Genomic DNA, 57,671 nt, shown 5'->3' with positions numbered 1-57,671 from the left:
CTCCCGACCAGACAGTTCCCCGCCTCACCCTGGGGGGCGTGCCCTGTTCCAGTCTATCGGCGGGTGGCTCCACAACCGGGTGACGCGGCGAATCTGTGGACAACCGGACCCGATGTGGACAACTCAGCCCGCCGTCTCCTGCCACCAGCCCAGTACCTCGTCCGCCACTCCCGGGGCCGCCACCAGCAAGCCGTCCGTCGGCAGCGCCGTGTCCTCGCCGTGCTTGTCCAGGACCACCGCCCCCGCCTCGATCGCCATCGCCACCGCACCCGCCACGTCCCACTCGTGGTAGCTGTGCAGCACCGCCGCCGCCGCGTGGCCCAACGCCACCTGGGCGATCGACAACGCCGCCGAGCCGAGTACCCGGACCCCGGCGTGCGCCGCCGCTGCTCGCTCGATGAAGCCGCCCATTCCCGGCCAAGGGCCCGTGCGGGCCAGCTCCGTGCACACCAGGGCTCCCGCCGTCACGCAGCGGTCCGCCAGCTGGATCGGCTTGCCGTTCGCGCGGGCCCCCCGGCCGCGCGCCGCGGCGTAGATCTGGGCCCGGTACGGGTCCGCCACCACGCCCACCACCGGGCCCGCCGCGTCCACCAGCGCCAGGCTGTACGCGCACCAGGGCACCCCGGCCACGTAGTTCGCCGTGCCGTCCACCGAATCGACCACCCAGCGGTACTCCGCGACGTCCGCTCCGTGGTCCGCGCCGAACTCGTGGCCGACCACCGGGATGCCCGGGAACTCCGCCGTCAGCACGCGCCGCGTGTGGCGCTCCAGGATCCGGTCGGTGTCGGTGACCCAGTCGAACGGCGAGTCCAGGGTGGACGGGTGGGCGCCGCGGCCGGCGGTCGCGGTGATCACGTCGGTGGCGTCGTTGGCCAGCCGCCCGGCCACTTCGAGCGCCCTCGACAGCAAACCGGGCTCGACGGGCCGCGGCGGCCGTGAGGACAAGAGGGTCATGCCTGCTTAGTCTGGGCCACCCGGGTTTCCGGCACGCGACCACGAGATGACATGTCGTAGCCGATCTGTTCCGGCACCGTTGGCCGCCGTGTCACGCGGTCGCCAGGATCGGGTGCGATCGTCCATGACGTGCGAGTCGCCATAGTCACCGAAAGTTTCCTGCCCCAGGTGAACGGCGTGACCAACTCCGTCCTGCGGGTCGTCGAGCACCTGCGCGAACGCGCGCACGACGTGCTGATCATCGCGCCCGGCCCCGGCCCGGACTCCTACCGCGGGGCCCCGGTGATCCGGATCCCCGCGCTGGACGTCCCCGGCGTCAGCTCCCTGCCGATCGGCCTGCCGACGCGGACCGTGCTCAACGCGCTGGCCGCGTTCGGCCCGGACGTCGTGCACCTGGCGTCGCCGTTCGTCGTCGGCGCGCGCGGGCTCGCCGCCGCGAGACGGCTGCGTGTCCCGTCGATCGCCGTCTACCAGACCGACATCGCCGGGTTCGCCGCCGCGTACGGCTTCGGCATCGCCGCCCGCGCGGCCTGGCGCTGGGTGCGCCGGCTGCACTCGCGCGCCGACCGGACGCTCGCGCCCTCCAGCGACTCCGTCGAGCAGCTGCGGCGGCACGGCGTCCCGCGGGTGCACCGCTGGGCGCGCGGCGTCGACATCGACCGGTTCTCCCCGGCGCACGCCGATCCGGCGCTGCGGGCCGAGCTGGCCCCGGACGGCGAGCTGCTCGTCGGGTTCGTCGGACGGCTGGCGCCCGAGAAGGAGGTCGACCGGCTGGCCGCGTTGGCCGGGGTGCCCGGGATCCGCGTGGTCGTCGTCGGCGACGGCCCGGAACTGCCCTCGCTGAAGGAGCAGCTCCCGGGAGCCGCGTTCCTCGGCGCGAAGTACGGCGAAGACCTCTCGAAGGCGTACGCGAGCTTGGACGTCTTCGTCCACACCGGACCGCACGAGACGTTCTGCCAGGCCGTGCAGGAGGCGATGGCCTCCGGGCTGCCGGTGCTCGCCCCGGACGCCGGCGGCCCGAAGGACCTCGTGCTGCCCGGCCGCACCGGCTACCTGCTGCCCGCGGACCGCGAGCGGTTCGGGACGGCGCTGGTCGCGAAGGTCGGCGACCTGCGCGACGCGGCCCTGCGCGCGAGGCTCGGCGAGAAGGCGCGCAAGGTCGTGCTGGGCCGCACCTGGCCCGCCGTCTGCCACGAGCTCGTCGGGCACTACGAAGCCGTGCGGGGCCGGGCCGCCCGCGCGGCCTGACGTGCACATCGTCCAGCTCGCGAACTTCTACGGGCCGCGCTCGGGCGGGCTGCGCACCGCGCTGCACCACCTCGGCGCCGGCTACGTCGCGAGCGGGCACGAGGTGACGCTCGTGGTGCCCGGCCGCCGGCACGCCGACGAAGTCCTCCCGACCGGGGTGCGCCGGTTTTCGCTGCCCGCGCCGAAGATCCCGGGCACCGGCGGCTACCGGGCGGTCGACCCGCACCGGGTCCGCGCGGTCCTGCGCAGGCTCGAGCCGGACCGCCTGGAAGTGTCCGACCGGCTGACGCTGCGGGGCATGGGCGGCTGGGCGAGCCGGCACGGCGTGCCCAGCACGGTCATCTCCCACGAGCGGCTCGACCGCCTCCTGGAGCAGTTCCTGCTGCCCGCGCCGGTGGCCCGCCGCGTCGCCGACGTCGCGAACCGGCGGATGGCCGCCGGCTACGACACCGTCGTCTGCACGACGGCCTTCGCCCGCGCGGAGTTCGACCGGATCGCGGCACCGAACGTCCGCCGTGTCCCGCTCGGCGTCGACCTCACGACGTTCCGGCCCGCCATGCGCGACGACGGCTGGCGCGCCGGCCTCGCCTCCGGTGCGGACGCCCTGCTGGTGCACTGCGGACGGCTGTCGCCGGAGAAGCACGCCGAGCGCAGCGTGGACACCGTCGCCGAGCTGACCGAGGCGGGCGCGCGGGTGCGGCTGGTGGTGGCCGGCGACGGGCCGCGACGGCGAGCGCTCGAACGCCGGGCGCGGGGGCTGCCGGTGACGTTCCTCGGGTTCCTGCCGGGCCGCGGCGACGTCGCCCGGCTGCTGGCCAGCGCGGATGTCTCCCTCGCGCCGGGGCCGCACGAGACGTTCGGGCTCGCGGCGCTGGAGGCACTGGCGTCGGGGACGCCGGTGGTGGTGTCGGCGTCGTCGGCGCTGCGGGAGATCGTGCGCCCGGGGTGCGGCGCGGCGGTGGACGACCACGCGCCGGCGTTCGCCACCGCCGTCACGGACCTCCTGGACAGGCCCGAGGAGGTCCGGCGTGCCGCGGCCAGGGCGCGGGCCGAGGAGTTCACCTGGCCCGCGGCGGTGGCGGGGATGCTGGCCACGTTCCGTTGAACGAAGCCGACTAATCTCAGGTCATGTCACGCGCAAGCCTGGACAAGGATCCGCACGAAGTCGCCGCGATGTTCGACGGCGTCGCGTCCGGGTACGACCGGGCGAACTCGTTCATGACCTTCGGCTTCGACCGCCGCTGGCGCACCACCACCGCCCGCGTGCTCGACGCCCGCCGCGGGGAACGAGTCCTCGACCTCGCCGCCGGCACCGGCGTGTCGACCGTCGAGTACGCCCGTGGCGGCGCCTGGTGCCTGGCCGCGGACTTCTCCTTCGGCATGCTGCGCGCGGGCCTGCACCGCAGGGTCCCGATGGTCGCGGCGGACGCGCTCAACCTGCCGTTCGCCGACGAGAGCTTCGACGCCGTGACGATCTCCCTCGCCCTGCGCAACTTCGTCGACCCGAAGGCCGCGCTCACCGAGATCGCCCGCGTGGTCAAGCCCGGCGGCCGCCTGGTGATCTGCGAGGTCTCGACGCCGCCGTTCGCGCCCATCCGGTTCGTCCACCGGCGGTTCGTCCTGAAGCTGCTGACCTGGGTCGGCAGCCGGACGTCGTCGAACCCCGAGGCGTACAAGTACCTGGCCGAATCCATGCTCACCTGGCCCGACCAGCGCACCCTCGGCGAGATCATCGCGAGCGCCGGCTGGACCGACGTCGAGTGGTTGAACCTCACATTCGGGGTCGTGGCCATCCACCGCGCGCGCAAGCCTGCCTAAACTCGCGCATATGACGCGACGCACCGCAGACCAGGACGCCGAAGTCATCGTCGTCGGCGCCGGACCCGCTGGCTCCACCGTGGCCACCTACCTGGCCCGCGCGGGCGTCGACGTCCTCCTGCTGGAGAAGACCGAGTTCCCCCGCGAGAAGGTCTGCGGCGACGGCCTGACCCCGCGCGGCGTCAAGCAGCTCATCGACCTGGGCATCGACACCAGCGAGGACGCCGGCTGGGTGCACAGCCGCGGCCTGCGGATCCTCACCGGCGACCTGACGCTGGAACTCGACTGGCCGGACCTGACGAGCTACCCGCCGTACGGCGTTTCCCGCACCCGCCACGACTTCGACGACCTCCTCGCCAAGCTCGCGGTCAAGGCGGGCGCGCGGCTCTACGAGCGCACCACCGTCACCAGCGCGATCACCAACCCGAGCGGGCGCGTGGTCGGCGTCGAGGCGAAGGTCGGCCCGGAGAAGACGCCGGTGAAGTACTACGCGCCGCTGGTACTGGCCTGCGACGGCGTGTCCGCGCGGCTCGCGCTGAGCGTCGGCATCCAGAAGAACGAGAAGCGCCCGATGGGCGTGGCGGTGCGCCAGTACTACAAGAGCCCGCGCCACGACGACCCGTTCATCGAGGGCCACCTCGAGCTGTGGGACAAGTCCGACCCGCGGAACCCGAAGCTGCTGCCGGGCTACGGCTGGGCGTTCCCGCTCGGCGACGGCACGGTGAACGTCGGCCTCGGCATGCTGTCGACGTCGGCCTCGTTCCGGAACACCGACTACCGCGCGCTGCTGCGCCAGTGGCTCGACGGGACGCCGGAGGAGTGGGGCTACCGCGAGGAGAACGCGATCGGCAAGGTCGGCGGGGCCGGGTTGCCGATGGGCTTCAACCGCACTCCCCACTACCGCGACGGCCTCCTGCTGCTCGGCGACGCCGGCGGCATGGTCAGCCCGTTCAACGGCGAAGGCATCTCGGCCGCGATGGAGTCCGCGCAGCTCGCGGCGGAGGTCGTCGTGCAAGCGCTGGCGCGTCGCGAAGGGCCTTCGCGGGAACGGGCGCTGGAGGCGTACCCGCGGGCCGTCGGCGAGCTGATGGGCGGCTACTACCAGCTGGGCAACGTGTTCGCGAAGATCATCGGCAAGCCGAAGATCATGCACGCGTGCACCAAGTACGGGCTGCGCATCAACAAGCTCCTGCCGCTGGTCTACAAGGGCCTGTCGGGCTGCTACGACGCCAAGGGCGGCGACGGCGTCGACCGGCTCATTTCGGCGCTGGCGAAGGTCACGCCGAGCCCGCGCTGACCGGATTTCCGAGAGCCCGGCACGGTTTCCGTGCCGGGCTTCTTCGCGCGCGGACACACGAGTGGCCTAACAAGTTGGCCGTGCGGTCAGTGGGATAGATCACAGGTCAGCGCCCGTTTTGTCCGGCCGGATCGCGATCTTGAACGCCTTTCGCGCAGGTCGCGCGCGCGGTGTTGCCGACCCGTGACAACGATGGCGCCGAAACTTAGGCGACCCTTATAACACGGGGTACTAGGGACAAGAGTGTGAGTCGCGTCCTAGACTCCCCCCATGCTTTGTGAATCCCTTCACATCCACGACGAGTGGCTTGTGAACTATTTCACAAGCTCTATGCGGTCCAGCCACGGGCCGTAAGGAGACCCTGACCCTCGGCGGTGTGACCCAGGTCCCTTAGGGTGCCGACGAGGCCCAGCGGTTCCCCACCACAAGCACAACCGCAGCGGCGCGGAAAGGATGGCGAAGACCCCGTGCTGACGTTGCTGACCCGGACCGACACGGTGCAGCTGGCGCAAGAGGCCCCGAGCCTGAAGCCCTACCTGCCCTTGGTCCTGTTGTTCGTGCTGGCATTGGCGTTCGCCGTGTTGTCGGTCCTGCTCGGGCCGCTCGTCGGCCCCAGCCGGTACAACAAGGCCAAGCTCTCCGCCTACGAGTGCGGCATCGAGCCGTCCCCGCAGCCGCTCGTCGGCGCCGGGCGGATGCCGGTCGCGTACTACATCACCGCGATGCTGTTCATCCTGTTCGACATCGAGATGGTCTTCCTCTACCCGTTCGCCGTGCAGGCGGACGCGCTGGGCACGTTCGGCCTGGTGGAGATCCTGCTGTTCATCGCGACGGTCGGCTTCGCGTACGCCTACGTGTGGCGGCGCGGCGGCCTGGATTGGAACTAGACCCATGGGCCTCGAAGAAAAACTCCCCAACGGCGTCCTGCTGGCCAGCCTCGAAGGCCTCGTCAACTGGGCGCGCAAGAACTCGCTGTGGCCCGCCACGTTCGGCCTCGCCTGCTGCGCGATCGAGATGATGACGGTCGGCGGTTCCCGCTACGACATCGCCCGCTTCGGCATGGAGCGCTTCAGCGCGACGCCGCGGCAGGCCGACCTGATGATCGTCGCCGGGCGCGTCACCCAGAAGATGGCCCCGGTCCTGCGCCAGATCTACGACCAGATGGCCGAGCCGCGCTGGGTGCTCGCGATGGGCGTCTGCGCCTCCTCCGGCGGCATGTTCAACAACTACGCCGTGGTCCAGGGCGTCGACCACATCGTGCCGGTCGACATGTACCTGCCCGGCTGCCCGCCGCGGCCGGAGATGCTGCTGGACGCGATCCTCAAGCTGCACGCCAAGATCCAGGACGAGCCGATCAACGCCCGCCGCGCCGCCATCCGCGCCGCGAGCGGGGAGCGCACCGAGCTCGTCGCGTCGTCGATCAAGTACGCGAAGAAGTAGAGCGATGACTGAGAACCCCCAACCCGGCGAAGAGCAGTCGAGCGCCGAGCGTGCCGAAACCGGCCTGACGGCCCAGGGGCCCGGCGCGGCCGAACCGGTCGTCACCGGGCGCGAACGCCAGGGCATGTTCGGCGTCCACGGCACCGGCGACACCTCCGGCTACGGCGGCGTCCGGCTCCCGGCGTACAGCCCGGCGCCGGCCGAGCGCCCGTACGGCGGCTGGTTCGACCAGTTCGCCGACGAGTTCTACGCCGCGCTGGCCGAGCGCAAGATCCCCGCCGAGGCGATCCTGCAGACGACGGTCGACCGCGGCGAGATCACCTTCTACGTCGCCCGCGAGCACCTGCCCGCGATCGCGAAGACGCTGCGCGACGACGGCGGTCTCCGGTTCGAGCTGCTGTCCTCGGTGTCCGGTGTGGACTACGGCGTAGACGTCCCGCAGCGGCTGCACGCGGTCTACCACTTCACGTCGCTGACCTACCGGCGCCGGATCCGCCTCGAGGTCACCCTCGACGTCGAGGACGCGCACGTGCCGTCGCTGGTCGGGGTCTACCCGACCGCCGACTGGCAGGAGCGCGAGGCCTGGGACATGTTCGGGATCGTCTTCGACGGCCACCCGGCGCTGACCCGGATCCTGATGCCGGACGACTGGGACGGCCACCCCCAGCGCAAGGACTACCCGCTCGGCGGGATCCCGGTCGAATACAAGGGCGCGGAGATCCCGCCCCCGGACCAGCGGAGGTCGTACTCGTGAGCACCGAGAACCTTTCCGACGTCACCACGGGCACGTCGACCACCGCCGAGGGCAGCGACAGCACCGACGACGTCAGCTACGCGGATTCCCGCGACACCACCGAAGGCCGCGTCTACACGGTCTCCGGCGGCGACTGGGACGACGTCATCGCCGACGCCCAGCACGACGAGCGCATGGTCATCAACATGGGCCCGCAGCACCCGTCGACGCACGGCGTGCTCCGGCTCGTGCTGGAGATGGAGGGCGAGACCGTCACGCAGCTGCGGTCGGTCATCGGCTACCTGCACACCGGCATCGAGAAGAACTGCGAGTACCGGACCTGGACCCAGGGCGTCACCTTCGTGACGCGCATGGACTACCTGGCCCCGCTCTCGACGGAGATGGCGTACTGCCTCGGCGTCGAGAAGCTGCTGCAGATCGAAGCCCCGCGCCGCGCGCAGCTGCTGCGCGTGATGCTGCTGGAGATCAACCGGATCGGCTCGCACCTGGTCTACATCGCCACCGGCGGCATGGAGCTCGGCGCCACCACCGCGATGACGCTCGGCTTCCGCGAGCGCGAGGAGGTGCTGCACCTGCTGGAGCACCTGACCGGCCTGCGGATGAACCACGCGTTCATCCGGCCCGGCGGCCTCGCGCAGGACATGCCGGCCGACTACGTCGAGGTCGTCAAGGCGTTCATCAAGACGATGAAGGAACGCCTTCCCCTGTACGACAAGCTCTTCACCGGCCAGCCGATCTGGCGCAACCGGCTCAAGGGCGTCGGCTACCTGCCGGTGGACGCGTGCCTCGCGCTCGGCGTCACCGGCCCGGTGCTGCGGTCCGCGGGCCTGCCGTGGGACCTGCGCAAGACCGAGCCGTACTCCTGCTACGACGAGTTCGACTTCGACGTCCCGGTCGACAACGGCGCCGACTGCTGGTCGCGCTACCTGATCCGGGTGCACGAGATGCACGAGAGCCTCAAGATCATCGAGCAGTGCCTGGAGAAGCTCGAGCCGGGCCCGGTCATGGTCGAGGACAAGAAGATCGCGTGGCCCGCGCAGCTGTCCATCGGCAGCGACGGCATGGGCAACTCGCTCGAGCACGTCAAGAAGATCATGGGCCAGTCGATGGAGTCCCTGATCCACCACTTCAAGCTGGTCACCGAGGGCTTCAAGGTCCCGCCGGGCCAGGTCTACGCGGCGGTCGAGTCGCCCCGCGGCGAGCTGGGCGCGCACCTGGTCTCCGACGGCGGCACCCGGCCGCTGCGGGTCCACGTGCGCGAACCGAGCTTCGTGAACCTGCAGTCGATGCCCGCCATGGCCGAGGGCGGCCTGGTCGCCGACGTGATCGCCGCCATCGCCTCGATCGACCCCGTCATGGGGGGAGTGGACCGATGACCACAGCAGTTCCCGAGCCGGGCCCGAACCACTCCGCGACGACGCACGCCGCGGCCGGGCCCGACACCGACGTCGTCGCCATCGCGCCGGACCCCGAAGTGGCGGCCGGGATCATCACCGAAACGCCCCTCGAGGACATCTTCGACGCGGACATCCACGCGAAGGCGCAGGAACTGATCGCGCGCTACCCGATGTCCCGCTCGGCGCTGCTGCCGATGCTGCACCTCGTGCAGTCGGTGCAGGGCTACGTCAGCCAGGAAGGCATCGCGTTCTGCGCGAAGCAGCTCGACCTGTCCGACGCCGAGGTCAGCGCGGTCGCGACGTTCTACACGATGTACAAGCGCAAGCCGTGCGGCGAGCACCTCGTGAGCGTCTGCACCAACACGCTGTGCGCGGCCATGGGCGGCGACGCGATCTACAAGAAGCTCCAGACGCACCTCGGTTCCGAGGAGCAGCCGCTGGGGCACAACGAGACCGCGGGCACGCCGAACGAGCCGGGCTCGATCACCCTCGAGCACGCCGAGTGCCTCGCGGCCTGCGACCTCGCGCCGGTCATCCAGGTCAACTACGAGTACTTCGACAACCAGACCGAGGAGAAGGCCGTCGCGCTGGTCGACGCGCTGCAGGCGGGCAAGAAGCCGGCCCCGACGCGCGGTGCCCCGCTGACGAACTTCAAGGGCGCCGAGCTGCAGCTCGCCGGGTTCTTCCCGGAGGACGAGACGGCTTTCCGCCGGGACGTCGACGGCCCGTCGCAGGCCGTCGAGACGCTGCGGGGCGCGAAGCTCGCGCAGGACCGCGGCTGGGTCGCCCCGGTGGCGTCCGACGTGCCGCTGCCAGAAGTGGAGAAGAAGTAATGGCTGACCCCATCACTCCGGTCCTCACCAAGCGCTGGCTGTCGCCGAACTCCTGGCAGATCGGGACGTACGAGGCACTCGAGGGCTACACCGCCGTCCGCAAGGCACTGGCCGGGACGCCGGAGCAGCTCGTCCAGCTGGTCAAGGACTCCGGCCTGCGCGGCCGCGGCGGCGCGGGCTTCCCGGCCGGCATCAAGTGGTCGTTCATGCCGCCGAACTTCGACAAGCCGCACTACCTGGTGATCAACGCCGACGAGGGCGAACCGGGGACCTGCAAGGACATCCCGCTGATGATGGCGGACCCGCACTCGCTGATCGAGGGCTGCATCATCGCCTCGTACGCGATGCGGTCCAACCACTGCTTCATCTACGTCCGCGGCGAGGCGCTGCACTGCATCCGCCGCCTCAACGCGGCCGTGCGCGAAGCCGAAGCGGCGGGCTACCTGGGTGAGAACATCCTCGGCTCGGGCTTCGACCTCAAGATCACCGTCCACGCGGGCGCGGGCGCGTACATCTGCGGCGAGGAGACGGCGCTGCTGGACTCGCTCGAAGGCCGTCGTGGCCAGCCGCGGCTCAAGCCGCCGTTCCCGGCCGCCGCGGGTCTGTACGCCGCGCCGACCACGGTCAACAACGTCGAGACCATCGCCAGCGCGCCGTTCATCGTCAACGGCGGGTCGAGCTGGTTCCGCGAGATGGGCCGCGAGAAGTCGCCCGGCCCGAAGATCTACTCGATCTCCGGCCACGTCGAGAAGCCCGGCCAGTACGAGTGCCCGCTCGGTACGACCCTGCGCGAGCTGCTCGACATGGCGGGCGGCATGAAGGACGGCATCCCGCTCAAGTTCTGGACCCCGGGTGGCTCGTCCACGCCGATGTTCACCGCCGAGCACCTCGACGTTCCCCTGGACTTCGAAGGCGCGGCGGAAGCCGGGTCGATGCTGGGCACCACCGCCGTCCAGGTCTTCAACGAGACCGTGTCGGTGCCGTGGGCCGTGATGAAGTGGACCCAGTTCTACGAGCACGAGTCCTGCGGCAAGTGCACGCCGTGCCGCGAAGGCACGTACTGGCTGGCGCAGATCCTCGAGCGCATGGTCGAGGGCCACGGCACCGAGGAGGACATCGACACCCTCCTCGACGTCTGCGACAACATCCTCGGCCGGTCGTTCTGCGCCCTCGGCGACGGCGCGGTGTCGCCGATCCAGAGCGGCATCAAGTACTTCCGCGAGGAGTTCCTCGCGCTGTGCGAAGCGAACCGGCACGAACAGACCAAGCCCGAACTCGTGGGAGCGCAGGCATGACGATCGCGCCCGACAAGCCCGAAACCACCGAGACGCCGGTCCCCGAAGGCCACGTCAAGCTGGTCATCGACGGCGAAGAGGTCATCGCCCCCAAGGGCGAGCTCCTCATCCGCACGGCCGAACGCCTCGGCACGGTCATCCCGCGGTTCTGCGACCACCCCCTCCTCGACCCGGCGGGCGCCTGCCGCCAGTGCCTGGTCGAGGTCGAGATGGGCGGCCGTCCGATGCCGAAGCCGCAGGCGTCCTGCACGATGACCGTCGCCGACGGCATGGTCGTCAAGACCCAGCTGACGTCGGCGGTCGCGGACAAGGCCCAGCAGGGCGTGATGGAGCTCCTGCTCATCAACCACCCGCTGGACTGCCCGATCTGCGACAAGGGCGGCGAGTGCCCGCTGCAGAACCAGGCCCTGGCCCACGGCCGGACCGAATCTCGCTTTGTCGACACCAAGCGGACGTTCCCGAAGCCGCTGCCGATCTCGACGCAGGTGCTGCTGGACCGCGAACGCTGCGTGCTCTGCCAGCGCTGCACCCGGTTCTCCCGCGAGATCGCCGGCGACCCGTTCATCGAGCTCCTCGAACGCGGCGCCCACCAGCAGATCGGCACCGCGGAGACGGCGGACGTCCTGGACCTGGCCTCCCGGACGACGTCCGGCCAGCCGTTCCAGAGCTACTTCTCGGGCAACGTCATCCAGATCTGCCCGGTCGGCGCGCTCACCAGCGCGGCCTACCGGTTCCGGTCGCGGCCGTTCGACCTGGTGTCCTCGCCGAGCGTCTGTGAGCACTGCTCGTCCGGCTGCGCCGAGCGCACCGACTTCCGGCGCGGCAGGGTGCAGCGCAAGCTGGCCGGCGACGACCCCGAGGTCAACGAAGAGTGGATCTGCGACAAGGGCCGGTTCGCGTTCCGCTACACCGGCGCCGAGGACCGCATCCGGCGGCCGCTGGTCCGCAACCGCGAGACCGGTGAGCTGGAAGAGGCGTCCTGGACCGACGCGCTGCGCATCGCCGCGGCGGGCCTCACCGAAGCCCGCTCGGCCGGCGTCGGCGTGCTGCCCGGTGGCCGGCTGACCGTCGAAGACGCCTACGCGTACTCGAAGTTCGCCCGCGTCGCCCTGCGGACCAACGACGTCGACTTCCGCGCGCGCCCGCACTCGGCCGAGGAGCTCGCGTTCCTCACCTCGCACGTCGTGGGCACCACGCCGGAGTCCGGCGTCACCTTCGGCGAGATCGAGCGGGCCCGGACGGTCCTGTGCGTCGCCTTCGAACCCGAGGACGAGGCCCCGATCGTGTTCCTGCGGCTGCGCAAGGCGGCCCGCAAGAACCGCACCCGGGTCGTCCACTTGGGACAGTGGACGACGTCGTCGGTGCGCAAGACGTTCGGCGAGCTGCTCGCCTGCGTCCCCGGCCAGGAGGCCGCGGCCGTCGAGGGCATCGCCAAGCACGCGCCGGACCTCGACGAGGCCCTGCGCGGCGACGGCGCGGTCGTCCTGGTCGGCGAGCGCGCCGCCGCGATCCCCGGCCTGTTCGCCGCCCTGCACGACCTGGTCGAGCGCACCGGCGTCCGGCTCGCGTGGATCCCGCGCCGCGCCGGCGACCGGGGTGCCCTGGAGACCGGCTGCGTGCCGTCGCTGCTGCCCGGCGGCCGCCGGGTCGGCGACGACGCCGCCCGCGTCGCCGTCGAAAACGCCTGGGGCGTCCCGCTCCCGGCCACCCCGGGCCGCGACGCGACGGACATCCTGCTGGCCGCCTCGGCCGGCGAGCTGGGCGGCCTGGTCGTCGGCGGCGTCGACCCGTACGACCTGCCGGACCCGGACCTCGCGCTGCGCGCGCTGGACAACGCCGGGTTCGTGGTCAGCCTCGAACTGCGGCACAGCGCGGTGACCGAGCGCGCGGACGTCGTGCTCCCGGTGGCCGCGTCGGACGAGAAGTCCGGCAGCTACCTCAACTGGGAGGGCCGCACCCGCCCGTTCGACACCACCATCGAAGGCACCGGCGCGCTGCCGGACTGCCGGGTGCTCGACACGCTCGCCGTCGAGATGGACGCGGACCTGTTCACGCAGACGCCGGCCGCCGCGCGCGGCGACTTCGAGAAGCTGGGCCAGGCTTCGGCGCTGCGCTGGAGCCACGTCGCCGCCGAGATCGCACCGCCCGCGACGCCGGGTGACGGCCAGGCGGTCCTGTCGACCTGGCGCCAGCTGATCGACAACGGCTCGCTGCAGGACGGCGAGCCGCACCTCAAGGGCACCCAGCGCACGCCGGTCGCGCGGCTGTCCGCGAAGACCGCCGAAGGGCTGGGCGTCACCGTGAAGGTGAGCACCGAACGCGGCGCGATCACGCTGCCGGTGGAGATCGCCGACCTGCCCGACGGCGTCGTGTGGCTGCCGGGCAACTCCGACGGCTCGGCCGTGTTCAAGACGCTCGGTGCCGGGCACGGCGCCGTCGTGAACCTCGCTGGAGGTGGGCAATGACCCCGCTGCTGACCGAAGCCGCCGTCGGGAGCGTTCCCGACGCGGCCACGCGGGCGGCGCTGCTGGCCGACGACCCGTTGTGGCTGATCCTGCTCAAGTGCGTGGTCATCCTGCTGATCGGCCCGATCATGACGATCTTCCTGATCGTCTGGGAGCGCAAGGCGGTCGGCCGGATGCAGAACCGGCCCGGCCCCAACCGGGTCGGCCCGGGCGGCTACCTGCAGTCCCTCGCGGACGCGATCAAGCTGCCGTTCAAGGAACAGATCATCCCGGACACCGCCGACCGCAAGGTGTACTTCCTCGCCCCGGTCATGTGCGTGGTGCCGTCGCTGATCGCGCTGTCGGCCATCCCGTTCGGGCCGGTGGTGTCGATCTTCGGCGAGCGGACCGTGCTCCAGCTGCTCGACCTGCCGGTCAGCGCGCTGGTGATCCTGGCCTGCTCCTCGATCGGCGTCTACGGCATCGTGCTCGCCGGCTGGTCGTCCGGCTCGCCGTACCCGCTGCTGGGCGGCATGCGCAGCGCGGCGCAGGTGATCTCCTACGAGATCGCGATGGGTCTCTCGATCGTCGCGGTGATCCTGCAGGCGGGTTCGCTGAACCTGGCCGACATCGTCGGCGCGCAGCACAAGGTGTGGTTCCTCTACCTGGTCCCGAGCTTCGTGATCTACCTGATCTCGATGGTCGGCGAGACCAACCGGGCGCCGTTCGACCTCCCGGAGGCCGAGTCGGAGCTGGTCGGCGGCTTCCACACCGAGTACAGCTCGATGAAGTTCGCGATGTTCTTCCTCGCCGAGTACGTCAACATGGTGATCGTCTCGGCGTTCGCCACGACGCTGTTCCTCGGCGGCTGGATGGCCCCGTGGCCGCTGTCGCTGATCGGGAACAACGTCCTCAACACCGGCTGGTGGCCGGTGCTGTGGTTCTTCGCGAAGATGTTCATCCTGCTCTTCGGGTTCATCTGGCTGCGCGGCACGCTGCCCCGCCTGCGCTACGACCAGTTCATGCGCCTGGGCTGGAAGGTCCTGGTCCCGCTGAACCTGGTGTGGATCGTCATGGTGACCTTCGCGAAGGTGATCACCTGGAACACCGCGACGATCATCATCGCCGCGGTCGCGATCTTCATCGTCGCCTCGCTGTTCTTCTACGTCCGCGCCGCGGGCCGCGAAGAGGAGAGCGAGAGCATCCCGGTCACCGGCGGCGGCTTCCCGGTCCCGCCGCTGGACCTCAAGGTCCCGCAGACCACCCCGCGTCAGAAGGCTTTGGCCAAGGCCGAGGCGAAGGCGGCCCGCCGCAAGCCGGCGGCCGTCGGTACCGCAAAGGAAGGGGCACAAGATGGGGTTTCTTGATCCCGTCAAGGGCTTCGGCGTCACCTTCGGGATGATGTTCAAGAAGGTCGCCACCGAGGAGTACCCGGAGGCCGGCGCCCCCGCCGCCCCGCGCTACCACGGGCGCCACCAGCTGAACCGCCACCCGGACGGCCTCGAGAAGTGCGTCGGCTGCGAGCTGTGCGCGTGGGCGTGCCCGGCGGACGCGATCTTCGTCGAGGGCGGTGACAACACCGAGGAGGCCCGGTACTCGCCGGGCGAGCGGTACGGCGCGGACTACCAGATCAACTACCTGCGCTGCATCGGCTGCGGCCTCTGCATCGAAGCGTGCCCGACCCGGTCGCTGACGATGATCAACTTCTACGAGCTGGCCGACGACGACCGCCAGCGGCTGATCTACACGAAGGAAGACCTGCTCGCCCCGCTGCTGCCCGGCATGGAGCAGCCGCCGCACCCCATGCGGCTCGGCGAGAACGAGCAGGACTACTACGTGAACGGCCCCGAACTGGCACGCGGGGAGGGCGTCAAGTGATCTCCGCAGTCCTGGCCGCGGCGCCGGACGCGTCGGCCGGTGTCTCCACCGGTGAGGCCATCGCGTTCTGGGTGCTCGGGCCGCTCTCGCTGCTCGGTGCGCTCGGCATGATCTTCTCCCGCAACGCCGTGCACTCGGCGCTGTGGCTGGTGCTGACCATGCTGAGCCTGGGCGCGCTGTACATGATCCAGTCGGCGCCGTTCCTCGGCTTCACGCAGATCATCGTCTACACCGGCGCGATCATGATGCTGTTCCTGTTCGTGCTGATGCTGGTCGGGCGGGAGAGCTCCGACTCGGTCGTCGAAGTCCTCCGCGGCCAGCGGCTGGCCGCGACCGTGCTCGGCATCGGCACCGCCGCGCTGCTGGCCACCGGCATCTACCGGGCACTGGAGAACGTCACCCCGGCCATCCCGCTCGACTCCGCCACGCCGGCGGGCGGCGGGCCGAAGGGCCTGGGCCGGCTGATCTTCACCGACTACCTGTTCCCGTTCGAGCTGACGTCGGCGCTGCTCATCACCGCCGCCATCGGCGCGATGGTGCTGGCCTTCACCGACCGGCACGGCAAGGGCGGGAAGCTGTCGCAGAAGGAGCTGGTGCTCCTGCGCTTCCGCGGCGAGCACGACCGGCCGTCGCCGCTGCCCGGCCCGGGTGTCTTCGCCACCGCCAACTCGGTGGCCACCCCGGCGCTGCTGCCGGACGGCTCGGTCGCCCCGGAGTCGCTGTCGGCGATCATCGAGTCCACCTCGGCGATCGAGCTGGCGAAGGAGCGCAAGCTCGTCGCGGACGAGGGCCCGCACCCGGACGCGCACGCGCTGGTCGGCTCCGAAGGCACTCCGAAGGCCACTGGAGCCACTGGAGCCACGGAAGCCTCGGAAGCCACGGAAGGGGAGAAGGCATGACCCCCACGTACTACCTGCTGCTGTCGGCGCTGCTGTTCGCGCTCGGCGCGGTCGGCGTGCTGGTGCGGCGCAACGCGATCGTCGTGTTCATGTGCATCGAGCTGATGCTCAACGCGGTGAACCTGTCGCTGGTCACCTTCGCCCGGATCAACGGCGGGCTCGACGGCCAGGTCATGGCGTTCTTCGTCATGGTCGTCGCGGCCGCCGAGGTCGTGGTCGGCCTGGCGATCATCATGGCCATCTTCCGCACCCGGCGCTCGGCCTCGGTCGACGACACCAACCTGCTGAAGTACTAGGAGACACCGAGTGACCGCATCATCGTGGCTGCTGGTGGCCCTTCCGGCTCTCGGCGCCCTGATCCTGCTGCTGGCGGGCAAGCGCGCCAAGGCGTGGGGGCATCTGCTCGGCTGTGCCACCGTCACCCTGGCTTTCGTCTACGGGCTGATCCTGTTCTTCAGCGCCGACACGGCCACCACGTCCGACGTCAAGGTCTACTCGTGGATCCCGGTCGGGGCGCTGCAGGTGGACTTCGGGCTGCGGATCGACGCGCTGTCGCTGACGTTCGTGCTGCTCATCACCGGCGTCGGCATGCTGATCCACTACTACTCGATCGGCTACATGGCCGACGACGAGGGCCGGTACCGCTTCTTCGCGTACCTGAACCTCTTCGTCGCCTCGATGCTGGTCCTGGTGCTGGGCAACAGCTTCGTGACGCTCTACCTCGGCTGGGAGGGCGTGGGCCTCGCGTCCTACCTGCTCATCGGCTGGTACCAGGGCCGCCCGTCCGCCGCCACCGCGGCGAAGAAGGCGTTCCTGATGAACCGCGTCGGTGACGTCGGGCTCGCGCTGGCGATCTTCATCATGTTCAAGTACGCGGGCTCGACCGGCTACGCCGAAGTCTTCAAGGCGGTCGGCGACGGCAAGTTCTCGCCCGCCGCGATCACCGCGATGGCGATCCTGCTCCTGCTGGGCGCCTGCGGTAAGTCCGGCCAGTTCCCGCTGCAGGCCTGGCTCCCGGACGCGATGGAGGGCCCGACACCGGTCTCGGCCCTGATCCACGCGGCAACGATGGTCACCGCCGGTGTCTACCTGGTGGCCCGCTCGAAGGACATCTTCAACGCCACCGACGACGGCCGCCTGATCGTCACGCTGGTCGGCACGGTGACCCTGCTGCTCGGGTGCATCATCGGCTGCGCGTACGACGACATCAAGAAGGTCCTCGCGTACTCGACGGTCAGCCAGATCGGCTACATGATGCTCGCCGTCGGCCTCGGGCCGATCGCGTACGCGCTGGGCATCATGCACCTGGTGGCGCACGGCTTCTTCAAGGCCGGGCTGTTCCTCGGGGCCGGGTCGGTCATGCACGGCATGAACGACGAAGTCGACATGCGGAAGTTCGGCGGCCTGCGCAAGCACATGCCGATCACCTTCATCACCTTCGCGCTCGGCTACCTGGCCCTGATCGGCATCCCGCCGCTGTCGGGCTTCTTCACCAAGGACGCGATCATCGAAGCGGCGTTCGGCCAGGGCGGCTGGCGCGGCTGGGTGATGGGCGGCGCGGCGCTGCTCGGCGCCGGGCTCACCGCCTTCTACATGACCCGCCTGATGGTGATGACGTTCTTCGGCAAGGAGCGCTGGAAGGACATCAAGAGCACCGACGGCCACGACTTCCACCCGCACGAGTCGAAGCCGGTCATGTGGGTCCCGATGGCCGTGCTGGCCGTCGGTTCGGTCGGGGCAGGCTTCTTCTTCTCGCAGGGTGAGCGCTTCGCCCACTGGCTGGCCCCGTCGGTCGGCGAGCTGGAGGAAGCCCACCACGCGCCGTTCGACGCCTGGGTGATCTCGGTGGCGGCGGTCGTGCTCTCGCTGCTCGGGGTCGCGCTCGCGTGGCTGATCTTCCGCCGTGACGTCCCGGTCGAGCAGCCCCAGCGGGTCTCGTTCGTCACCCGGGCCGCGCGCAAGGACCTCTACGGCAACGCCCTCAACGAAACGCTGGTCGCCCGCCCGGGCACCTGGCTCTCGCGGGCGCTGGTGTACGTCGACAACCGCGGCGTCGACGGCGCGGTCAACGGCCTGGCCGCCGGTCTCGGCGGCGGGTCCGGCCGGCTGAGGCGGCTGCAGACCGGGTTCGTCCGGTCCTACGCGCTGTCGATGCTGGGCGGCACGTTCCTGCTTCTGGCGGCTCTCCTGCTGGTGAGGTTCTCCTGATGACCTGGTTGCTCATCCTGATCCTGGTGCCGCTGGCCGGCTCCCTGGTGCTGGCGTTCCTCAAGGGGAACGACCGCGCCGCGGTGCTGACCGCGTTCGGGTTCTCGCTGCTCGAGCTGGTGCTGATCATCCCGTTCTGGCTCAGCTACTCGCCTTCGGGCGCGCGGCTGCAGATGACGTCCAGCTTCGACTGGATCCCCAGCTTCGGCGTGCACATCGCGTTCGGCACCGACGGCATCTCGCTGATCATGATCGCGGTGATCGCGCTGCTGGTGCCGATCGTCGTCGGCGGGCTCGGCACGATGGACAAGCTCCCGGCGGGGCGCAGCGCGGGCGGGTTCCTGTCGCTGATCCTGCTGCAGGAGGCGCTCACGATCGGCGTGTTCGCCGCGACCGACGTCTTCCTGTTCTACGTGCTGTTCGAGATCATGCTGATCCCGATGTACTTCCTGATCGGCGGCTACGGCGGCGCGAACCGGCAGTACGCGGCGGTGAAGTTCTTCCTGTACTCGTTCCTCGGCGGCCTGATCATGCTGGCCTCGGCGATCGGGGCGTACTCGCTGGCGTCGGACAAGCTCGGCAAGGGCACGTTCGACTGGGCCACGCTGGTGACGGTGGTGCGCGACGCGCCGCTGTCCACGCAGATCTGGCTGTTCCTCGGCTTCTTCCTGGCCTTCGCGATCAAGGCGCCGCTGGTGCCGTTCCACACCTGGCTGCCGGACGCGGCGGGGGAGGCGCCGATCGGCGTCGCCGTCCTGCTGGTCGGCGTGCTGGACAAGGTCGGCACGTTCGGGTTCCTGCGCTACTGCCTGCCGATGTTCCCGGAGGCGAGCAAGACCCTGGCGCCGCTGGTGCTGGTGCTCTCGGTGATCGGTGTCCTCTACGGCTCGATCCTCGCCGCGGGCCAGCGGGACATGAAGCGGTTCATCGCGTACGTGTCGATCGCCCACTTCGGGTTCATCTCGCTGGGCATCTTCGCGTTCAACGAGCAGGCGATGGTCGGCTCGGCGACGTACATGCTCAACCACAGCCTGGCGACCGGCATGCTGATCGTGGTGATCGGCCTGGTGATCGCGCGCGGCGGCTCGTCCCGCATCTCGGACTACGGCGGCATGGCCAAGGTGACCCCGTTGCTGGCCGGGCTGTTCCTGCTCGCCGGTCTGTCCACTTTGTCCCTGCCGGGCACGAACTCGTTCGTCTCCGAGTTCCTCGTGCTCATCGGGTCCTTTGTGGACCAGCCGGTGTACACGATCCTCGCCACGGTCGGCATGGTGCTGGCCGCGGCGTACGTCCTGTGGCTCTACCAGCGGGTCTTCCAGGGCCCGGTTCGCGGAGACGCTCTTGTGGGCGTCGGCGGCGGTCCGGGCACGGCGATCGCGCCGGAGCTGGGCGCCAAGAAGGCCATCACCGACCTGAACGGCCGGGAGATCGCGATCCTCGCGCCGCTGGTCGTGCTGATCATCGTCCTCGGCTTCTACCCGAAGCCGGTGCTCGACACAGTCACCCCGACGGTGCAGCAGACGCTGTCCGCGGTCCAGGGAGGCAAGTAAAAGTGCTCGACATCCTCCTGACCCAGGCGCAGGCACCGATCACGGTGCCGTCGGTCGACTACCCGGCCGTGCTGCCGGTGCTGATCGTGTTCGGCGCGGCGTGCGTCAGCGTGCTGGTCGAGGCGTTCGCGGCGAAGCGGTCGCGGTTCGGCATCCAGGTGGGCTTGAGCCTGGCGTCGATCGTCGCGGCCGGCGTCAGCTTGATCGTCTACGCCACGGGCGACGCGCCCGCGGGCGGCGTGAAGACGTTCAGCGGTGCGATCTCGATCGACCGGCCGGCGCTGTTCCTCTGGGGCACGCTGCTCGCGCTGGCGGTCGGTGCGGTGCTGCTGATCTCCGACCGCGTGGTCGAGCCGGGTGGTGCGCTGGTCGCCCAGGCGGGCATCCGCCCGGGCACGGTCCAGGACCGCGCCCAGACGGCGACGGTGATGCAGACCGAGGTGTTCCCGCTGACGCTGTTCGCGCTCGGCGGCATGATGGCGTTCACCGCGGCGAACGACCTGCTGACGATGTTCATCGCGCTGGAAGTCCTGTCGCTCCCGCTGTACCTGATGTGCGGCCTCGCGCGTCGCCGCCGCCTGCTGTCCCAGGAGGCGGCGGTCAAGTACTTCCTGCTGGGCGCGTTCTCCTCGGCGTTCTTCCTGTACGGGCTCGCGCTGCTGTACGGCTACGCGAACTCGGTGAAGCTGGGCGACATCGCGGCCGCGGCGGCCGGTTCGGACCGGTCGGACACGCTGCTGTTCGCCGGCCTCGGCCTGCTGGTGGTGGGACTGCTGTTCAAGGGCTCGGTGGGTCCGTTCCACACCTGGACCCCGGACGTGTACCAGGGCGCGCCGACCCCGGTGACGGCGTTCATGGCGGCGTGCACGAAGGTCGCGGCGTTCGGTGCGATCCTGCGGGTGCTGTCGGTGGCGTTCTCGTCGACGTCGTGGGAGTGGCGCGGAGTCCTGTGGGGCGTGGCGATCATCTCGATGGTGATCGGCGCGGTGCTGGGCCTGACGCAGACGGACGTCAAGCGCATGGTGGCGTACTCGTCGATCGCCCACGCGGGCTTCCTGCTGGTCGGGGCGATCGCGATGACGCGTGACGGGCTCTCGAGCACGCTGTTCTACCTGCTGGCGTACGGCTTCACGACACTGGCGGCGTTCGGCGTGATCAGCCTGGTCCGTGACTCCTCGGGCGAGGCGACGCACCTCTCGGCGTGGGCGGGGCTGGCGAAGCGGTCACCGCTGGTGGCGGGTGTCTTCACGTTCCTGCTGCTGGCGTTGGCCGGGATCCCGCTGACGTCCGGATTCGTGGGCAAGTTCGTGGTGTTCTCGGCGGCGTTGTCGGACGGGATGGCCCCGCTGGTGGTGGTGGCCCTGGTGTTCAGCGCGGTGGCGGCGTTCTTCTACCTGCGCGTGATCGTGCTGATGTACTTCTCGGAGCCGGCGGCGGACGGTCCGTCCGTGTCGGTCCCGGGCTTCGGCACGGGAACGGCCATCTTCCTGGGCACGGCGGTGACGCTGGTGCTCGGCCTGGCCCCGGCGTTCGCCCTCGGGTGGGCCGGTTCGGGCGGTTTCGCTTTCTGAGCTTTGGTCCCGTGAAGGCCGTCTCGGTTCTCCGAGACGGCCTTCACCGCGTCAGTGGTCGAGGCCGGTGCGCAGCGCGGCCAGCTTCTGGCCCAGGAGGCCTGGCTCACCGGGCAGCACGGTGAGGTACCGGTTGCCCGGCGTCCCGGAAAGGTGGATGGCCACCCGCCCGGTCTCGAGGTCGAGGTAGCCGAGGGAGTCCTGGGTCAGGGTTCGCGCCCCGCCGTTTTCCCGCTTTGCCGCGTAGAACTGGCCGACGCCGAAGTAAGGCTGTCCGAAGATCTCGTCGAGTTGCCGCGCGGCGCGGCTGCGCGCCGGAGCGTCGTCGTAGATATCACTGCCTTCTTCCTCGTGCCGGAACTCGTCCTGGGGCAGCGAGAACGGCGTCAAGTCAGCCGGAGCGCAACGCGGCAGGTTGGCGACCAACGCGTCCACCGGGCTGCGGTCCGGCGAGACGGTCTTCAGCCACACGCGCTCGCCCTGGCACAGGACGGTGACGGCGAACTGCCCGCGGACGGCCACCAGCACCCCGAACTGCTCGTCCATGTTCCGGGCGTAAGCGAAGTACTCGGTCGGCGGCCGGTCGAGCAGCTCCAAGACCTCCTCGAAGCCGGGCGTGAACCCGCGTCCCTGGGTGAAGCCGTACTGGCTCAGCTCCTCGAACGCTTCGCGATCCACCTGGTTCGCCGAGGACGGCGGGATGTACCGCAGCCCGCCGGCGAAAATCTGGTGCGGGTCGCCGCATCCAGCCTGGCGCATCGCGGTGAGCAGGGTGTCGAGAGACAGCTCGACCTGCTTGAGCACCACGTGTTCCTCCCCTTTGGTGTGGTGCTAGTTCTTCGGTTTGTCACCGATCACGGGCGGCACCGGTTTTTCGATGTCGCCGCCGAAGGTGCCGTCCGGATCAGGATTGCGAAGATAGTCCGCGGTTTTCTTTTCTTTGTCTTCTTCTTTCTTGCCCGCCCCGACGCCCATGGGCATCCCGTTGACTCCCCGCCCACCGGCGGCGCCGGCCGCCCCAGCCCGCCCGCCGGCGACGCCCTGGCCGAGCACCCCGCGTCCCGAGCCGGGCCCGGATCCCAGCCCGCGCGCACCGGGTTCGTTCACGGGACCGCTGCCGGTGCCGCGGTAGCCGCTTCCACTACCGCTACCCGAGCCGGGCCCGTAGCCGCCGTATCCGCTGCCGGCTCCTGGGCCGTACCCGCCGGTGCCCGGGCCGAAATCTCCGGTGCCATACGGCCCGAACGTGCTGCCCGGCTGCCCGGTCGGCCCGAACTGGTATCCGCTATTCGCCGCCGGCGGCATGATCGGCTTCGGAACGTAGCTATTGGCATGCGTTCCGTCCGAAGCGCCTGGAGTGGTCGTGCCCGGTGTGGTCGCGCCCGGCGTGATGGGGCCTGGTGTCTGGTTGCCGACCTGATGCTGTCCGGCCGGGATTTGCCCGGTCTGGTTCCGGCCGGCCTGCGTGTCGGGCCGGTACTGCGTCTGCGGCGGGACGGCGGGTTGCTGGGTTTGGCGCCCGTCTTGCGTACGGCGTCCGGTATCGGTGCCGGTCGTCGTGCCCGGAGTCGTCGTCCGGGGAGTCGGCGTTCCGGTGTCCAGCGTGACGGGCGCACCGGAGTCGGTCAGCTGTGCGTACTGGGCGGGCATCTGGGCACCGTTGGTGATGCTGGTGGAGTGGTAGATGCGGAAAGCGTCGATGTTGGCTTGGCTGTCGGCCTGCCAGCTCGCCACCTTGGTCTGGTAGGACTTGCCATCACCCGCGAAGGTATCGACGAGATCAGCGGCCGTGATCGCGGGCGGCTGCGCCGGGACCGGTTTCACACTGTTCTTCGCGGTACCAAAAGCACCCATCTGATCACTGACGGCGGTCTGCGCGTTCTTGAGGTGAACGGCATCGTCCATCGCGGCTTGGATCAGCGGTGCGGTCGAGTCTGCGGCTGTGTCGCCGGCGCCACCCTGCCAGCCGCTCATGGTCTTGGCCCGGAGCGCGTTGATCCGCGAGGCCCGGTCGATCATCCGCTGCGTCAGCTGGCCTGCACTGTCATGTGCGTCGGCCAAGGACTGAGTCCCGTTGCCGCCGGTGAGCTGCTCGTAGATTTGGGCTGCGGTCAGCGGGCCTTCTGCCACCATCACTTCACCGCCCGGAGGTTGCCAAGCACTTTGGCTGCGACATTGTGCGCGGCCGTACAAGGATCCTTCTTCCCGATGTTATCTTCCGACTGCGCAATCGAGACATCGATGATGTCGTGGTCGCTGGTTGCAAGCGCTACTGCGCATCGGCCCCGAGTTTCCCGCTCATCGAGCATGCCATAAGCGACCAATGGGTATCCCTCGATCGGATCCATGGGTAAGAAGAATGGAAAGGTGGTTCCTTTTTTCTCGTATATGGCAGTCAGTCCGACCTTGTCCACATTGTTGTAGATGACTGAAACGCCGGCCTGTGAAACCTGGGGGGTGCTCCAGCTGCAGCCCGGTCCGCCGGGGCCATTCAAATCTGGTTTAGGGGTCACGTCCGGACCGAGGAGTTCGTTGATTTGGACTGCGGTGAGCGTGTCGCAGGGCGCTTGCTTGAAGTAAGTCGTGTCGATCGGAGTGTTGACTTTGGGAACTCCGGGGCCGGGGACTCCGTCGCCCGCGTTGGATGGCGAAGGCTGACCGGTGGTGCTGCTGGATGGCAGAGGATTCCCTGGGGTGGATGTCGTGCAGGCGGCGAGAAGCAGCAGTGGTGCGCTGAATAGAACAATCATGCGGCGCATCAAAGACTGCCTCCGGTCTGCTTGATCTCGATCGAGTGCGTTTTTTCTGCGTCTGCGTACTTGCCGATTGCGGCATCGAATTTGGCTGCCATTGTTCGGCAATACTTTTCGCGCTCGACGAGAGTGTCCAGGAGTGCGCGGCCGGAGCTGCAGATCTCGTCTGCGTTTCCTCCGCTTGCGTACTCCAGTCCGGGCCCACGAGTTGTTGCGATGGTCCGGGCCCTTGCCTGGTCGACCTGGAACTCGTTGGCCATGTCGTTCCAGTCCTTCGCGAGCTCTTCCAGTGTCGCCCGGTCGTACTTGAAACCGGGGCTGCTCGCGCCGGAACCGGCCGGAGCTCCATAGGTGCCCGTGTGTGGCGTGACAGGCCGCAGTGGGGCCCGGCGCGTGTTCGGGTTGTAGGCCGGTGGCTGGCCGTCAGGCATGGTCTCCCACCTCGGTCGTTCCGGACCGGTGGTGCCTGACAGCGCCGAGGCGCTCCGAAGCCGTCGTCGTCACTGTTGCTCTCCCCTTGGCAGCAGGGTGCTCCCACCTCGGCACCCTGCGTAGTCCGACGCGTCGGAGATTACCAGGGTTCCCGACTGCCGGTATCGCCCAAGCGAGAAGATCCGTTCCGTCCGGAAAGGGCATGGGAAACTTGGTGACAGAAGGTGATAATCGGTTTGGGGTTATTGTCGCCTGAAAGAAAGATCCGCTGGTTGAGGCGCAGTTCTGTCATCCTCTGCGTGCGCCCTCGGGGTAGACGCGACAGGCCCGGGCGATCATCAGGGGATCTTCGGTTCTGGCGAGGTGCCGCGGCCACCCTCTCGCCCGCTCCCAGGCCGCGGCACCTCGGCTCATGGCGTCGGCGAACAGCTCGTTTCGCCCAGGACCACGCGGCCGGTAAGCCCCGATGCCGGCAGAAACTCGATGCGCAGCATCGTCAATTCCACACTCCCGTCACCCGGGACGCCCTGGCTGTTGAACACCGCGTTCGCCAGCACCGTCCCGTCCGCCGTACGTACCGGGGACACATACCCCACCGGCACCGGGCTCGGCGGGTTCGCGATCCCCGACAACCCTCCGTACGTCCAGCTCGCGCTGGTCTGCGTCTGCGTCCCCTCGCACGTCACCGTCCAGCTCGACAACCTCACCCGCGGGCCGCCCGCCGGAACCAAAGCCGTCAGCTCGAAGTTCCTGCCCGTCGCCGTCGACTTGGTCGAGTTCGGGTCCGTTTTCGTGCAGGACGACGTTCCACCGCCGAACGTGATGCCCGGTTTCGAGAGTGTCGGGGCCGTTGCCGATGTCGGGCCGTCGATCGAACAGCGTCCCTGGGCCGGCACCGTGACCGTCGAGCCCTCCTTCGTGAACGACGCCGAGCCGATGTCCGCGACGCCCGGTGCCGTGGCCGCCGATGCCGGTGAAGCCGCCACCGCCGTCACCACTACAGCCGTGACGATCGTGCTGCGCATCTGTTCCTCCTCGACGAGCCGGGCGTCTCTTCCACGACTGAATATCCGCCCGCCGGAGACGTCCGTTGCGCCCGGAATCTCCGATCACCCTTTCGGGGATCGCGAACCACCCGGTGGCGGTGTCATGTTCGTCACCGTTTCCGCAGGACAGCGGGTAAACGACCGCGCGGCGCAGCCACTACGCTCAAGGGGCAACCGACCGGTGCACGAGTAGAGCGGAGCCGACGTGTCTGTGCCTTCCCCAGCCCCCGGGGCGGGATCCCTCCCCGCTGCGCCGGGCGGCGCCCTCGACGACCTGCGGGCGTCGGTCGGGCTGCAGATCGCCGACGAAACCCTGCTGCGCTCGATCGCCGGCGGGCTGACCGAGGTCGAGAAGCTGCTGCGCGAGGTCGTCCGCAGCGACGTCCAGGCCGTCAACGACGCCGCGTTGCACCTGGTCGAGGCCGGGGGCAAACGCTTCCGCCCGCTGTTCACGCTGCTCGCCGCCCAGTTCGGCCCCAAGCAGGACGACCACGTGGTGATCGCCGCCGCCGCGGTCGAGCTGGTGCACCTGGCCACGCTCTACCACGACGACGTCATGGACGAGGCCACAATGCGGCGCGGCGCCGAGAGCGTCAACGCGCGCTGGGACAACACCATCGCCATCCTCACCGGCGACTTCCTCTTCGCCCACGCTTCGCGGCTGGTCGCCGACCTCGGCACGGACGCCGCGCGGATCATCGCCGAGACCTTCGGCGAGCTGGTCACCGGCCAGATGCGCGAGACCGTCGGCCCCGGCCCGGGTGACGACGCCGTCGCGCACTACCTCACCGTGATCGCCCAGAAGACCGGCTCGCTGATCGCCACCTCCGGCCGGTTCGGCGGCATGATGTCCGGCGCCGCCGAGGAGCACATCGAGGCGCTGCGCCGGTTCGGCGACATCATCGGCACCGCCTTCCAGATCTCCGACGACATCATCGACATCGCCTCGCCGTCCGACGAGCTCGGCAAGGCGCAGGGCACCGACCTGCGCGAAGGCGTCCGGACGCTGCCGATGCTGTACGCGCTGGCCGACCCGGGTACCGACCCCCGGCTGGTGGAGCTGCTGTCCGGCCCGATCGCCGACGACGCGCTCGTGCAGGAGGCGCTGGACCTCCTTCGGGTGAGCAGCGGACTCGATCGAGCACGCGTCACCCTTTCCGACTACGCTCAGCGCGCGCGAGCCGAGCTCGCCGCGCTGCCGGCGTCACCCGCCCGGGACGCGTGCGAGTCGGTCGCCGACTACCTGGTCGCGCGCACGCGCTAAAGCACTTAACAGGGGCAGGAAAAGATGTCCATATTCGGACAGGTCTGGCTGTGGAGCCTCGCCGCGTTCTTCGTCGGGGTCGCCCTGACCTGGCTGGTGCTCGTGCTGCCGCTCCGCAAGAGCGTCCGACGGCTGGAGAGCTCGCTGGCGCAGGCCCACGCCGACGCCGCGCGCACCCCCGCGAACGCCGGCGCGGTGCGCGGCTCCGATGCCTTCCGGCGGCCCGAGCCGGAGCCCTCCCGCCAGGAGACCTCCTACCCGGGCACGCTGGTCGCCGCGCCGCCGATCCACCGCGACGACGTCCACGACGACATCGACGAGGACTTCGCCGAGCTCGACGCCCAGGTGCCGTCGCGGATGCCGCCGACCGAGCCGTTCGTCCACCCGCCGGAACCGGAGCCCGAGGAAGGCGACCCGTACCGGAGCGCGGCCGCGCAGTTCCTGACGCCGGACGACGAACCGGATCGCGCCGCCCCGACCCAGTACCTCGCCCCGGTCGGGGACTCGTTCGACGACGAGCCCGAGTCGCCTGCCCTGTCGCGGCTCGAGCAGAAGCTGGACCCGGACCCCGCGGGCTCGCTGTTCCAGTCCCCGGCCGGCGAGGCGGCGTCCGCGCCCACGCCGGACTGGTTCGACGACGAGCCGCCGTCCGAGCGGTCGGCTTTCGAAGAGCCGGTGGAGCGCACCCGCTTCATCACCGAGCACCCCGGTTCGGTGCGCGAGGACGAGCCGGAAGAGGACGAGCCGCCGCAGTACGCCTTCGGTGGCGACATCGCCGAAAGCGAGCTGGACGTGCCGCCGGAGACCCCCGCCGAGGCGACTCAGGTGCTGCCGAAGCGGCAGCCCCGGGAGGCGGTCCGCGGCGGGTTCGACGCGCCGCAGCCGATCCAGCCGTCGATGCGCACGGTGGAACGCCGCGAGCCCGACCTGTCCGGCGCGCACAGCGGCTCGCTGTTCGAGCCGTCCGTGCAGCCGAACCAGGCGGCGGCCGGCCTCGCGGCGCCGGAACCGCCCCCGGCCCGCCAGGCGGCGGGCGACTCGGTCCCGCCGGGCCCGTTCGGTCCCGGATCGGCGATGCCGCGCCCGGGCGGCGGGGCACCCAGCGACAGCTTCGCCGTCAAGGCCAGCGTCACCGCTTTGCGGTACTGCACCGAGGAATCGGCGCAGTTCCCGAAGATGGTCGCCGAGGTCTGGTTCCGGACGGCCGAGGACGCCGAGCGCGTCGGGTTCCGGCCGCTCAGCTGACCGCGGGCCCGGCCTGGAACAGGACCAGGGCCGCGCCGCCGGGATCGGTGACCACCACCAGGGAGCCGAACGGCAGATCGGTGCGCTCGCGCACCAGGGTTCCGCCCAGCTCCAGCGCTTTCGCCGCGGCGGCGTCCACATCGGACACCGGCGCGTAGGGCAGCCACTGCGGTGCCCGGTCGTCGCCCGGCGCGAGCTCGGTGAGACCGCCCCAGGGCACGCCGCCGGCCGTCAGCAGGGCGTCTTTCGCTTCCCAGCCGAGCAGCTCGGCGAAGAACCGCTTGCTGCCCGCCGGGTCGGCGGTACGGACGTCGAAGAACACGAACGGTGATTCAGGTCGCATAGCCTAAAACTTAGGACATGCGTCCCGACTGGGGCAAGCCCGGAAACGCCGGAGGCCGCCATGCACCGGGCATGGCGGCCTCCGGGGAAGCAGCGGTTACGCGACCGTCCAGGTGTCCTTGCCGCGCAGCAGGCCCTGCAGGTCCGGCTTGCGGGCCGCGCGGGCCTCCTCGACCTGGGCGCGGGCGCCGTCGTCGTACGTCGGGCGCTCGACCTGGCGGAGGATGCCCGTCGGGACGTGGTTGAGGTTCTGGTCGCCCAGGCGCGACAGCGCGAACGCGTACGACGTGTCCGTGATCGACGGGTCGTGCACCACGATGTTGTCTTCGCCGATGTCCGCGACCTTGGCGACGTCCAGGCCGCCCCAGTCGCCGCGCTTGACGCCGAACTCCTGGTTGGGGCCGAAGCGGATCGGCTCGCCCGCGCGCAGCGGGATCAGGCGCGTCGCGGCCTCGTCGGCGTCCTTGAGGACGTCGAACGCGCCGTCGTTGAAGATCGGGCAGTTCTGGTAGATCTCGACCAGCGCCGAGCCACGGTGCTGCGCCGCCGCCTGCAGGACCTCGGTCAGGCCCTTGCGGTCGGAGTCCATCGCCCGGCCCACGAACGACGCCTCGGCGCCGATCGCCAGCGAAAGCGGGTTGAACGGCGTGTCCACCGAACCCATCGGCGTCGACTTCGTGACCATGCCCTGCCCGGACGTCGGGGAGTACTGGCCCTTGGTCAGCCCGTAGATCCGGTTGTTGAACAGCAGGATCTTGATGTTCACGTTGCGGCGCAGCGCGTGGATCAGGTGGTTGCCGCCGATGGACAGCGCGTCGCCGTCACCGGTGACGACCCACACCGACAGGTCCGGCCGCGTGGTGGCCAGGCCGGTCGCGATCGACGGCGCGCGGCCGTGGATCGAGTGCATGCCGTAGGTGTTCAGGTAGTACGGGAACCGCGACGAGCAGCCGATGCCCGAGACGAACACGATGTTCTCGCGCTTGAGGCCGAGCGTCGGCAGAAAGGACTGGACCGCGTTCAGCACGACGTAGTCGCCGCAGCCGGGACACCAGCGGACCTCCTGGTCCGACTTGTAGTCCTTGGCCTTCTGCGGCTCGTCGGTGGTGGGCACAAGGTCCAGGCCACCGAGGTTGGGTATCCCCAGATCGATTGCGGTCATTTCGCCGCCTCCGTAGCAACGCCGGTGATGATCTCCGAGAACAGGTTCTGCAGCTCTTCGGCCTTGAACGGCAGGCCGGCGACCTTCGTGTGCGAGTGGACGTCCACCAGGTACTTGGCCCGCAGCAGCAGCGCGAGCTGGCCGAGGTTCATCTCCGGCACCACGACCTTGTCGTAGCTGCGCAGGATGTCGCCCAGGTTGGCCGGCAACGGGTTGAGGTGCCGCAGGTGCGCCTGCGCGATCGGCAGGCCGAGCTTGCGCACGCGGCGGCAGGCCGCGCCGATCGGGCCGAACGAGCTGCCCCAGCCCAGCGCGAGCACGCGGGCCTTGCCGCCACTCGGGTCGTCGACGACGAGGTCGGGGACGTCGATGCCGTCGACCTTCGCCTGCCGCAGCCGGACCATCTTGTCGTGGTTGTCCGGGTCGTAGGAGATGTGGCCGGTCTTGTCGGCCTTCTCCAGCCCGCCGATGCGGTGCTGCAGCCCCGGCGTGCCCGGGATCGCCCAGGCGCGGGCGAGGGTCTCGGGGTCGCGGACGTACGGCCAGAACTCGCCGGAGCCGTTGTCCGCGTTGGGTTCGGTGGCGAACTCGACGCGCAGGTCCGGCAGCTTGTCGACGTCCGGGATCAGCCACGGCTCGGAGCCGTTCGCGATCGCGCCGTCCGAGAGCAGCAGCACCGGCGTGCGGTACTTCAGCGCGATGCGGGTGGCCTCGACGGCGGCGTCGAAGCAGTCCGCCGGCGACAGCGGCGCGATGATCGGGACCGGCGACTCGCCGTTGCGGCCGAACATCGCCTGCAGCAGGTCGGCCTGCTCGGTCTTGGTCGGCAGGCCGGTGGACGGGCCGCCGCGCTGGACGTCGATGACGACCAGCGGCAGCTCGACCATCACGCCGAGGCCGACGGCTTCGGACTTCAGCGCGACACCCGGCCCGGACGTCGAGGTGACGCCGAGCGCGCCGCCGTAGGACGCGCCGAGCGCGGCGCCGATGCCGGCGATCTCGTCCTCGGCCTGGAAGGTGATGATGCCGAAGTTCTTGTGCTTGGACAGCTCGTGGAGGATGTCCGAGGCCGGGGTGATCGGGTACGTGCCGAGCAGGATCTGCAGGCCGGAGCGCTGGCCGGCGGCGACGATCCCGTACGCCAGCGCGGTGTTGCCGGTGATCTGCCGGTAGGTGCCCTGGGTCAGCTTCGCCGGCGCGACCTGGAACGTCGTCGCGAACGACTCGGTGGTCTCGCCGTAGTTCCAGCCCGCGCGGAAGGCCAGGATGTTCGCCTCGGCGATGTCCGGCTTCTTCGCGAACTTCTCGCGCAGGAACCGCTCGGTGCCCTCGGTCGGCCGGTGGTACATCCACGACAGCAGGCCGAGCGCGAACATGTTCTTGCAGCGCTCGGCGTCCTTCTTGCCGAGGCCGGTGTCGGCGAGCGCGCCCTGGGTCAGCGTCGACATGGCGACCCGGTGCACCTGGTAGGGGGCGAGCGTGTCGTCGTCCAGCGGGTCCGTGGCGTAGCCGACCTTGGTCAGGTTGCGCTTGATGAACTCGTCGGTGTTGAGGATGATCGTGCCGCCGTGCGGGACGTCGCCGAGGTTCGCCTTCAGCGCGGCCGGGTTCATCGCCACCAGCACGTCCGGGCGGTCGCCGGGGGTGAGGATGTCGTAGTCGGCGAAGTGCACCTGGAAGCTCGAGACGCCGGGGATCGTGCCCTGTGGCGCGCGGATCTCGGCGGGGAAGTTCGGCATCGTCGACAGGTCGTTGCCGAACGCGGCGGCCTCGGACGTGAACCGGTCGCCGGTCAGCTGCATGCCGTCACCGGAGTCGCCCGCGAACCGGATGACCACCCGGTCCAGCTTGCTGACCTCGGTCGGCCTGGTTGCGGCGAGCGAGCCGTGGCCAGCGCCGTTGCCGTTCGCACTCGTGCTCATGGGTCAGGGATTCCCTCTCTCCCGACGGTACGGCTTCCGTTCGCCTGCCGGTGCCGCGGCTGCGTTCACCAGGTCTACTCTCGAGGTTAGCTCGCCCTCAACACCGATGTTGGTAGTGTCCCGGGTGTTGGGCGACCTCATCGGTGCTCTTCGATGTCCCCTCGCAGGTCCGCCGATTACCTGTAACTGATGGTAACGGCTAGTTGCTGCGCTGCGTTGTGATGCGTGTCTCCCGGGAGGGTAGGACCTCCGGCTCGAGTCACGGCCGAGAACGGATCCGGTCCCGCACCAGGGAAAGCCGTTCGGCGAACTCCGGAGACGCCAGCGACGCCAGCTGCGGCCGGATCTCGACGTCCACGGCGGCGCGGTGTTCGGCCAGGCCCGCGGTGGTGCGGAGACTGCGCTTGGTGGCGATCAGCGCTTCCCGCGGCGCGGCGACGGCGGCGTGAGCGAGGTCACGCGCGGCCGTCAGCAGTTCGTCATGGCCGCCGTCGACCACGCGCAGCGCCAGCCCGGCGCGCACCGCGGCCTCGGCGTCGAGCGGCTGCCCGAACAACGTCATGGCGGCGGCCTGCTGCGGGCCGGCGATCCGCTGCGTCATCCAGGTCATCCCGCCGCCGGGGTGCAGCCCGAGTTCGAGGAACCGGGCGACGAACTTCGCCCGCGGCCCGGCCAGCCGGACGTCGGCGGCGAGGGCGAGGTTCAGCCCGGCCCCGACGGCGGCACCCCCGACGGCGGCGATGGTCGGGAGCTCGCACCGGGCGACGGCGAGGAAGCCTTCGTAGATGGCGCGCAGACCGGTTTCGTCGGCGTTGGCCAGTGCATCGAGGTCGGCGCCGGCGCAGAAGGCGGGCGGGGTGCCGGTGACGACGACGGCGTGCACGGCGTCATCCCGTTCGGCGGCCTCGACGGCTTCCTTGAGCTGAGCGGAGAGGTCGAGGGTCAGCGCGTTGCGGCTGCCGGGCGCGTCGACGGTCAGCAGGGCGATGCCGCCGGAGTGCTCGCTGACGATGCTGTCGGTCATGGGGCTCAGCGTGGCAGGCTGGGTGCATGGGGGAACTGGTCGGGGTGCTGGTCAAGGGCATCGTCGTGCTGGTGGGCAACCTGCTGACGGTGATCGACACGGCCGAGCTGTTCGGAGGACGCCGCCGCCGGGCCCGGGCCGCGGCGTCGGCTCGTGGCGCGAGGGTGGAGTACCCGTGCGTGCTGCGGTCCGAGGAGCTGACGTCCGGACGTGAGCGGCGCGGGTGGCTGGTGGTGGGGGACGGGCCGGTGCGGTGGCGGTCGGTGGGTGCGGAGCCGGTGGTGTTCGAGCCGGGGGAGCTGACGATGCAGGCGGTGGACCGGCAGGCGGTGACGTTCCACGGGGCGGGCGGCCGGACGGAGCTGCGGCTGCACCCGGATGAAGCGCCGGCGGTGCTGCGGGCGTTGGGTGGTTGAGGTCTCGGTGGTGCTGTGGGGCCCGAGGCGCGGCGAGCGCTGAGTGGCCGAGGCGTCGGCCGCTGCGGTCGCTGGAGCACTGGCAAGGCGGTCGCTGGACGGCTGAGGCGTCCGGGGGCGGCCGCAGCGCTCCAGGCGGCCGAGGGCGGCCTCCGGCCCCCGGTGACCAGCGTATCGGCGAGGGCCGACGGTTTCGCGATCTCGACGCCCCAGGGGCGCGCACTTGTCCACAAGGCCGCCAACCTGTGCGCAGGCATCAAGGCCTCGCCCGGAACCGTCGGACCCCGCCGGTACGCTGGAAACCGGGGGCCGGAGGCCTCACTGCTCCGGAGTAGGCGGCCGCTCCAGCAGCCGCGAGAGCACCACCGTCGACACCGTCCGGTCCACGATCTCCAGTCCGCGCAGCCGCTCCAGTGCCGTCTCCAGGTGGTGGATGTCCGCCGCCCGGAGGTGGACGATGGCGTCCGCCGCGCCCGAGACCGTGTACGCCGCCACCACCTCCGGCAGGGGCTCCAAGCGGGCTCGGATGCGGGCCGGCGTGATGTTGCCCTGGCACGTGACCTCGACGAACGCCTCCGTTCCCCAGCCCAGCGCCTCCGGGTCGACCACCGCCGTGAAGCCGCGCAGGATGCCCGTTTCCAGCAGGCGGTCGACGCGCCTCTTCACCGCCGGCGCGGACAGGCCGACCACCTTGCCGATCTCCGCGTAGCTGGAGCGCGCGTTCGCCACGAGACACGAAACGATTCGCTGGTCGATGGTGTTCACACGCAACATTTAGCACAGATATGCGCAGCGAACAGCGATTGATTGCGATATTAGGCGCGCCTTACCCTGCAACCATGCAGGCGATGCGCGTACCGACCACTCGTCGATACCTCATGTGCCCGCCGCGCTTCTTCGCGGTGGACTACGTGATCAACCCCTGGATGGACCCGACCCAGCCGGTCAGCGCGGACAAAGCCGTCGCGCAGTGGACCGAGCTGCGCGACACCTACCGCCGCCTCGGCCACACCGTCGAGGAGATCGAGCCCCAGCCCGGCCTGCCCGACATGGTCTTCGCCGCCAACTCCGGCACCGTCGTCGACGGCCGCGTGCTCGGCTCGCGGTTCCGCGCCCCGCAGCGCGCCGCCGAGGCCGAGCACTTCCGCCGCTGGTTCGTCGAGCACGGCTACCGCGACATCACCATGCCGGAGAAGATCAACGAGGCCGAAGGCGACTTCGCCTGGACCGGAAACCTGCTGCTCGCCGGCACCGGCTTCCGCACCGATCCGGCCGCGCACGCCGAAGCACAGGAAGTGCTCGGCGTCCCGGTCGTCTCGCTGCAGCTGGTCGACCCGCGCTACTACCACCTCGACACCGCCCTGTTCGTGCTCGCCGAGGCGACCGACACCACCCGCGCGCAGATCGCCTACTACCCGGAGGCCTTCTCGGCCGGCTCGTGCCGCGTGCTGGAGCGGCTGTTCCCGGACGCGGTGCTCGCCACCCGGGAAGACGCCGAGTGCTTCGGCCTCAACGGCGTGTCCGACGGACGTAACGTCGTGCTGCCGATCGAGGCCGCCCGTCTGGGTGAACTTCTGGTCGCACGTGGGTACGAACCCGTCTACGTCGACATCTCTGAGCTGCGCAAAGCCGGCGGCGGCCCGAAGTGCTGCACGCTCGAAATCCGCAAAGGCTGAATAACAGCGAAAACGTGTAACTCACCCGTTTGCCACGGCGATTAATCGAAGTAGCAAATCGACTACTCACGGTGGCAGGCGGTGGGAGTGGTGACGGTGATCCTCGCCGTGCACGGCGTGGGCAGGCCGGCGCGCCAGCTCGACCCCGGCGAAGACGAGCGCTGGCTGACCGTCGACCAGTTCGAGCGCGTCCTCGACGCCGCCGCGGACCACGAGGACGTCCGGCTGACCTTCGACGACGGCAACGATTCCGACGTCGAGATCGTGCTGCCGCGGCTGGCCGACCGCGGGCTGACGGCGGAGTTCTTCCCGCTGGCCGGACGGCTCGGGCAGCGCGGCTACCTCGACCGCGACGGCCTGTGCGAGCTCGCGCGCGCCGGGATGGAGATCGGCTCGCACGGCTGGGAACCGCGGGACTGGCGGCGGCTCGACGACCGGCACGCCGACCGCGAGCTGAAGGACGCGCCGAAGCTGCTCGGCGACCTCTGCGGCCGGCCGGTGCGGCGGTACTCGCTGCCGTTCGGCGCCTACGACCGGCGGGTGCTCGCGCGGCTGCGGCAGGCGGGCGCCACCCGCGTCTACTCCAGCGACGGCGGCGCGGCCCGCCGCGACGGCTGGCTGCAGGCGCGCACCGAGCTCCCGCACGACCTGGACGGCGACTGGCTCGACGGCCTGCTCGACGGCTCCCGGCGGCGGGCGGTGCGCTGGGCGAACCGCCTGTTCCGCCGCGCTGCCCGTTAGGTGCCGTTCGCCGGTTCCGGGCGGGGCGGCCGCGTCCCGGCCAACGGGACACCCGCCGAACCGGTCCCCCGCGTCCCGGTCCGATGAGCAGCGTTTTCGTCAACTCCGGCCACCTGATGGGAAATTCCCGCACCCACGGGTCTTGAACGCGCCCGTGGCCCGGGTGCATCCTGATGCTCCGCCGCCGTAAGGAAAGTTTCCTAACTAAAGGGAGCACCAGGAATGCGGAAACTGATCCTGCTCGCGACGCTCGCGCTGGCGGCGGCCGTGATGCCGTCGGCCCTCGCGTCGGCGTCGCCCGCCCCGGCCGCCGCGCAGCCGGCCACCGTCGATGCCGCCCCGACCGCGGCCCAGCTGCTCGCCAAGACCACCGGCTGCAAGCAGATCTCCAACGGCAAGTACAAGACCGACGAAGACGTTTCGAGCAAAACGGTCGCCATCTGCGACGCCAACGGCGCGGTCTTCTGGAAAGCCGACATGGACATCGACTGCGACGGCCAGCGCACCTCGCAGTGCAACGAGAACACCGACTGCTGCTTCCAGGACGACACCGCGTTCCACCAGTCCGACGGCAAGCCGCTCAACGCCGCGAAGCTGCCCTACATCGTCGTGCCGAGCTCCAGCAGCATCTGGAAGTACTCCTCCTCCGGCCTCAAGGGCGGCGGTTCCTGCGCGGTGATCTACAACGGCAAGGTCGAGTACACCGTCATCGGCGACACCGGGCCGTCGCAGATCATCGGCGAAGCCTCCTACGCCACGGCGAAGGACCTCGGCATCAACCCGGACCCGTCCAACGGCGGCACCGACTCCGGCGTCACCTACATCTGCTTCAAGAACTCGACGGTCTCGCCGATCGAGAACCACTCCAACGCGGTCAGCAAGGGACAAAGCCTCGCCACCACGTTCGTGAACAACAACTGACACCTATTCACGGCCCGGCGGCGAATCGTGGTTGACGGCCACGGTTCGCCGCCGGATCGAGACGCAATTCTCACTCGAATCCCTTGCGTCTCACCGCAGTCTCACGCTGTCCCCCGTTCGCCACGCCCGCGGTAACGATCCAGGGGCGCCCGCCGACCAACTTGAGGGTCGCGCGGAATAGCGGAGGTTTTGGCGTGAAGATCAGTGTCTTCGGGCTCGGTTACGTCGGCTGTGTCTCCGCCGCGTGCCTGGCGGGGCAGGGGCACCGGGTGGTCGGCGTGGACGTCAACCCGGTGAAGATCGACCTCATCACCCAGGGCAACGCCCCGGTGGTCGAGGAGCGGATCGGCGAGCTGACCGCCGAGGTGGTCGCGAGCGGCGCGCTGAGAGCGACGACCGACGTCGCGGAAGCCGTCGCCGACAGTGAGATCTCGCTGGTCTGCGTCGGTACGCCGTCGGCGCCGAACGGCAGCCTGTCCACGGTCTACCTCGAGCGGGTGGCCGAGGAAATCGGCGAAGCGCTCGCGAAGAAGAGCGAGCGGCACACCGTCGTCTTCCGCAGCACGATGCTGCCCGGCACCTGCCTCGACCTGCTGGTCCCGATCCTGGAGAAGGCCTCGGGCCGCACCGCCGGGGTCGATTTCGGGGTCGCGGTGAACCCGGAGTTCCTGCGCGAGGGCACCAGCGTCCGCGACTTCTTCGACCCGCCGAAGACCGTGATCGGCGAGATCGACGAAGCCAGCGGCGACGCCGTGGCCGGGCTGTACGAGGGGCTGCCCGGCCCGGTCTTCCGGGTGCCGATCCCGGTCGCGGAAATGACGAAGTACGCCGACAACTCCTTCCACGGCCTGAAGATCGGCTTCGCGAACGAGCTCGGCGCGATCTGCCGCGCACTGGGCCTCGACTCGCACCAGGTGATCGACGTCTTCCTCGCCGACACCAAGCTCAACATCAGCCCGGCCTACCTGAAGCCCGGGTTCGCCTTCGGCGGCTCGTGCCTGCCGAAGGACCTGCGCGGGCTCGTCTACGCCGCGCACCGCGCCGACGTCAACGTGCCGATCCTGTCGCACGTGCTCGCCTCGAACGACGAACACCTGCAGCGGGCGTTCGACCTGGTCGCGCGCACCGGCAAGCGCAAGGTCGGCCTGTTCGGGCTGTCGTTCAAGCCGGGCACCGACGACCTGCGCGAGTCGCCGCTGGTCGAGCTGGCCGAGAAGCTGCTCGGCAAGGGTTTCGACCTGAAGATCTACGACGCCAACGTCAGCCTCTCGCGGCTGATGGGCGCCAACCGCGAGTACATCGAGAGCCGGCTGCCGCACCTGGGCCAGCTGCTCGCCGGGACCGTCGAAGAAGTCGTGAACCACGCCGACGTCCTGCTCGTGGGCACCAAGGACCCGGACGTGCTGGCGGCCCTGCCGCACGGTGGCGACCGGGCCCTGATCGACCTCGTCCGCCTGCCCGACGCCGCCGAGCGTCGCCTTGAAGAGGGATACGCCGGTCTTGCCTGGTAAAGCGCTCATCCTCGTCGAGAACCTCTCCGTTCCCTTCGACCGGCGGGTCTGGCAGGAGTCCACGACCCTGCGCGACGCCGGGTGGGAAGTCCACGTGATCTGCCCGCAGGGCACGAAACGCGACACCGAGGCCGAAGCCGTCGTCGACGGCGTCCACATCCACCGCTACCCGCTGACGGCGGCGACCGGCGGCCCCGCCGGCTACCTGCAGGAGTACGGCAGCGCGCTGTGGCACACGCTGCGGCTGGCCCGCAAGGTCGGCCCGGTCGACGTCGTGCACGCCTGCAACCCGCCGGACCTGCTCTACCTGGTCGCGAAGTACCTGAAGCGCTCCGGCGCGAAGTTCATCTTCGACCAGCACGACCTGTGCCCCGAGCTGTACCTGTCGCGGTTCGACCGCGGGCAGGACCTGCTCTACCGCGGGGTCTGCGCGCTCGAACGCGCCACCTACCGCGCCGCCGACGTCGTCATCTCGACGAACGAAAGCTACAAGCAGGTCGCGCGGATCCGCGGCGGCAAGAAGCCCGAAGACGTCTTCGTGGTGCGCAGCGCCCCGGTCGTCGAGCGGTTCCACGAGGTGCCCGCCGAGCCCGAGCTGAAGAAGGGCAAGCCGTACCTGCTCGCCTACCTCGGCGTGATGGGCCCGCAGGACGGCGTCGACTACGCCCTGCGCGCGCTCGCGAAGCTGCGTGACGAGGTCGGCCGCACCGACTGGCACGCGGTGTTCGTCGGCTCCGGCGACGCGTTCGACGACATGGTCGCGCTCTCGGCGAAGCTCGGGCTGGCCAACCAGGTCGAGTTCACCGGCCGGATCTCCGACGAGGACCTGGTCCGCTACCTGTCCACCGCCGACGTCTGCCTCTCGCCGGACCCGCTGAACCCGCTCAACGACGTCTCCACGATGAACAAGGTCATGGAGTACATGGCGATGAGCAAGCCGATCGTCTCGTTCGAACTGCGCGAAGCGCGCGTTTCGGCGGGCGAGGCGGCGGTCTACGCCCCGGCGAACGACGAGTCGGCGTTCGCGAAGCTCGTCGCCCAGCTGCTCGACGACCCGGAAGAGCGGGTCAGGATGGGTAAACTCGGCCAGGCCAGGGTGGCGGGTCCGCTCTCCTGGGAGAACTCCGCGAAGTCCCTTCTTGCCGCGTATGAGCACGCTGTGAAGTCCTGATCGCCGTTCGGTCAAGAACTCACCGGACTTGTAACCAATGCTCCCGGTCCGACGACGACTCCGGTAACCGGCCGATTAACTGAACCCGTTCGGCGTACCCGGCTCAGGAATGGAGACCCCGCCGTTGACTGACGACACGGTGCGCCTGGCCCTGGTCGGGCAGGTCCTGCGACGGCGGTGGCGGCTGCTGGCCGCCCTCGCCATCCTGGGCGCGCTGGTCGGCGCCGGAGCGTCGATCCTGTTCTCACCCGGCTACAAGACCACCGCGGGCGTGCTGCTCCAGGGCCCGCGCCAGGCCGACGAGCTGCTGACCCAGGCGGACATCGCGAAGGCGTCGGTCGTGCTCGACCGCGCCGCGGCCGTGCTGCCGTGGCACCCCAGCGGCGCCGACCTGAAGGACCAGGTCAGCACGTCGGTGGCGCAGAGCAACGTCGTGACGATCACCGTCTCCGCCGACACCGCCGAGCACGCCCAGCAGCTCGCCGACCAGGTCGCCCAGCAGTACGTCAAGTTCTCCACGCAGCTGGCGACCAACTCCGCCGACGCCTCGGTGCAGCTGGCCCAGGAGCAGCGGGAGTCGCTGCGCCAGCAGGTCAAGCTGACGACGGAACGGATCAGCGACCTCGCCAAGAACGTCGGCGGCAACCTGACCGTGGAGAGCGTGCAGGTCCGCACCCAGCTCGAAGGGCTGAAGACGTCGCTGGAGCAGGCGATCAACGACCTGAACCAGGCCGACCTGGCCACCGGCGTCGGCAACACCGTGGTGCTCGGGCCGTCCCAGCGCCCGACGTCGCCGGCGGCCCCGACGATGACGCAGCTCGTCGCCGGGGGCGCGGTGCTGTTCTTCCTCGCGGGCGTGTTCGGCCACCTGTTCACCGCCCGGACCGACCGGCGCCTGCGGGGCGAGCCGGAGATCGCGTCCGCGCTGGGCGCGCCGATCCTGGCCGGCGTCGACGTCACCACCCCGCAGGGTGATCGCGCCCCGGCCACCGGGTTCGTGGGCAAGGTGCGGCGCCTGCTCGGCGGCGACCGGCCGTGGGTGCTCCCGCCGGTCGCCACCTCGGCCGACGAGGTCAACCGCGACATCCGCTACCGCCGGGTGCTGGCCCGGCTGGCCACCGGCCCCGCCGACGTCCTGCTGCTGGTGGCCGACGACGACGAGACCGGGCGGCTGGCCGCCGCCCAGCTCGCCGAGCTGGCCGACCGGCTGTCCGTGCCGCTGCGGGTCTTCGAGTTCTCGCCGGACCGGCCGACGGTGCCGGACGCCACGGCGAGTTCCGGGGTCCTGGTCGTGCTCGGCGCCGGCACGCGCAGCGCGTGGCAGCTCGTCCGGCTCGCCGAGGCCTGCACCGACGGCGGCCAGGAGATCGTCGGCGCCGTCCTCGCCCACCCCGTCCGGCCGAGCGAGCCGGAGAAACCCGGACCCGCGGCGGAAGCCCCCGAGAAAGCCTTGGCAGGTTCGGCGTGACGAATACCCCCGAAACCCCGGCGGCGCCGCTCATCGACCTGCAGCGCCTGTTCGTCGCGATCCGCCGCCGCAAGCGGTTCTGGCTGGCCACCGCGCTGCTCGGGCTCATCGCCGGCGCGGTGCTCGCGGTCGTGCTGCCCGCGCCGCCGACCGCGGTCGCCAAGGTGATCGTGGTCCACCAGGACGACTCGCCGACCGACAGCGGCACGCTGATGCGCACCGACGTCGCCGTGCTGCAGACCACCCAGATCGCCGGAGCCGCGCTGAAGAAGCTGGGCAGCACGGATTCGCCCGAAGACTTCATGAAGAACTACGCGGGGCTCGGGGTGACGAACAACATCCTGCAGATCACCGTCAAGGCCAAGACCAGCGAGGAGGCCGTGGCGCGGGCGCAGGCGCTGGCCGAGACGTTCATCGCCGACCACGTCAAGCGCAGCCAGGCGGCCGCGGCCGCCCAGTCGCAGGCCATCCTCGACCAGCGCAAGAACGCCCAGGACGAGCTGGGCAAGGTCGAGCAGCAGATCGTCCAGGAGGAGGGCAAGGGCCGCCAGGCCAGCCAGCCCGCCCTCGAAAACCTCTACAGCCGCCGCGCCGCGCTCACCGCGCAGATCTCGGACTTCACCTCGCGCGCCCAGCAGGCCGGCATCGGCAGCCCGCAGGTCGCCGCGGGCACCCAGGTGGTCGACGCGGCCCGCGTGCTGCCCAAGGCGTTCCTCAAGACGACCGCGACCAACGCCGGCATCGGGTTCGCGCTCGGCCTGGCCCTCGGGCTCGCGCTCGTCGCCGTCGGCGCGGTTTCGCGCGATCGGCCGGTGCTGCGCCGCGAGATCTCGACGCACCTCGGCGCGTCCGTGATCGCGCAGCTGCCGTCGAAGCTGCGCGGGCCCGCCCGGCTGTGGCGGCGTTCGCGCGCGGTCTCCGAGCGCCAGCGCGTCGCCACGACGCTGGTCCGCCTGATCAAGCAGGACCCGCGCGGGGTGTCGCTGCTGGAGCTCGGCGCGCCGAAGGTCGCCGCCGCGCTCAGCCTGGACATCGCCACGGAGCTGGCCGCCGACGGCGCGGCGAGCGTCGTCGACGACCTGCCGGGCGAGGACGTCCGCAAGCTGGTCGCGGAGACCAAGAGCGACGTCTCCGTGGTCGGCGCCGGCGATCCCGCCGCAGAGCCGGAGGAGCGCCGCGTCGGTGTCGGCACGGTCTCGCCGGGCACGGCGTGGACCGACCTGGAGCACCTCGGCAAGGAGACCGTGCTGGTCGTGAAGGCCGGGCACGCGAACACGCTGTGGCTGCACACCGTCGCGCGGCAGCTCGCCGACCAGGAGATCCCGATCCTCGGCATCGTGCTGGTCGACCCGGACCCGCGCGACAAGTCCGACGGGACGCTGTGGGACGGCCTGCACACGGCGTTGCGCGGGCGCGGCCGGAAGGCGGCGCAACCCGCCCCGGCCGAGGGCGAAGACCGCATCGACGAGCTGGTCGCCCGCGTCGCCGAGCGCGTCGCCCGGACCGAAGCGCCGACCCGGCGGTTCTCGCCGGTCCGGCCGGTGCTCCCGCCCGCGCTCACCACGCCGAGGCCGCCGGCTTCGCCGCTGCCGCCGCCCGGCAGCGTGAGCGTTCCCGACCACCTGAACGCGCCGACGAAGAAATTCGCCCCGGTCAAGCCCCCGAAGCGGCCGACGCCGTTCAAGCGAGATCACGGCGAACCGAACCACAAGGGCGATCTCGAACCCGAAAAGAGCAATGTGACAACCGGGGCTTCGCCCCGGGCCGGGGGTTCCGCCACCCAGACCCCCGAAAAGAGTGCGTGAGTCTCCTGACCCGCGCCGCGACCGAAGGGGAACGCACTCCATGTGCGGCATCGCAGGCACCTACCTCTGGCCGGACGGCGGGCCGCTCACCGACCGGCTGACCAAGACCCTGGCCCACCGCGGCCCGGACGGCTCCGGCCGCTACGAGCACACGGCGGGCCCCGGCTCCGTGCACCTGGGCCACCGGCGGCTGTCGATCATCGACCTGTCCGAGACGGGCGCCCAGCCGATGGCCCTCGACGGGCTCGCGCTGAGCTACAACGGCGAGCTCTACAACGCGCCCGAGCTGCGGGCCGAGCTGTCCGCGGCCGGCGTCCGCTTCCGCGGGACGTCCGACACCGAAGTGCTGCTGCAGGCGTGGCGGCGCTGGGGCACGGACTGCTTGCCCAAGCTGCGCGGCATGTTCGCCTTCGCGCTGTTCGAGGAGGGCACCGGCGAGCTGTTCCTGGTCCGCGACCAGCTGGGCATCAAGCCGCTGTTCTTCGTCCAGCGCAACGGCGGGGTCGCCTTCGCCTCCGAGCTCAAGGCCCTCGCCGGCGAGCTCGGCGGGTCGCTGCAGGTCGACAACGCGGCGCTGATCGCGTCGCTGCTCTACTACTGGGTGCCGGACAGCCGGTGCGCCTACCAGGGCGCGGAGAAGCTGCAGCCGGGCACCTGGCTGCGCTGCCGGCCGGACGGCCAGGTCGACCGCGGCCGGTTCTGGTCGCTGCGGGAGGTCGCCGAGGAGGGCGCGGCCTTCGACGGCGAGGTCGACCTGCACTCCGTGATCGCCGAGTCGACGGCCAAGCACCTGCTCTCGGACGTCCCGGTGGCGACGTTCCTTTCGGGCGGCCTGGACTCCAGCTACCTGACCGCGCTGGCCGCGCGGTCACAGCCGGGGATCTCCGCCTACACCATCGGGTTCCGGGCCGAGGACGCGAAGTTCGAGGCCATGCCGGACGACCTCAAGTACGCCCGGATCGTGGCGCAGCAGTTCGGCGTCGACCTGCACGAGATCGAGATCGCGCCGCAGGTGCTGGACCTGCTGCCGAAGATGACCTACCACCTCGACGAGCCGATCGGCGACCCGGCGGCGATCAACTCGTTCCTGATCTGCTCGGCCGCACGCGAGGCCGGCGTCAAGGTGATGCTGTCCGGGATGGGCGCCGACGAGCTGTTCGCCGGGTACCGCAAGCACCTCGCGAACCTGATCGCGCTGCGCTACCACAAGGTGCCGGGCGCGGTCCGCAGGCCGGTTGAGTCCGTTGTGGACCGACTGCCGGTGGCGTCGGCCAAGCGCGGGTACCGGTCGGTGCGGTTCGCCAAGCGGTTCCTGTCCTTCGCCGGCCTGCCCGAGGAGACGGCGTTCCGGCGCAGCTACACGATGTACGACCGCGCGGAGCTGCTCGGCCTGGTGAACCCGGACCTGGCTGCCGACGTCGATTCGGTTCTGACCGAGCACGCGGACACCTACCACGACCAGGCCCTCGACGACTTCGTCAACCGGATGTGCCTGGCCGACTCGCGGATGTTCCTGCCCGGGCTGAACCTCACCTACACCGACCGTTCGACGATGGCGGCGTCCACCGAGGTGCGGACGCCGTTCGTCGACGTCGAGGTCGTGCGGGCGGCGTTCAAGATCCCCGGGAACAAGAAGATCGTCGGCCGCGCCGGCAAGGTCGCACTGAAGAACGCGGCGCTGAACATCCTGCCCAGCGAGATCGTGCACCGGCCGAAGGGCCTGTTCAGCGCGCCGCTGCGGGCCTGGATGAGCCGCGACCTGGCGCCGCTGGTGCGTGAAGTCGTCAACGACGGCGTGCTCGTTTCTTCCGGCTTCCTGCAGCGGGAAGCGTTGCAGCGCATGGTCGCCGAGGACGCCGCCGGCCAGGAAGACCGCGGCAAGCACCTCTGGCACGTCTTGACCCTCGAGTATTGGTACCGGAACGCGATGTCTGGAGCGGGAGCGAAGTGAAGCAGGTAGTCCAGAACTACAAGAGCGGTGAGCTGGCGCTCCTCGAGGTGCCCGAGCCGGCCTGCAAGCCGGGCGGCGTGCTGGTGCGGACGGTGTACTCGCTGATCTCGACCGGCACCGAGATGATGAAGGTGTCCGAGGCCAGCATGTCCCTGGTGGGCAAGGCGAAGGCCCGGCCCGACCAGGTCGCGAAGGTGATGCAGAGCGTCGCCACCAACGGCCTTTCGGCGACCTATCGCAAGGTGACGTCCAAACTGGACTCCTACACCCCGCTCGGCTACTCCCTGTGCGGCGTCGTCGAGCAGGTCGGCGAGGGGATCACCGACGTGGCGGTGGGCGACCTGGTGGCCTGCGCGGGCAACGAGCACGCCCTGCACGCCGAGCTGAACTGGGTGCCCAAGAACCTCTACTCGCCGGTGCCCGCCGGGGTCGACCCGCGGCACGCCGCGTTCGGCACGGTCGGGTCGATCGCCATGCAGGGGGTGCGCCGCGGCGAGCCGCAGATCGGCGACGTCGCGCTGGTGATCGGCCTCGGCCTGATCGGCCAGCTGGTGGTGCAGCTGCTGACGTCGTCCGGCGTGCGCGTCGTCGGCGTCGACCCCGACCCGGAGCGCTGCAAGCTCGCCGAGAGCCTCGGCGCGTTGACCTGCGCGCACCCGGCGTCCGGCATCGTGGACACGGCCGTGGACGAGCTGACGCACGGCGCGGGCGTCGACCAGACGTACCTGGCGGCCGGCGGCAACACGAACGACCCGGTGGAGCTGGCGGCGAAGCTCTCGCGCGACCGCGGCCGCGTGATCGACATCGGCAAGTGCAAGCTCGACCTGCCGTGGAACGCCTACTACGAGAAGGAGCTGGACGTCCGGTTCTCGCGGTCCTACGGGCCGGGCCGCTACGACCCGTCGTACGAGCTGGAGGGGCGGGACTACCCGATCGGCCAGGTCCGCTGGACCGAGCGCCGCAACCTCGAGTGCGTGCTGGACCTGATCGCCCGCGACCGGCTGGACGTCGAGCCGCTGATCACGCACGTCTCGGACTTCTCTGACGCCGTCTCGACGTACCAGTCGCTGAACGAGGGCGCGTTGAAGGCAGTGGCGGTGCTGTTCCGCTACCCGGACGCGGTGGCTCTGACGGAGCCGGTCGTGACGTCCGCGCGGGTCGGCGTGGCGTCCTCGCCGGCGGCTTCCCTGCCGGCCGGGCAGCCGGTGCGCCTGGGCTTCATCGGGGCGGGGAACTACGCGTCGTCGATGCTGCTGCCGCACCTGGTCGAGCGTCCGGACGTGGAGCTCAAGCACGTGGCGACGACGTCGGCGCTGTCGGGCGCGAACGCCCGGCGCAAGTTCGGCTTCGCGGCGGCGTCGACGGACATCGACAACGTCCTCGGCGACAGCTCGATCGACGCGGTGTTCGTCGTGACGCGGCACAGCTCGCACGCGGAGCTGACCCGCCAGGCGCTGCTGGCGGGCAAGACGGTGTTCGTCGAGAAGCCGCTGGCGTTGTCTGTGCCCGAACTGCAGAAGGTCCTGGACGCGATCGAGGAGTCGGGCAACGACCGGCTGCAGGTCGGCTTCAACCGTCGGTTCGCCCCGCTGCTGCACGAAGCCCGCGAGCAGTTCGGCCCGCGCGTCGGCCCGGCGAGCGTGCGGTACCTGGTCAACGCGGGCCGCCTCGACCACGGCAGCTGGTACAACCAGACGGATGCGGAAGGTTCGCGGTTCGCGGGCGAGGGCGGGCACTTCATCGACACGGTGAGCTGGCTCCTCGACGCCGACCCGGTCTCGGTGTACGCAACGGGCGACCTCCAGGTGACCCTCGGCTACGCGGACGGCTCGACGGCGGTCATCACGTACGCGGAGACGGGCTCGTCGGGCTTCCCGAAGGAGACCCTGGACATCGTCGCGGACGGCAAGGTCCTGAAGTTCGACGACTTCGTCCGCGCGTCGGTGTATTCGCGCAAGAAGTGGGCCAGCTCCCGCATCCCGAAGGGCCGCGACAAGGGTCAGGCGGCCGAGGTCAACGCATTCCTGGAGGCGGTCCGCACCGGCGGCCCGATGCCGATCTCGATCGCTTCCCTGGCCGCGACGACGCTGGCGACCCTGGCCGCGCAGACGAGCGCCGCAAACGCGGCCCCGGTGCGGATCGAGCTGCCGCAGAAGGCGGGTGCCCCGGCATGAGAACCGTCGCGTCACACCGGCGGGCCGCGCCGCGCAGGAACCCGCTGGCTGCGGTTCCGCCCCCGCGGGACCTGCTGAGCTTGGCGGTACCGGGCGCGGCTGGGATCCGGTCGGCGCTGGCGTGCGCGACCCGGCCGGGTGCAGCTCCGGCTCGGGTCGGGCTGGTGCTGGCGGCAGGAGGCCGGCCGTGATGGGGCCCGGCTGGTACCTGCGGCGGCTGTCGCGGATGGGGCCGGCGGAAGTTGTCGGTCGTGCTCGGCATGCCGTTGTGCAGCGGCAGTGGCGGTCCGCGGTGCCGACGCCGCCGGACTGGCCGTCGCACCCGCACTTCACCGTGGTGCTGCCCGACGGGGTACTGGGCAAGGTGTCCGGCGAGGCGGTTGCGCGGCTCCTGGCCACGGCCGATGAGCTGATGGCGGGCCGCGCGGAGTTCTTCGGTGTCGAGCGGACGGATTTCGAGGCGCCCGACTGGTTCCTCGACCCGAAGACCGGTCGCCGCGCGCCCTCGGACGTGTACGCGTTCGACGTGCCGTACCGGTCTGAGGACACCGTCGGCGACATCAAGCAGATCTGGGAACCGTCGCGGCACCAGCACCTCACCGTGCTGGCCGCGGCGTACGCCCTGACCGGTTCCCCGGCGTACGCCTCGCGCGCCGCCGAGCACCTGCGGTCGTGGTGGGCGGCGAATCCGCCGTTGCGGGGGCCGCACTGGGTGAGCGGCATCGAGCTGGGCATCCGGCTCCTTTCGTGGGTGTGGACGCGCCGGCTGCTCGACGGCTGGCCGGGCGTGGCGGAGCTGTTCGAGCAGAACCCGGACTTCCAGCTCCAGCTGTGGCACCACCAGAACTGGCTCGCGACGCTGCGCAGCCACGGTTCGTCGGCGAACAACCACGTGATCGCCGAGGACGCCGGGCTGCTGGCCGCGGCGTGTGCGTTCGGCTGGTTCCCGGAGTCGGCGGGCTGGCGAGCCGAAGCGATGCGCTCGCTGGACGTCCAGCTGGGACGCAACACCTTCGCGTCCGGGCTGAACGCGGAACTGGCGTCCGAATACCACGGCCTGGTGCTGGAGCTGGGCCTGGCGGCGGCGGTCGAGGCCGACGCCGCGGGCACCCCGGTACCGGATTCGACGTGGGACGTCCTCCTGCGGATGACCGACGCCCTCGCGTCCATTGTGGACAACAAGCTGCGCCCGCCCCGCCAGGGCGACGCCGACGACGGCTTCGGCCTGATCGTCGACGGCGCCTCGACCGACCGCTGGGCATCGCTGCTGGCGTCGGGGGAGGCGCTGTTCGGCCGCCTGGACTGGTGGCCGCCGCTGCCCGGCGACGACGTGCGGACGCCGCTGCTGGCGGCGCTGGTTTCGCGCACCCCGCGCGTGTCCGGCGTCCGCCCGGGCCGCCGCCCGGCGCACCTGCGGGACGCGGGCATGACGATCCTGCGCTCGGGCCCGGTGTGGGTCCGCTGCGACGGAGGCCCTCACGGGTTCCTCTCGATCGCGGCGCACGCCCACGCGGACGCGCTGTCGCTGGAGGTCCGCCACGACGGTGTGGACGTGCTGGCCGACCCGGGCACGTTCTGCTACCACGGTGAGCCGCAGTGGCGGTCTTACTTCCGGTCGACGCTGGGCCACAACACGCTCGAGCTGGCCGGCCGCGACCAGTCGGTCTCGGGCGGTCCGTTCCTGTGGACCCGCCACGCGGTGACGAAGGTCCTGGCGGTCCACACGCCGGACGACGGCCCATCCCGCTGGTCGGCCGCCCACGACGGCTACGCCCCGGCGGTCCACCGCCGAACGGTCGAACTCGACGGCAAGATGCTGAGGATCGTCGACGAAGTGCTGGGCGAGGGGACACCGGGAGCGGCCCGCTTGGCGTTCCACTTCGGCCCGTCGGTGACGGTCATGCTGGACGGCACCACGGCCCGCCTCCGCTGGACAGCCGATCCTGCCGCGGCCGAGCTTGCGGGCGGGACTGCTCTCGCCGCCGAGCTCGCAGGCCGGGTTGCTCCCGCGGCTGAGCTTGCGAGCCGGACCGCTGCCGCCACCGAGCTTGCGGGCGGGACTGCTCCCGCGGCCGAGCTCGCAGGCCGGGTCGCTCCCGCGGCCGAGGGCGGGCCTGCGGCCGCTTCCGCTGCCGCCGAGCCGGCAGCCGGCGCCGGTTCCCCCGCCGACGGCGGGCGCGCCGGTACCTCGGCCGCTGATGGATCGGCTGGTTCGCGGGCCGTCGGTGGGGTGGTCGGGGCGGGTTCCGCCGCCGATCCGCTCGTCGGGCGGGTTTCCGGTTCTCTCGCCGGTTCCGGCAGCGTTGTGCGCACCGCCGTCATGGAGCTGCCGCCCGAACTCACCTGGACCGTGCACCGCGGAGATACCGAGCCGCCGTTGGGCTGGTACTCCGCGGGGTTCGGGCGGAAGGAACCCGCCACCACCCTTGTCGGCTCCGGGCTGCCCGGACACCTCACCACCCTGCTCCGCTTCAGTTAGGACCCGCCCGTGACAGCCCGCCGCTTCCGACTTCGCCGTGCAGCTCCGCTGCTCGGTGTCCTGCTCACGGTCGCGGCGTGCTCGGGCCCCGACACCGATGGCGGTCCGGCCCAGGCCACCCCGGCCCCGAGCGGGTCGGTCGCCGCCGTGTGCGACAAGCAGCCTGCCGGACCGGCCGCCGCGCCCGCGGGTGCCGTCGTCGTCGATCCCGCCGTGCCGGGGGATCTGGTGGCGAAGACGCGCTCGGCCGGTGCCGGCACGACGTTCTGGCTCAAGCCCGGCAAGCACGTCCTCGGCGACGACAAGTACGACCAGGTGTCCCCCAAGGACGGTGACGTCTACATCGGCGCCCCCGGCGCGGTCGTCGAAGGCCGGAAGATCAACCAGTACGCCTTCACCGGCCACGCGGCCAACGTCAAGATCACCTACCTGACCGTGCAGGGCTTCGCCGCCCCGCACGACGAAGGCGTCGTCAACCACGACTCCGGCGACGGCTGGCTGATCGAGCACTCGACCATCCAGGACAACGACGGCGCCGGGCTCATGGCGGGCGCGCGCCAGCAGGTGCGCGGCAACTGCCTGCGCCGCAACGGCCAGTACGGGATGAACGCCTACTCCGGTGGCACGCCGATCACCGCGCTCGTCGTCGAGGGCAACGAGATCGCCGGCAACAACACCGGCAACTGGGAAGCGAGGATCGAGGGCTGCGGCTGCAGCGGCGGGATCAAGTTCTGGGCGGTCAACGGCGCCGACGTCCGCGGCAACTGGGTGCACGACAACCACGGCACCGGGCTCTGGGCCGACACGAACAACAACGACTTCCTCATCGAGGGCAACCTCATCGAGAACAACGACAGCGCCGCGCTGATCTACGAGATCAGCTACAACGCGATCATCCGCGACAACACGATCCGCAAGAACAACTGGGCCGACGGCCGCCGGTACGCCGACAAGGGCGACAACTTCCCGACGTCGGCGGTCTACATCTCCGAGTCCGGCGGCGAGCCGCGGGTCAAGGCCCGCACCGCGAAGATCGAGATCTCCCGCAACTACCTGGAGAACAACTGGTCCGGCATCACGCTCTGGGAGAACGCCGACCGGTTCTGCAACAGCCCGGCCAACACCTCCTCCGGGGACTGCACCCGGCTGGTGCCCACGGTCAAGGAGTGCGCGGCCCCGGCGATCACCAGCGGCGCGCTGCTGGCCGACTGCCGCTGGAAGACCCAGCACGTCGACGTCCACGACAACAAGTTCGTCCTCGACCCCGCCGTCGTCGGCTGCCAGGCGTCCTGCGGCCGGATGGGCCTGCTGTCCAACTTCGGCAGCTACCCGGACTGGTCGCCGTACCGCGGCGACGACGTCCAGGAAGCGATCACGTTCAAGCAGGACAATCGCTGGCACGACAACAGCTACGCCGGCCCGTGGACGTTCATCGCCTACTCGGCCGACCGGGTCCTCGAGATCGGCGAGTGGGAAGGTGCGCCGTACTCGCAGGACAGCGGGAGCACCTTCACCGCCCAGGGCGGTGGCTGACATGACAGCGCACCCCGGACCCGCCGGGCCGGCCGGCCTCCCCGGCGACGCCGCGCGCGAACCGGCGTCCGCCACGCCCAAGTGGGCGGGCCTGGCGTGGGCGCTGCTGATCCTCAACACGCTCGGCTCGACCGGCGCGAAGACGGTCCTCCCGCTGCCCCGGTCGGTCAGCCAGCTGGTCACCATGGGTTCGCTGATGACGGCGTTCGTGATCGCGCTGGCGCTGAACCGGCACCTGCGGATCCGCCCGAGCGCGTACCTGCTGCTGTTGACGGCGCTGCTGGGGGCCAGCATCCTCTCCAGCGCCGACCTGCAGGAGGGTTTCGGCGCCCTGTTCCGGTGCTTCCGGCTCACGGTGTTCGTCTCCACGCTCTGGTTGCTGACCCGCTGGTGGGACGGCGGGTTCAGCTTCGTCCGGTACCACATCCGCACGTACGCGGTCGTGCTCGCGTCGGTGGCGGTCGGCCTGGTGATCTCGCCCGGCAACGCGATGCCGGAGGAGTACGGTGGCCGGCTTTCGGGCGCGGTCTGGCCGCTGACCCCACCGCAGATCGGCCAGTACGCGGCCGTCATTTCCGGGCTCACGCTCCTTCTCTGGTTCGGGCGCCGCACGACGTGGCGCAGCGCGCTGGCGATCGTGGTGCCGGTGCTCGGGCTGCTGGTGCTCACGCACACCCGCACGGCGACGCTCGGCCTCGTCGCCGGTCTCGCCGTGGCCTTCCTGTCGATGGTGCTGACCAGTGCCCGCGCCCGGAAGGTGTTCGCGTGGACGGTCGGCGTCGGCGGGTTCGCCGGCGTGGTGCTCGCGGGCGCGCTGCAGACCTGGTTCCTCCGCGGCCAGAGCGCGGACAACTTCTCCAGCCTGACCGGCCGCGCGAAGGTGTGGGACGCGCTGCTGGAGGCCCCGCGTTCGACGGCGGAGTACATCTTCGGGGTCGGGCTGACGGACAAGTCCTACGACGGGCTCCCGATCGACAACAGCTGGCTCGCGATCTACCACGAGCAGGGTTTCCTCGGGATCGCGCTGGTGGCCGCGTTCCTCCTCACCTTGGCCGTGGTGGCCGTGCTGCGACCACCGTCACTGGCTCGCGCGTGCGCGATCTTCCTGATCACCTATTGCATTTCGGCCTCCTACACCGAAGCAGGGCTCGGCGACGCGTCGCCGTACCTGCTGCACCTGGCGGTCGCCGCGTCGCTGCTGGTCCGCGGGGTGCCGCAGTCCGACGAACAGGCATTCATCCCGGCGAAGGGGGCAGACGTGCGAGGTGCAGGCGCGTGAAGGTGCTCGTGGTCCACAACCGCTACCGGTCCGAGCAGCCGAGCGGCGAGAACAACGTCGTCGACGCCGAGGTGACGCTGCTCGCCGACGGCGGTCACCAGGTGTCGCTGTTCGAACGCCGCAGCGACGACATCGCGGCGATGCCGCTGCCCCGCAAGGCCGCGGTGCCGCTGATGGTGCCGTGGAATCCGGCGGTGCGGAAGGAACTCGCCGCCAGGCTGCGCTCGTCGCGCCCGGACGTCGTGCACATCCACAACACGTTCCCGCTGCTGTCGCCGTCGGTGGTCGCCGCATGTGCGGACGCGGGGGTGCCCGCGGTCGCGACGCTGCACAACTACACGATGGTCTGCCCACCGGGCACGCTCCACCGCGACGGCCGCATCTGCACCGAGTGCGTCGGCGGCTCACCGTTGCCGGCGGTGAAGCACGGCTGCTACCGCGGTTCGAGCGCGGCCACGCTCCCGATGGCGGCGAGCATGGTCGCGAACCGGCGCCGGTGGTGGACGGGCGTTTCCCGGTTCTTCTGCATTTCGGCGGCTCAACGTGACCTCCTGGTGTCGGCCGGCATGCCCGGCGAGCGGATGGTGGTGAAGCACAACTTCGTCACCGACCCCGGCGTCCGCCGCACGGGCGCCGGCAAGCACGTGCTGTTCCTCGGCCGCGTCACCGAGGAAAAGGGGGTCGGCCTGCTGATGCGTGCCTGGGAGCGGCTCGACGGCGCCCTGGGCGTGCCGCTGGTCATCGCGGGTACCGGCCCGATGCAGGACGAGGTCGCGGCCTGGGCGACCGGCCGCGCCGACGTCTCTTACGTCGGCCTCCAGAACAAGGCGGAGTGCCGTGCCCTGACTGCCGACGCCGTCGCCGTGGTCGCGCCCTCGACGTGGCTGGAGGCCTTCGGCCTCGTGGTGGTCGAGGCGATGGCCGCCGGCGTGCCGACGGTCGCGGCCGCGCACGGGGCGTTTCCCGAGCTGGTCGACGACGGTGTCACGGGCCTCCTGCACGTGCCGAACGACGCGGCCTCGCTCGCCGATCGTCTGCGCGCGGTCGTCGGCGACCGCAACGGCGACATGGGCGACGCGGCCCGCGTCCGGTACGAAAAGGACTTCACCCCGGCTGTCGGCCTGGACCGCTTGATCGCCGGGTACGAGGCGGCGATCGAGGCGTGAGGCAGCTGGTCCGGACTGCGCCCCCGGCCTTGCCGGCCCTGCTGCGCACCCCGCTGGCGATGACGGCTGCCCTGGCGACGGCGGTGCTGGTCGCGCTCGCGATCCTGCACTTCCGCGACTCGAGCCTGACCGGCATCGACGCGGCCATCCTCCCTTCGATCTACCCGGTCCAGCCGCCGTGGCGGTACGTCGCCCTCGTCTTCGACTTCGGGGGCGAGCCGGTGGGCTCGGTCATCCTGATCGCCCTCCTCTCGGGCGTGTGCTGGCTGGCCCACCGCATCCGGACGGCGGTGCTGACGGTGCTGGGCGTCGTGGTGACGGTGGCGGTGACGACGGTGCTGAAGCCACTGGTCGGCCGCACCATCCACGGCGAGTTCCTGTCGTACCCGAGCGGGCACACCGCCTTGGCGACGGCGCTCGCGCTGGTCATCGCGCTGTTGCTCACCGAACGGCTGGAGCTTGGCCGTGCGGCCGCGGTTTCGCTGGCGCTGGGGTCGGCGGTGGTGGCCGGGGTGGCGATGGGGTGGGCCGAGGTGGCGCTGGGCGCGCACTACCCGACGGACGCCCTCGGGGGATTTTGTGCTGCCCTGGCGGCGGTTCCGGCGACGGCGTGGGTGCTGGACCGGACGGCCGACCGGCTCTGAGGAGCCGGGCCGAACCATTGCCTGGTAGCGGTCGCCCGCTGCGGATGTGACGTGATTCGTCCACTGTGGACGCGGTGGCTGCCGGTGCGGTCATGTCTCCGACGGTACCGAACAGACGTGCGATCGCCAGTCGCTGAATCGGGTGACGGTCGTGTCCGAAATTCTCCGTTCGCGATTTTTCCCTTGTGGCGCAAAGGAAAAATTGGCCGTCGGCGCCGGGCGTGGTGGAAATTGTCGGACCCGGTCGGCATGCTCGTGATCAGCAGCCGGCGGACCGGCCGCCGAACGAAGAGCACGCGTCCTGCGAGTAGGGCTCTGCCTGCCAGGCCGCAGCGTCGACCGTCTTGGAGGTGTCATGCGCCACGAAAGCCCACGGCCCGGAGTAGGAGTTGTCGTGCCACCGGTTGGCCTGCCGGAAGGTGATCGCGTCTTCGACCACCGTTCCCTTGTAGGGCGACCAGTCCGGGAACGTCCCGAAGTTCGACAGGAGAGCCATCCGCCCGCACAGGCTCGTGCAGCCCACGCGGCCGGCGTCGAGCCGGAAGGTGTTCCCGTGGACCTCCACCCGCTGCGTCTTCCAGCGGCAGTCGTCGTAGGCCGGGGCCTTCTCGATCGTGCCCGCGGCGCACGAAGACTTTGCCGCCGCCTTGGTGCAGTAGCCCGTCGAGGTGTTCGCCGGGCTGTTGCAGAAGCGGTCGGCGTTCTCCCACAACGTGATCCCGGCCCAGTTGTCCTCGAAGGTGTTGCCGCTGATGTCCACGGCCGACGTCCTGGCCTGCACGCGCGGGTCGCCGCCCGATTCCGACAGGTACACCGTCGCCACCGGGAAGTTGTCGCCGCGCGCCGCGAACGCCCGGCCCTGGACCAGGGTGTTGCCGCGGAAGGTGTTGCCGCGCAGCACCAGGTTGTAGCTGGTCTCGTAGAACAGCGCCTCGGCGTCGTTGGCCTCGAACAGGTTGTTCTCGACGAGGAAGTCGTTGTTGTTCGTGTCCGCCCACAGGCCGGCGCCGTGGTTGCCGTGGACCCAGTTGCCGCGGACGTCGGCCCCGTTCACGGCCCAGAACTTGGCGCCGCCGCTGCACCCGCAGCCCGGCACCTTGGCCTCCCAGTCACCGGTGTTGTTGCCGGCGATCTCGTTGCCCTCCAGCACGAGCCCGGTGATGCCGTCGCCCGCCTGGTAGGCGTTGAGCCCGTACTGGCCGTTGTTGCGCAGGCAGCTGTGGCGCACGACCTGGCCGGCACCGGCCATCAGCCCCGCGCCGGCGTTGTCCTCGATGGTGGTGTTCTCGATCAGCCAGCCGTCGCCGGAATCGTGGTTGACCACGCCCTGGTCCTGCAGCGCGGCGAAGCCGCGGACGGTGAGGCCGCGGATCTCCACCTTGCGGGCCCGCTGGGTGAAGGCCGCCCGGTTGACGCCGCGGCCGTCGACGACCGCGCCCGGTGCGCCGAGGTAGGCGTCGCCGTCCTTGGGGGCGACCTGGCCGAACTCGTCCTTGCCGAGCGTGTGGGTGCCGGGCCGGAGCCAGAACGTCGTACCTGCCGGGTGCGCCGCCGTCTTGGCCGCGAGATCGCCGTCGACGGCCGGATCGACGGTCACGGCTCCGGAAGGTGGTTGCTCGTACTCGGCGGGTTGGTGGCCGCACACCGGCTGCGGTCCGTCGGCGGCGCCCGCGATCGCCGGGCACAGCACAGCGATCAGGAGGGAGCCAGCAGCGACGAGAACCGCACGAGATCTGCCCATGGCAGGAAGTTACGCACGAACGGGCCGGAAAACAGTCACCCTCAAGTGTCCTCATCGGACCCAACGGGTGAATCCGGCCCGCCCGTGCGGGGATCAGGCGTGTTTGCGGAACACGGGCTGCACCGGGCGGCCGCCCATCCACGGCGTGGGGTCGTTGGCGTCGAGGGCCTTCCGGTACACCGTGCAGGCCTGGGCGACGACGTCGATGGTCTTGTCGATGTCCGCTTCGGTGAGCGCGGCACTGACCACGAAGGACGGTCCGAGCACGCCGCCGCTGATCAGTTCGCGGAGGAACAGCGTCCGGTACGGCTGGGACGGCTTGCCCTCCTCGTCGAGCGTGCCGAAGACCAGGTTGCTGGCCCGGCCGCGGACGACCACGTGGTCCTCGACGCCGATCCCGGCCGCCACCTCGCGAACACCGGCGGCGAGCCGGTCGCCGAGGGCGTGCATGCGGCCGATGACGTCTTCTTCGCGGTAGACGTCCATGACCGCCATCGCTGCGGCCAGGGAGTGGGTCTCGGCGCCGTGCGTGGTCGAGAGCAGGAACACCCGCTCGCGGTCGGTGCGCAGGCCGCCGATCTCCATCAGCTCCCGCTTGCCGGCCAGCGCCGACACCGCGAAGCCGTTGCCGAGCGCCTTGCCGAACGTCGAGAGGTCGGGCGTGACGCCGTAGAGGCCCTGCGCGCCTTGGGCGGACCAGCGGAAGCCGGTGATCATCTCGTCGAAGACCAGGACGACGCCGTGCCGGGTGGTGAGCTCGCGCAGGCCCTGCAGGTACCCCGGCGGCGGCTCGACCGCCGCGGCGGCCTCCAGGATCATGCACGCGATCTCGCCCTCGTGGCGCTGCAGCAACTCCTCCGCGGCCTGCAGATCGCCGTATGGGAAGGACACCGTCGCTTCCGTCGTCTCGTCCGGGATGCCCGCATTCATCGGCGTGGTGCCGATGAACCAGTCGTCGGTGGAGAAGAAGGCGTGGTCGGCGCACTTGGCGACGAGCTTGCGGCCGGTGGCCGCGCGGGCCAGCCGAACCGCCGCGGTCGTCGCGTCCGAGCCGTTCTTGGTGAACTTCACCATGTCGGCCGTCGGAACGTTCTCGAGGAACCGCTCGGCGGCTTCGGCCTCGATGATCGACGGGCGGATGAAGTTGCTGCCCTTGTCCAGTTCGCCGCGCACCGCTTCGACGACGCGCGGGTGGGCGTGGCCGAGGCTGACCGCCCTCAGGCCGGCGCCGTACTCGATGTACTCGTTCCCGTCGACGTCCCAGACGTGGCCGCCGCGGCCGTGCGAGATGACCGGGGCCATCCCTTCGGGATACTGGTCCGAGCCCTTGGCGTAGGTGTGCGCACCGCCGGGGATGACCCGGTGCAGCCGCTCGTTCGCCTGTGTGGAGCGGGGCAGGTTCGTTCCCATGTCGTGGCTCACCTCGTTGGTTTCAACGCCTCTCCGAGAGATGGCGCCCGTTCGTCCCGTTCGCTGACCATTGTGACCGACAGTGGCCACGAAATGTCCAATTCAGGGTCTTTGTACGAAATCGTAATGTCTTCTTCAGGATCGTGCGCCCGATCGATACGGTACGAAACGTCTGAGGGATCAGTGAGTGACTGGAATCCGTGTGCGCACCCCGCCGGGATGTACAAAGAAACCTGGGTATCGCCGGAAAGTTCGAAGGTTTTCACATTCCGGAATGTCGGCGAATCCGGTCGGAGATCCACCACGACGTCGAAAATCGCGCCGTGCGAACACCGCACCAGCTTCGCCTCGCCGGCCCCGCCGCGCAGGTGCATGCCGCGGACGACGCCCTTGCGGGACCGGGAAAGACTGTCCTGGACGAAGCCGTCCGGGTCGATGCCGACCGAAGCGACCACGTCGCGGTCGAACGTCCGGCTGAAGAAGCCGCGCCCGTCCGCGTGCGGGGTGGGTTCGAACAGGTACGCGCCGTCGATCTCGGGGACCGGAATGGCCTTCATCGCCCACCCCCGAAGAGGGCCGCCGAAAGGGCGGCGAACTGGTCCTTGAGCCGTTGCGCGTTCATCTGGTTCCGTTCCAGGAGGGTTTGGCGAAGTTCTGCCGAACGGTTCTCCAGTTCGGTGAACTGTTCGACGAGCCGGTCGAAGCCGACGGTCTTCGCCCGCTGGGTGAAGCCCTCGAGGCCCATCTCCGCCATGAGGACGTCGTTCTTCGGCGCGTAGCCGATCGCCACGGTCGGTTTCGCGACCTTC

The 57,671-nt window shown here is 70.3% G+C and carries 50 protein-coding genes (1 of these 50 running past the window's edge); 36 read left to right on the top strand and 14 right to left on the bottom strand.

Annotated features, from left to right (window positions below; genetic code table 11):
- Positions 1-123: 123 nt before the first annotated feature.
- Complete coding sequence (locus ACWEGE_RS03660; protein ID WP_449658866.1) at positions 124-954, bottom strand: inositol monophosphatase family protein; 831 nt, start codon at positions 952-954, stop codon at positions 124-126.
- 177 nt (positions 955-1,131) lie between these two features.
- On the opposite strand from ACWEGE_RS03660, the gene ACWEGE_RS03655 reads away from it, so the two are divergent.
- The 18 genes from ACWEGE_RS03655 (at position 1,132) to nuoN (ending at position 21,586) form a co-directional block, all read left to right on the top strand.
- Positions 1,132-2,202 (top strand): glycosyltransferase family 4 protein, encoded by a 1,071-nt coding sequence (locus ACWEGE_RS03655; RefSeq protein ID WP_449658865.1) that lies wholly within the window; start codon positions 1,132-1,134, stop codon positions 2,200-2,202.
- A 1-nt stretch (position 2,203) separates the two neighbouring features.
- The gene (locus ACWEGE_RS03650; RefSeq protein ID WP_449658864.1) at positions 2,204-3,307 is read left to right on the top strand and encodes a glycosyltransferase; all 1,104 of its coding nucleotides are present in this window, start codon (positions 2,204-2,206) and stop codon (positions 3,305-3,307) included.
- Positions 3,308-3,330: 23 nt separating this feature from the next.
- Positions 3,331-4,020 carry a class I SAM-dependent methyltransferase gene (locus ACWEGE_RS03645; protein ID WP_449658863.1) on the top strand — a complete coding sequence of 230 codons (690 nt, stop codon included), beginning with the start codon at positions 3,331-3,333 and terminating at the stop codon, positions 4,018-4,020.
- A gap of 10 nt (positions 4,021-4,030) precedes the next feature.
- The gene (locus ACWEGE_RS03640) at positions 4,031-5,317 is read left to right on the top strand and encodes a geranylgeranyl reductase family protein (protein ID WP_449658862.1); all 1,287 of its coding nucleotides are present in this window, start codon (positions 4,031-4,033) and stop codon (positions 5,315-5,317) included.
- Between the two features lie 467 nt (positions 5,318-5,784).
- The gene (locus tag ACWEGE_RS03635) at positions 5,785-6,204 is read left to right on the top strand and encodes an NADH-quinone oxidoreductase subunit A (RefSeq protein ID WP_206790918.1); all 420 of its coding nucleotides are present in this window, start codon (positions 5,785-5,787) and stop codon (positions 6,202-6,204) included.
- A 4-nt stretch (positions 6,205-6,208) separates the two neighbouring features.
- A complete protein-coding gene (locus ACWEGE_RS03630) occupies positions 6,209-6,757 on the top strand; it encodes a NuoB/complex I 20 kDa subunit family protein (protein ID WP_043783847.1) in 549 nt (182 codons plus the stop codon).
- A 4-nt stretch (positions 6,758-6,761) separates the two neighbouring features.
- Positions 6,762-7,511 carry an NADH-quinone oxidoreductase subunit C gene (locus tag ACWEGE_RS03625; RefSeq protein ID WP_449658861.1) on the top strand — a complete coding sequence of 250 codons (750 nt, stop codon included), beginning with the start codon at positions 6,762-6,764 and terminating at the stop codon, positions 7,509-7,511.
- The gene (locus tag ACWEGE_RS03620) at positions 7,508-8,887 is read left to right on the top strand and encodes an NADH-quinone oxidoreductase subunit D (protein WP_449658860.1); all 1,380 of its coding nucleotides are present in this window, start codon (positions 7,508-7,510) and stop codon (positions 8,885-8,887) included. Before ACWEGE_RS03625 ends, ACWEGE_RS03620 begins: the two co-directional genes overlap by 4 nt.
- Positions 8,884-9,741: an NADH-quinone oxidoreductase subunit NuoE gene (gene nuoE / locus ACWEGE_RS03615; protein ID WP_449658859.1), complete on the top strand. Its 858-nt coding sequence runs from the start codon at positions 8,884-8,886 to the stop codon at positions 9,739-9,741. The genes ACWEGE_RS03620 and nuoE overlap by 4 nt, the downstream gene beginning before the upstream one ends.
- Positions 9,741-11,036 (top strand): NADH-quinone oxidoreductase subunit NuoF, encoded by a 1,296-nt coding sequence (gene nuoF, locus ACWEGE_RS03610; protein ID WP_364460768.1) that lies wholly within the window; start codon positions 9,741-9,743, stop codon positions 11,034-11,036. Before nuoE ends, nuoF begins: the two co-directional genes overlap by 1 nt.
- Entirely contained in the window at positions 11,033-13,501 is a 2,469-nt protein-coding gene (locus ACWEGE_RS03605; protein ID WP_449658858.1) for an NADH-quinone oxidoreductase subunit G, read from the top strand. The genes nuoF and ACWEGE_RS03605 overlap by 4 nt, the downstream gene beginning before the upstream one ends.
- Entirely contained in the window at positions 13,498-14,847 is a 1,350-nt protein-coding gene (gene nuoH / locus ACWEGE_RS03600) for an NADH-quinone oxidoreductase subunit NuoH (RefSeq protein ID WP_449658857.1), read from the top strand. The genes ACWEGE_RS03605 and nuoH overlap by 4 nt, the downstream gene beginning before the upstream one ends.
- Entirely contained in the window at positions 14,834-15,358 is a 525-nt protein-coding gene (gene nuoI / locus ACWEGE_RS03595; protein ID WP_003081846.1) for an NADH-quinone oxidoreductase subunit NuoI, read from the top strand. Before nuoH ends, nuoI begins: the two co-directional genes overlap by 14 nt.
- Complete coding sequence (locus ACWEGE_RS03590; RefSeq protein ID WP_449658856.1) at positions 15,355-16,257, top strand: NADH-quinone oxidoreductase subunit J; 903 nt, start codon at positions 15,355-15,357, stop codon at positions 16,255-16,257. Before nuoI ends, ACWEGE_RS03590 begins: the two co-directional genes overlap by 4 nt.
- Entirely contained in the window at positions 16,254-16,553 is a 300-nt protein-coding gene (gene nuoK / locus ACWEGE_RS03585) for an NADH-quinone oxidoreductase subunit NuoK (protein WP_091303926.1), read from the top strand. The genes ACWEGE_RS03590 and nuoK overlap by 4 nt, the downstream gene beginning before the upstream one ends.
- Before the next feature lie 10 nt (positions 16,554-16,563).
- The gene (gene nuoL / locus ACWEGE_RS03580) at positions 16,564-18,465 is read left to right on the top strand and encodes an NADH-quinone oxidoreductase subunit L (RefSeq protein WP_449658855.1); all 1,902 of its coding nucleotides are present in this window, start codon (positions 16,564-16,566) and stop codon (positions 18,463-18,465) included.
- Positions 18,465-20,015: an NADH-quinone oxidoreductase subunit M gene (locus tag ACWEGE_RS03575; RefSeq protein WP_449658854.1), complete on the top strand. Its 1,551-nt coding sequence runs from the start codon at positions 18,465-18,467 to the stop codon at positions 20,013-20,015. The genes nuoL and ACWEGE_RS03575 overlap by 1 nt, the downstream gene beginning before the upstream one ends.
- A gap of 2 nt (positions 20,016-20,017) precedes the next feature.
- Positions 20,018-21,586, top strand: coding sequence for an NADH-quinone oxidoreductase subunit NuoN (gene nuoN, locus ACWEGE_RS03570; protein WP_449658853.1), 1,569 nt, complete (start codon positions 20,018-20,020; stop codon positions 21,584-21,586).
- A 51-nt stretch (positions 21,587-21,637) separates the two neighbouring features.
- Here the strand turns inward: nuoN and ACWEGE_RS03565 are convergent, their stop codons facing one another.
- The 4 genes from ACWEGE_RS03565 to ACWEGE_RS03550 are packed head-to-tail and all read right to left on the bottom strand — an operon-like array spanning position 21,638 to position 24,770.
- Positions 21,638-22,393 carry an ESX secretion-associated protein EspG gene (locus ACWEGE_RS03565; protein ID WP_449658852.1) on the bottom strand — a complete coding sequence of 252 codons (756 nt, stop codon included), beginning with the start codon at positions 22,391-22,393 and terminating at the stop codon, positions 21,638-21,640.
- Positions 22,394-22,417: 24 nt separating this feature from the next.
- Positions 22,418-23,719, bottom strand: a complete 1,302-nt coding sequence (locus tag ACWEGE_RS03560; RefSeq protein ID WP_449658851.1) for a PPE domain-containing protein — start codon at positions 23,717-23,719, stop codon at positions 22,418-22,420.
- Complete coding sequence (locus tag ACWEGE_RS03555) at positions 23,719-24,345, bottom strand: DUF3558 domain-containing protein (protein WP_449658850.1); 627 nt, start codon at positions 24,343-24,345, stop codon at positions 23,719-23,721. The genes ACWEGE_RS03560 and ACWEGE_RS03555 overlap by 1 nt, the downstream gene beginning before the upstream one ends.
- Complete coding sequence (locus tag ACWEGE_RS03550; protein ID WP_449658849.1) at positions 24,345-24,770, bottom strand: hypothetical protein; 426 nt, start codon at positions 24,768-24,770, stop codon at positions 24,345-24,347. Before ACWEGE_RS03550 ends, ACWEGE_RS03555 begins: the two co-directional genes overlap by 1 nt.
- A gap of 484 nt (positions 24,771-25,254) precedes the next feature.
- Between ACWEGE_RS03550 and ACWEGE_RS03545 the strand changes: the two genes are divergently transcribed.
- Genes ACWEGE_RS03545 through ACWEGE_RS03535 form a run of 3 tightly spaced genes read left to right on the top strand, consistent with a single transcriptional unit; the run spans position 25,255 to position 28,326 of the window.
- Positions 25,255-26,010: a hypothetical protein gene (locus tag ACWEGE_RS03545; RefSeq protein WP_449658848.1), complete on the top strand. Its 756-nt coding sequence runs from the start codon at positions 25,255-25,257 to the stop codon at positions 26,008-26,010.
- An 18-nt stretch (positions 26,011-26,028) separates the two neighbouring features.
- Positions 26,029-27,081 carry a polyprenyl synthetase family protein gene (locus ACWEGE_RS03540; RefSeq protein ID WP_449659075.1) on the top strand — a complete coding sequence of 351 codons (1,053 nt, stop codon included), beginning with the start codon at positions 26,029-26,031 and terminating at the stop codon, positions 27,079-27,081.
- Between the two features lie 24 nt (positions 27,082-27,105).
- The gene (locus tag ACWEGE_RS03535; protein ID WP_449658847.1) at positions 27,106-28,326 is read left to right on the top strand and encodes a sunset domain-containing protein; all 1,221 of its coding nucleotides are present in this window, start codon (positions 27,106-27,108) and stop codon (positions 28,324-28,326) included.
- Here the strand turns inward: ACWEGE_RS03535 and ACWEGE_RS03530 are convergent.
- From ACWEGE_RS03530 to ACWEGE_RS03515, 4 genes are all read right to left on the bottom strand, one after another.
- Positions 28,319-28,669: a VOC family protein gene (locus tag ACWEGE_RS03530; RefSeq protein ID WP_449658846.1), complete on the bottom strand. Its 351-nt coding sequence runs from the start codon at positions 28,667-28,669 to the stop codon at positions 28,319-28,321. The two genes, ACWEGE_RS03535 and ACWEGE_RS03530, sit on opposite strands and share 8 nt — an antisense overlap.
- A gap of 96 nt (positions 28,670-28,765) precedes the next feature.
- Positions 28,766-29,830 carry a 2-oxoacid:ferredoxin oxidoreductase subunit beta gene (locus ACWEGE_RS03525; protein ID WP_449658845.1) on the bottom strand — a complete coding sequence of 355 codons (1,065 nt, stop codon included), beginning with the start codon at positions 29,828-29,830 and terminating at the stop codon, positions 28,766-28,768.
- Positions 29,827-31,752 (bottom strand): 2-oxoacid:acceptor oxidoreductase subunit alpha, encoded by a 1,926-nt coding sequence (locus tag ACWEGE_RS03520; RefSeq protein ID WP_449658844.1) that lies wholly within the window; start codon positions 31,750-31,752, stop codon positions 29,827-29,829. Before ACWEGE_RS03520 ends, ACWEGE_RS03525 begins: the two co-directional genes overlap by 4 nt.
- Before the next feature lie 259 nt (positions 31,753-32,011).
- Complete coding sequence (locus tag ACWEGE_RS03515; protein WP_449658843.1) at positions 32,012-32,776, bottom strand: enoyl-CoA hydratase; 765 nt, start codon at positions 32,774-32,776, stop codon at positions 32,012-32,014.
- 26 nt (positions 32,777-32,802) lie between these two features.
- Here ACWEGE_RS03515 and ACWEGE_RS03510 point away from each other — a divergent pair, with 26 nt between their 5' ends.
- On the top strand, positions 32,803-33,192 hold the full coding sequence (locus ACWEGE_RS03510) for a hypothetical protein (protein ID WP_449658842.1): 390 nt from the start codon (positions 32,803-32,805) through the stop codon (positions 33,190-33,192).
- A 318-nt stretch (positions 33,193-33,510) separates the two neighbouring features.
- Here ACWEGE_RS03510 and ACWEGE_RS03505 read toward each other — a convergent pair whose 3' ends face one another.
- The gene (locus ACWEGE_RS03505; RefSeq protein WP_033261465.1) at positions 33,511-33,957 is read right to left on the bottom strand and encodes an Lrp/AsnC family transcriptional regulator; all 447 of its coding nucleotides are present in this window, start codon (positions 33,955-33,957) and stop codon (positions 33,511-33,513) included.
- Positions 33,958-34,031: 74 nt separating this feature from the next.
- Between ACWEGE_RS03505 and ddaH the strand changes: the two genes are divergently transcribed.
- The 14 genes from ddaH (at position 34,032) to ACWEGE_RS03435 (ending at position 53,711) form a co-directional block, all read left to right on the top strand.
- Positions 34,032-34,868, top strand: a complete 837-nt coding sequence (gene ddaH / locus ACWEGE_RS03500) for a dimethylargininase (protein ID WP_449658841.1) — start codon at positions 34,032-34,034, stop codon at positions 34,866-34,868.
- A gap of 81 nt (positions 34,869-34,949) precedes the next feature.
- Entirely contained in the window at positions 34,950-35,609 is a 660-nt protein-coding gene (locus ACWEGE_RS03495; protein ID WP_449658840.1) for a polysaccharide deacetylase family protein, read from the top strand.
- A 222-nt stretch (positions 35,610-35,831) separates the two neighbouring features.
- Positions 35,832-36,530: a glycoside hydrolase family 75 protein gene (locus ACWEGE_RS03490; protein WP_449658839.1), complete on the top strand. Its 699-nt coding sequence runs from the start codon at positions 35,832-35,834 to the stop codon at positions 36,528-36,530.
- A gap of 194 nt (positions 36,531-36,724) precedes the next feature.
- A complete protein-coding gene (locus ACWEGE_RS03485; protein ID WP_449658838.1) occupies positions 36,725-38,041 on the top strand; it encodes a nucleotide sugar dehydrogenase in 1,317 nt (438 codons plus the stop codon).
- A complete protein-coding gene (locus ACWEGE_RS03480; protein ID WP_449658837.1) occupies positions 38,031-39,212 on the top strand; it encodes a glycosyltransferase family 4 protein in 1,182 nt (393 codons plus the stop codon). Before ACWEGE_RS03485 ends, ACWEGE_RS03480 begins: the two co-directional genes overlap by 11 nt.
- Before the next feature lie 109 nt (positions 39,213-39,321).
- Positions 39,322-40,680, top strand: a complete 1,359-nt coding sequence (locus ACWEGE_RS03475) for an exopolysaccharide biosynthesis protein (RefSeq protein WP_449658836.1) — start codon at positions 39,322-39,324, stop codon at positions 40,678-40,680.
- A complete protein-coding gene (locus tag ACWEGE_RS03470) occupies positions 40,677-42,485 on the top strand; it encodes a Wzz/FepE/Etk N-terminal domain-containing protein (RefSeq protein WP_449658835.1) in 1,809 nt (602 codons plus the stop codon). The genes ACWEGE_RS03475 and ACWEGE_RS03470 overlap by 4 nt, the downstream gene beginning before the upstream one ends.
- A gap of 40 nt (positions 42,486-42,525) precedes the next feature.
- Complete coding sequence (asnB, locus tag ACWEGE_RS03465; RefSeq protein WP_449658834.1) at positions 42,526-44,436, top strand: asparagine synthase (glutamine-hydrolyzing); 1,911 nt, start codon at positions 42,526-42,528, stop codon at positions 44,434-44,436.
- Positions 44,433-46,610 (top strand): bi-domain-containing oxidoreductase, encoded by a 2,178-nt coding sequence (locus ACWEGE_RS03460; protein WP_449658833.1) that lies wholly within the window; start codon positions 44,433-44,435, stop codon positions 46,608-46,610. The genes asnB and ACWEGE_RS03460 overlap by 4 nt, the downstream gene beginning before the upstream one ends.
- A gap of 190 nt (positions 46,611-46,800) precedes the next feature.
- Entirely contained in the window at positions 46,801-49,089 is a 2,289-nt protein-coding gene (locus tag ACWEGE_RS03455) for an alginate lyase family protein (RefSeq protein WP_449658832.1), read from the top strand.
- Positions 49,090-49,098: 9 nt separating this feature from the next.
- A complete protein-coding gene (locus ACWEGE_RS03450) occupies positions 49,099-50,622 on the top strand; it encodes a right-handed parallel beta-helix repeat-containing protein (RefSeq protein ID WP_449658831.1) in 1,524 nt (507 codons plus the stop codon).
- Between the two features lies 1 nt (position 50,623).
- Positions 50,624-51,901: an O-antigen ligase domain-containing protein gene (locus ACWEGE_RS03445; protein WP_449658830.1), complete on the top strand. Its 1,278-nt coding sequence runs from the start codon at positions 50,624-50,626 to the stop codon at positions 51,899-51,901.
- Entirely contained in the window at positions 51,898-53,067 is a 1,170-nt protein-coding gene (locus ACWEGE_RS03440; RefSeq protein ID WP_449658829.1) for a glycosyltransferase, read from the top strand. Before ACWEGE_RS03445 ends, ACWEGE_RS03440 begins: the two co-directional genes overlap by 4 nt.
- Complete coding sequence (locus tag ACWEGE_RS03435) at positions 53,064-53,711, top strand: phosphatase PAP2 family protein (protein WP_449658828.1); 648 nt, start codon at positions 53,064-53,066, stop codon at positions 53,709-53,711. Before ACWEGE_RS03440 ends, ACWEGE_RS03435 begins: the two co-directional genes overlap by 4 nt.
- A 259-nt stretch (positions 53,712-53,970) precedes the next feature.
- Here the strand turns inward: ACWEGE_RS03435 and ACWEGE_RS03430 are convergent, their stop codons facing one another.
- From ACWEGE_RS03430 to ACWEGE_RS03415, 4 genes are all read right to left on the bottom strand, one after another.
- Entirely contained in the window at positions 53,971-55,452 is a 1,482-nt protein-coding gene (locus ACWEGE_RS03430; protein WP_449658827.1) for a right-handed parallel beta-helix repeat-containing protein, read from the bottom strand.
- Positions 55,453-55,545: 93 nt separating this feature from the next.
- On the bottom strand, positions 55,546-56,862 hold the full coding sequence (locus tag ACWEGE_RS03425; RefSeq protein WP_449658826.1) for a glutamate-1-semialdehyde 2,1-aminomutase: 1,317 nt from the start codon (positions 56,860-56,862) through the stop codon (positions 55,546-55,548).
- Positions 56,863-56,870: 8 nt separating this feature from the next.
- Complete coding sequence (gene rfbC / locus ACWEGE_RS03420) at positions 56,871-57,419, bottom strand: dTDP-4-dehydrorhamnose 3,5-epimerase (protein WP_449658825.1); 549 nt, start codon at positions 57,417-57,419, stop codon at positions 56,871-56,873.
- Positions 57,416-57,671, bottom strand: the end of a protein-coding gene (locus ACWEGE_RS03415; protein ID WP_449658824.1) for a polysaccharide pyruvyl transferase family protein. It continues 929 nt past the right edge of the window; 256 of the gene's 1,185 nt are visible here — the last part of the coding sequence; its start codon lies off the right edge, out of view — the gene reads right to left on this strand; it ends in the stop codon at positions 57,416-57,418. Before ACWEGE_RS03415 ends, rfbC begins: the two co-directional genes overlap by 4 nt.

The organism is Amycolatopsis sp. NPDC004747 (genome assembly GCF_053601335.1).
Note: the sequence above shows the minus strand (reverse complement) of the source record. Positions and strands in the feature narration are given on the sequence as shown.

Coding starts and splice junctions, on each gene's coding strand:
- ACWEGE_RS03660 (WP_449658866.1), bottom strand. CDS start 954: ATGACCCTCTTGTCCTCACGGCCGCCGCGGCCCGTCGAGCCCGGTTTG.
- ACWEGE_RS03645 (WP_449658863.1), top strand. CDS start 3,331: ATGTCACGCGCAAGCCTGGACAAGGATCCGCACGAAGTCGCCGCGATG.
- ACWEGE_RS03640 (WP_449658862.1), top strand. CDS start 4,031: ATGACGCGACGCACCGCAGACCAGGACGCCGAAGTCATCGTCGTCGGC.
- ACWEGE_RS03630 (WP_043783847.1), top strand. CDS start 6,209: ATGGGCCTCGAAGAAAAACTCCCCAACGGCGTCCTGCTGGCCAGCCTC.
- ACWEGE_RS03625 (WP_449658861.1), top strand. CDS start 6,762: ATGACTGAGAACCCCCAACCCGGCGAAGAGCAGTCGAGCGCCGAGCGT.
- nuoE (WP_449658859.1), top strand. CDS start 8,884: ATGACCACAGCAGTTCCCGAGCCGGGCCCGAACCACTCCGCGACGACG.
- nuoF (WP_364460768.1), top strand. CDS start 9,741: ATGGCTGACCCCATCACTCCGGTCCTCACCAAGCGCTGGCTGTCGCCG.
- ACWEGE_RS03605 (WP_449658858.1), top strand. CDS start 11,033: ATGACGATCGCGCCCGACAAGCCCGAAACCACCGAGACGCCGGTCCCC.
- nuoH (WP_449658857.1), top strand. CDS start 13,498: ATGACCCCGCTGCTGACCGAAGCCGCCGTCGGGAGCGTTCCCGACGCG.
- nuoI (WP_003081846.1), top strand. CDS start 14,834: ATGGGGTTTCTTGATCCCGTCAAGGGCTTCGGCGTCACCTTCGGGATG.
- nuoK (WP_091303926.1), top strand. CDS start 16,254: ATGACCCCCACGTACTACCTGCTGCTGTCGGCGCTGCTGTTCGCGCTC.
- ACWEGE_RS03575 (WP_449658854.1), top strand. CDS start 18,465: ATGACCTGGTTGCTCATCCTGATCCTGGTGCCGCTGGCCGGCTCCCTG.
- ACWEGE_RS03560 (WP_449658851.1), bottom strand. CDS start 23,719: ATGGTGGCAGAAGGCCCGCTGACCGCAGCCCAAATCTACGAGCAGCTC.
- ACWEGE_RS03555 (WP_449658850.1), bottom strand. CDS start 24,345: ATGCGCCGCATGATTGTTCTATTCAGCGCACCACTGCTGCTTCTCGCC.
- ACWEGE_RS03550 (WP_449658849.1), bottom strand. CDS start 24,770: ATGCCTGACGGCCAGCCACCGGCCTACAACCCGAACACGCGCCGGGCC.
- ACWEGE_RS03545 (WP_449658848.1), top strand. CDS start 25,255: ATGCGCAGCATCGTCAATTCCACACTCCCGTCACCCGGGACGCCCTGG.
- ACWEGE_RS03535 (WP_449658847.1), top strand. CDS start 27,106: ATGTCCATATTCGGACAGGTCTGGCTGTGGAGCCTCGCCGCGTTCTTC.
- ACWEGE_RS03530 (WP_449658846.1), bottom strand. CDS start 28,669: ATGCGACCTGAATCACCGTTCGTGTTCTTCGACGTCCGTACCGCCGAC.
- ACWEGE_RS03525 (WP_449658845.1), bottom strand. CDS start 29,830: ATGACCGCAATCGATCTGGGGATACCCAACCTCGGTGGCCTGGACCTT.
- ACWEGE_RS03520 (WP_449658844.1), bottom strand. CDS start 31,752: ATGAGCACGAGTGCGAACGGCAACGGCGCTGGCCACGGCTCGCTCGCC.
- ACWEGE_RS03515 (WP_449658843.1), bottom strand. CDS start 32,776: ATGACCGACAGCATCGTCAGCGAGCACTCCGGCGGCATCGCCCTGCTG.
- ACWEGE_RS03510 (WP_449658842.1), top strand. CDS start 32,803: ATGGGGGAACTGGTCGGGGTGCTGGTCAAGGGCATCGTCGTGCTGGTG.
- ddaH (WP_449658841.1), top strand. CDS start 34,032: ATGCAGGCGATGCGCGTACCGACCACTCGTCGATACCTCATGTGCCCG.
- ACWEGE_RS03490 (WP_449658839.1), top strand. CDS start 35,832: ATGCGGAAACTGATCCTGCTCGCGACGCTCGCGCTGGCGGCGGCCGTG.
- ACWEGE_RS03475 (WP_449658836.1), top strand. CDS start 39,322: ATGGAGACCCCGCCGTTGACTGACGACACGGTGCGCCTGGCCCTGGTC.
- asnB (WP_449658834.1), top strand. CDS start 42,526: ATGTGCGGCATCGCAGGCACCTACCTCTGGCCGGACGGCGGGCCGCTC.
- ACWEGE_RS03455 (WP_449658832.1), top strand. CDS start 46,801: ATGGGGCCCGGCTGGTACCTGCGGCGGCTGTCGCGGATGGGGCCGGCG.
- ACWEGE_RS03445 (WP_449658830.1), top strand. CDS start 50,624: ATGACAGCGCACCCCGGACCCGCCGGGCCGGCCGGCCTCCCCGGCGAC.
- ACWEGE_RS03430 (WP_449658827.1), bottom strand. CDS start 55,452: ATGGGCAGATCTCGTGCGGTTCTCGTCGCTGCTGGCTCCCTCCTGATC.
- ACWEGE_RS03425 (WP_449658826.1), bottom strand. CDS start 56,862: ATGGGAACGAACCTGCCCCGCTCCACACAGGCGAACGAGCGGCTGCAC.
- rfbC (WP_449658825.1), bottom strand. CDS start 57,419: ATGAAGGCCATTCCGGTCCCCGAGATCGACGGCGCGTACCTGTTCGAA.